The organism is Pseudomonas sp. H1_D05, from assembly GCF_054682705.1.
This window is the reverse complement of the sequence record NZ_CP162825.1, coordinates 5,621,179-5,678,849: the sequence shown is the minus strand read 5'-3', so window position 1 is coordinate 5,678,849 and position 57,671 is coordinate 5,621,179. Positions and strand designations below refer to the sequence as shown.

At 60.3% G+C, this 57,671-nt stretch carries 46 protein-coding genes and 1 pseudogene (1 of these 47 running past the window's edge); 23 read left to right on the top strand and 24 right to left on the bottom strand.

The annotated features are described in order from the left end of the window. Positions 1 to 101: 101 nt before the first annotated feature. The 3 genes from AB4O11_RS25390 to AB4O11_RS25380 all read right to left on the bottom strand — a co-directional run bounded on the left by AB4O11_RS25390 (position 102) and on the right by AB4O11_RS25380 (position 2,322). Entirely contained in the window at positions 102 to 770 is a 669-nt protein-coding gene (locus AB4O11_RS25390; RefSeq protein ID WP_460129121.1) for a class I SAM-dependent methyltransferase, read from the bottom strand. A 129-nt stretch (positions 771 to 899) separates the two neighbouring features. Continuing rightward, positions 900 to 1,811, bottom strand: coding sequence for a carboxymuconolactone decarboxylase family protein (locus AB4O11_RS25385; protein WP_460091240.1), 912 nt, complete (start codon positions 1,809 to 1,811; stop codon positions 900 to 902). Between the two features lie 145 nt (positions 1,812 to 1,956). Continuing rightward, positions 1,957 to 2,322 (bottom strand): DUF6124 family protein, encoded by a 366-nt coding sequence (locus tag AB4O11_RS25380; protein WP_460091238.1) that lies wholly within the window; start codon positions 2,320 to 2,322, stop codon positions 1,957 to 1,959. Between the two features lie 631 nt (positions 2,323 to 2,953). Here AB4O11_RS25380 and AB4O11_RS25375 point away from each other — a divergent pair. Further along, entirely contained in the window at positions 2,954 to 3,346 is a 393-nt protein-coding gene (locus AB4O11_RS25375) for a GFA family protein (RefSeq protein ID WP_460100364.1), read from the top strand. 170 nt (positions 3,347 to 3,516) lie between these two features. On the opposite strand, the gene AB4O11_RS25370 is transcribed toward AB4O11_RS25375, so the two are convergent. Further along, on the bottom strand, positions 3,517 to 4,356 hold the full coding sequence (locus AB4O11_RS25370) for an alpha/beta fold hydrolase (RefSeq protein ID WP_460129119.1): 840 nt from the start codon (positions 4,354 to 4,356) through the stop codon (positions 3,517 to 3,519). Positions 4,357 to 4,622: 266 nt separating this feature from the next. Here AB4O11_RS25370 and AB4O11_RS25365 point away from each other — a divergent pair, with 266 nt between their 5' ends. Genes AB4O11_RS25365 through AB4O11_RS25350 form a run of 4 tightly spaced genes read left to right on the top strand, consistent with a single transcriptional unit; the run spans position 4,623 to position 8,864 of the window. Next, positions 4,623 to 5,078, top strand: coding sequence for a (2Fe-2S)-binding protein (locus tag AB4O11_RS25365; RefSeq protein ID WP_003224136.1), 456 nt, complete (start codon positions 4,623 to 4,625; stop codon positions 5,076 to 5,078). A gap of 22 nt (positions 5,079 to 5,100) precedes the next feature. Then, positions 5,101 to 7,263 (top strand): xanthine dehydrogenase family protein molybdopterin-binding subunit, encoded by a 2,163-nt coding sequence (locus AB4O11_RS25360; protein ID WP_257355389.1) that lies wholly within the window; start codon positions 5,101 to 5,103, stop codon positions 7,261 to 7,263. Between the two features lies 1 nt (position 7,264). Next, positions 7,265 to 7,843 (top strand): hypothetical protein, encoded by a 579-nt coding sequence (locus AB4O11_RS25355; RefSeq protein WP_093442488.1) that lies wholly within the window; start codon positions 7,265 to 7,267, stop codon positions 7,841 to 7,843. A gap of 55 nt (positions 7,844 to 7,898) precedes the next feature. After that, positions 7,899 to 8,864: a GGDEF domain-containing protein gene (locus AB4O11_RS25350; RefSeq protein WP_460129117.1), complete on the top strand. Its 966-nt coding sequence runs from the start codon at positions 7,899 to 7,901 to the stop codon at positions 8,862 to 8,864. 836 nt (positions 8,865 to 9,700) lie between these two features. Here the strand turns inward: AB4O11_RS25350 and fabI are convergent. From fabI to gloB, 8 genes are all read right to left on the bottom strand, one after another. Next, positions 9,701 to 10,495 (bottom strand): enoyl-ACP reductase FabI, encoded by a 795-nt coding sequence (fabI, locus tag AB4O11_RS25345; RefSeq protein WP_007910591.1) that lies wholly within the window; start codon positions 10,493 to 10,495, stop codon positions 9,701 to 9,703. A gap of 19 nt (positions 10,496 to 10,514) precedes the next feature. Further along, entirely contained in the window at positions 10,515 to 12,125 is a 1,611-nt protein-coding gene (locus AB4O11_RS25340; protein WP_095111844.1) for an ABC transporter ATP-binding protein, read from the bottom strand. Between the two features lies 1 nt (position 12,126). Next, complete coding sequence (locus tag AB4O11_RS25335; RefSeq protein WP_093430714.1) at positions 12,127 to 13,146, bottom strand: ABC transporter permease; 1,020 nt, start codon at positions 13,144 to 13,146, stop codon at positions 12,127 to 12,129. Between the two features lies 1 nt (position 13,147). Beyond that, entirely contained in the window at positions 13,148 to 14,221 is a 1,074-nt protein-coding gene (locus AB4O11_RS25330; RefSeq protein WP_007910584.1) for a microcin C ABC transporter permease YejB, read from the bottom strand. A gap of 4 nt (positions 14,222 to 14,225) precedes the next feature. Further along, entirely contained in the window at positions 14,226 to 16,067 is a 1,842-nt protein-coding gene (locus tag AB4O11_RS25325) for an extracellular solute-binding protein (protein WP_460129116.1), read from the bottom strand. Next, positions 16,064 to 17,896: an extracellular solute-binding protein gene (locus tag AB4O11_RS25320; RefSeq protein ID WP_460129115.1), complete on the bottom strand. Its 1,833-nt coding sequence runs from the start codon at positions 17,894 to 17,896 to the stop codon at positions 16,064 to 16,066. Before AB4O11_RS25320 ends, AB4O11_RS25325 begins: the two co-directional genes overlap by 4 nt. Positions 17,897 to 18,309: 413 nt before the next feature. Further along, on the bottom strand, positions 18,310 to 19,773 hold the full coding sequence (locus tag AB4O11_RS25315; protein WP_093430717.1) for a transglycosylase SLT domain-containing protein: 1,464 nt from the start codon (positions 19,771 to 19,773) through the stop codon (positions 18,310 to 18,312). A 99-nt stretch (positions 19,774 to 19,872) separates the two neighbouring features. Further along, on the bottom strand, positions 19,873 to 20,640 hold the full coding sequence (gene gloB / locus AB4O11_RS25310; protein WP_093431663.1) for a hydroxyacylglutathione hydrolase: 768 nt from the start codon (positions 20,638 to 20,640) through the stop codon (positions 19,873 to 19,875). Between the two features lie 66 nt (positions 20,641 to 20,706). On the opposite strand from gloB, the gene AB4O11_RS25305 reads away from it, so the two are divergent. The 5 genes from AB4O11_RS25305 to AB4O11_RS25285 all read left to right on the top strand — a co-directional run bounded on the left by AB4O11_RS25305 (position 20,707) and on the right by AB4O11_RS25285 (position 26,020). Further along, positions 20,707 to 21,465: a class I SAM-dependent methyltransferase gene (locus AB4O11_RS25305; RefSeq protein ID WP_093430718.1), complete on the top strand. Its 759-nt coding sequence runs from the start codon at positions 20,707 to 20,709 to the stop codon at positions 21,463 to 21,465. Between the two features lie 91 nt (positions 21,466 to 21,556). After that, a complete protein-coding gene (rnhA, locus tag AB4O11_RS25300) occupies positions 21,557 to 22,027 on the top strand; it encodes a ribonuclease HI (protein ID WP_007910572.1) in 471 nt (156 codons plus the stop codon). Positions 22,028 to 22,243: 216 nt separating this feature from the next. Next, the gene (dnaQ, locus tag AB4O11_RS25295) at positions 22,244 to 23,002 is read left to right on the top strand and encodes a DNA polymerase III subunit epsilon (protein ID WP_093430720.1); all 759 of its coding nucleotides are present in this window, start codon (positions 22,244 to 22,246) and stop codon (positions 23,000 to 23,002) included. Positions 23,003 to 23,135: 133 nt separating this feature from the next. Beyond that, a complete protein-coding gene (locus AB4O11_RS25290) occupies positions 23,136 to 25,391 on the top strand; it encodes an Orn/Lys/Arg family decarboxylase (protein WP_460129114.1) in 2,256 nt (751 codons plus the stop codon). A 14-nt stretch (positions 25,392 to 25,405) separates the two neighbouring features. After that, complete coding sequence (locus AB4O11_RS25285) at positions 25,406 to 26,020, top strand: GNAT family N-acetyltransferase (protein WP_320336603.1); 615 nt, start codon at positions 25,406 to 25,408, stop codon at positions 26,018 to 26,020. Here AB4O11_RS25285 and AB4O11_RS25280 read toward each other — a convergent pair. Both AB4O11_RS25280 and AB4O11_RS25275 read right to left on the bottom strand, forming a co-directional pair. Continuing rightward, positions 25,986 to 26,879: a LysR family transcriptional regulator gene (locus AB4O11_RS25280; protein ID WP_427119735.1), complete on the bottom strand. Its 894-nt coding sequence runs from the start codon at positions 26,877 to 26,879 to the stop codon at positions 25,986 to 25,988. The two genes, AB4O11_RS25285 and AB4O11_RS25280, sit on opposite strands and share 35 nt — an antisense overlap. An 85-nt stretch (positions 26,880 to 26,964) precedes the next feature. Then, the gene (locus AB4O11_RS25275; protein WP_093430724.1) at positions 26,965 to 27,195 is read right to left on the bottom strand and encodes a hypothetical protein; all 231 of its coding nucleotides are present in this window, start codon (positions 27,193 to 27,195) and stop codon (positions 26,965 to 26,967) included. A 185-nt stretch (positions 27,196 to 27,380) separates the two neighbouring features. Between AB4O11_RS25275 and AB4O11_RS25270 the strand changes: the two genes are divergently transcribed. After that, a complete protein-coding gene (locus AB4O11_RS25270) occupies positions 27,381 to 27,938 on the top strand; it encodes an NADPH-dependent FMN reductase (RefSeq protein WP_038366013.1) in 558 nt (185 codons plus the stop codon). A gap of 165 nt (positions 27,939 to 28,103) precedes the next feature. After that, on the top strand, positions 28,104 to 29,387 hold the full coding sequence (locus AB4O11_RS25265; RefSeq protein ID WP_099756505.1) for an arsenic transporter: 1,284 nt from the start codon (positions 28,104 to 28,106) through the stop codon (positions 29,385 to 29,387). A 104-nt stretch (positions 29,388 to 29,491) separates the two neighbouring features. On the opposite strand, the gene AB4O11_RS25260 is transcribed toward AB4O11_RS25265, so the two are convergent. Continuing rightward, a complete protein-coding gene (locus AB4O11_RS25260) occupies positions 29,492 to 30,442 on the bottom strand; it encodes a DUF1853 family protein (protein ID WP_460129112.1) in 951 nt (316 codons plus the stop codon). 115 nt (positions 30,443 to 30,557) lie between these two features. Between AB4O11_RS25260 and AB4O11_RS25255 the strand changes: the two genes are divergently transcribed. The 6 genes from AB4O11_RS25255 to pepN are packed head-to-tail and all read left to right on the top strand — an operon-like array spanning position 30,558 to position 37,074. After that, entirely contained in the window at positions 30,558 to 31,448 is an 891-nt protein-coding gene (locus AB4O11_RS25255; protein WP_003224174.1) for an NAD(+) kinase, read from the top strand. Further along, positions 31,448 to 32,419 (top strand): metallophosphoesterase, encoded by a 972-nt coding sequence (locus tag AB4O11_RS25250; protein WP_093430727.1) that lies wholly within the window; start codon positions 31,448 to 31,450, stop codon positions 32,417 to 32,419. The genes AB4O11_RS25255 and AB4O11_RS25250 overlap by 1 nt, the downstream gene beginning before the upstream one ends. Continuing rightward, positions 32,416 to 33,285, top strand: coding sequence for a rhomboid family intramembrane serine protease (locus AB4O11_RS25245; protein ID WP_257355375.1), 870 nt, complete (start codon positions 32,416 to 32,418; stop codon positions 33,283 to 33,285). The genes AB4O11_RS25250 and AB4O11_RS25245 overlap by 4 nt, the downstream gene beginning before the upstream one ends. Positions 33,286 to 33,318: 33 nt before the next feature. Then, positions 33,319 to 33,579: a YeaC family protein gene (locus AB4O11_RS25240; RefSeq protein WP_007919229.1), complete on the top strand. Its 261-nt coding sequence runs from the start codon at positions 33,319 to 33,321 to the stop codon at positions 33,577 to 33,579. Beyond that, positions 33,576 to 34,406 (top strand): DUF2797 domain-containing protein, encoded by an 831-nt coding sequence (locus AB4O11_RS25235; protein ID WP_093430729.1) that lies wholly within the window; start codon positions 33,576 to 33,578, stop codon positions 34,404 to 34,406. The genes AB4O11_RS25240 and AB4O11_RS25235 overlap by 4 nt, the downstream gene beginning before the upstream one ends. A gap of 10 nt (positions 34,407 to 34,416) precedes the next feature. Continuing rightward, positions 34,417 to 37,074, top strand: coding sequence for an aminopeptidase N (pepN, locus tag AB4O11_RS25230; RefSeq protein WP_460129111.1), 2,658 nt, complete (start codon positions 34,417 to 34,419; stop codon positions 37,072 to 37,074). Positions 37,075 to 37,469: 395 nt separating this feature from the next. Here the strand turns inward: pepN and katG are convergent, their stop codons facing one another. Further along, positions 37,470 to 39,740: a catalase/peroxidase HPI gene (katG, locus tag AB4O11_RS25225; protein WP_460129109.1), complete on the bottom strand. Its 2,271-nt coding sequence runs from the start codon at positions 39,738 to 39,740 to the stop codon at positions 37,470 to 37,472. A gap of 151 nt (positions 39,741 to 39,891) precedes the next feature. Then, positions 39,892 to 41,887, bottom strand: a pseudogene (locus AB4O11_RS25220) (LTA synthase family protein). Between AB4O11_RS25220 and AB4O11_RS25215 the strand changes: the two are divergent. After that, complete coding sequence (locus AB4O11_RS25215) at positions 41,826 to 41,984, top strand: hypothetical protein (RefSeq protein WP_460131180.1); 159 nt, start codon at positions 41,826 to 41,828, stop codon at positions 41,982 to 41,984. The pseudogene AB4O11_RS25220 and the gene AB4O11_RS25215 overlap by 62 nt on opposite strands. Positions 41,985 to 42,522: 538 nt before the next feature. Beyond that, complete coding sequence (locus tag AB4O11_RS25210; protein ID WP_460129107.1) at positions 42,523 to 43,539, top strand: ABC transporter substrate-binding protein; 1,017 nt, start codon at positions 42,523 to 42,525, stop codon at positions 43,537 to 43,539. Positions 43,540 to 43,643: 104 nt separating this feature from the next. Here the strand turns inward: AB4O11_RS25210 and AB4O11_RS25205 are convergent, their stop codons facing one another. From AB4O11_RS25205 to AB4O11_RS25195, 3 genes are all read right to left on the bottom strand, one after another. Next, positions 43,644 to 43,964 carry a hypothetical protein gene (locus AB4O11_RS25205; protein WP_460129105.1) on the bottom strand — a complete coding sequence of 107 codons (321 nt, stop codon included), beginning with the start codon at positions 43,962 to 43,964 and terminating at the stop codon, positions 43,644 to 43,646. Between the two features lie 181 nt (positions 43,965 to 44,145). After that, positions 44,146 to 44,343 (bottom strand): helix-turn-helix transcriptional regulator, encoded by a 198-nt coding sequence (locus AB4O11_RS25200; RefSeq protein ID WP_460129103.1) that lies wholly within the window; start codon positions 44,341 to 44,343, stop codon positions 44,146 to 44,148. Then, on the bottom strand, positions 44,340 to 44,714 hold the full coding sequence (locus tag AB4O11_RS25195) for a hypothetical protein (protein WP_093430735.1): 375 nt from the start codon (positions 44,712 to 44,714) through the stop codon (positions 44,340 to 44,342). Before AB4O11_RS25195 ends, AB4O11_RS25200 begins: the two co-directional genes overlap by 4 nt. Before the next feature lie 221 nt (positions 44,715 to 44,935). Here AB4O11_RS25195 and AB4O11_RS25190 point away from each other — a divergent pair, with 221 nt between their 5' ends. Further along, positions 44,936 to 45,433 carry a cupredoxin domain-containing protein gene (locus AB4O11_RS25190; RefSeq protein WP_093430736.1) on the top strand — a complete coding sequence of 166 codons (498 nt, stop codon included), beginning with the start codon at positions 44,936 to 44,938 and terminating at the stop codon, positions 45,431 to 45,433. A gap of 80 nt (positions 45,434 to 45,513) precedes the next feature. Here AB4O11_RS25190 and AB4O11_RS25185 read toward each other — a convergent pair whose 3' ends face one another. The 4 genes from AB4O11_RS25185 to AB4O11_RS25170 form a co-directional block, all read right to left on the bottom strand. Beyond that, on the bottom strand, positions 45,514 to 45,993 hold the full coding sequence (locus tag AB4O11_RS25185; protein ID WP_093430737.1) for a copper chaperone PCu(A)C: 480 nt from the start codon (positions 45,991 to 45,993) through the stop codon (positions 45,514 to 45,516). Further along, positions 45,993 to 46,598, bottom strand: a complete 606-nt coding sequence (locus AB4O11_RS25180) for an SCO family protein (protein ID WP_007915980.1) — start codon at positions 46,596 to 46,598, stop codon at positions 45,993 to 45,995. The genes AB4O11_RS25185 and AB4O11_RS25180 overlap by 1 nt, the downstream gene beginning before the upstream one ends. Positions 46,599 to 46,754: 156 nt before the next feature. Next, positions 46,755 to 48,149: an efflux transporter outer membrane subunit gene (locus AB4O11_RS25175; RefSeq protein WP_460129100.1), complete on the bottom strand. Its 1,395-nt coding sequence runs from the start codon at positions 48,147 to 48,149 to the stop codon at positions 46,755 to 46,757. A 33-nt stretch (positions 48,150 to 48,182) separates the two neighbouring features. Then, positions 48,183 to 48,977: a helix-turn-helix transcriptional regulator gene (locus tag AB4O11_RS25170; RefSeq protein ID WP_095047888.1), complete on the bottom strand. Its 795-nt coding sequence runs from the start codon at positions 48,975 to 48,977 to the stop codon at positions 48,183 to 48,185. A 486-nt stretch (positions 48,978 to 49,463) separates the two neighbouring features. Here AB4O11_RS25170 and AB4O11_RS25165 point away from each other — a divergent pair, with 486 nt between their 5' ends. Beyond that, on the top strand, positions 49,464 to 55,874 hold the full coding sequence (locus AB4O11_RS25165; protein ID WP_460129095.1) for an amino acid adenylation domain-containing protein: 6,411 nt from the start codon (positions 49,464 to 49,466) through the stop codon (positions 55,872 to 55,874). Between the two features lie 258 nt (positions 55,875 to 56,132). After that, positions 56,133 to 57,671, top strand: the 5' portion of a protein-coding gene (locus tag AB4O11_RS25160) for an amino acid adenylation domain-containing protein (RefSeq protein WP_460129093.1). The gene runs 11,478 nt beyond the window's last position; only the first 1,539 of its 13,017 coding nucleotides appear in the window; the start codon lies at positions 56,133 to 56,135; its stop codon lies beyond the right edge, outside the window.

The following is a 57,671-nucleotide window of genomic DNA, read 5'->3' as shown; positions in this document are numbered from 1 at the left end:
GCTTGCTCGCGAAGGCGTCGGCAAAGTCGGAATCTGCGTTGCCTGACACACCGCTTTCGCGAGCAAGCTCGCTCCCACAGTGAGGGCGGTGTTTTCAAAATTTAGCGGCGCTCGGCAACCATCAGCAATGACTGCGGCAGCGGACTTTGCGGGTGTTGTGGCTCTTGCAGGCTGGCCAGTTGGAACCCGGCCATATCCAGCGCATTCAACCAGCTCGACAACGTGCGGAAATACCACGGCATCGGCTGCCACTGGCCCTTGAACCCGGCGAAGGATTCTTCGCGCCAGCCATCCTGATAATCCCCAGCCGCCACAGCCCACGGATGCAGTGTCTGAATGACTAAAACCCCGCCGGGAACAAGCAGCGTATTCATCGCCGCAAGCAACGGAATGATGTCCTGATGCAGCAATGAAAAATTGGCGCAGATCAGGTCATAGTCGCGACCGATGTCGATCTTGCCATCGACCAGGATTTCATAAGAGGCGACATGCACCCGCGCCGCCCCCGCCAAACGCGCCGCTTCAATAAGCCGCGCATCGCCATCCACCCCGACGGCATCAATCCCGCGATCCGCCAGCGCCCGCAACAGCCAGCCTTCACCGCAGCCGAGGTCGAGCACACGCTGCGGCTGCCGGCCCATGATCGCCAGCAGAATCGCTTGATCGGTCACCTGCTGACGGCTTTCGATGGCGCCGCTGCGGATCACTTCGATCCAGGCATCAGCGTTGTCGTGCCAGCTCTGCAAAAGGCTGGACTCGGGGGAAGGCATGGCGGTGTCCCGACTTCTGAAAAACCACAGTATGGACGCTGATCGCAAGCCAGGGTTTGTAGATCAGCGCACCCACACAACTCCGAACGCCGATTTCTTTGAGAAATCGATATCAGGTCCATTTTCCGGTCATTTTTTCGAAGCCGCCAAAGCCTCTTTCAGCGCTGCATTTGCACGTTCGGCGGTTTGCGCATCACCGTGCTTTTTCAGCAGTTCAGTGACCTCGGCCAACTGTGCCGCGCTGAGCCCGACGCGCAGGCTCGCCGCCATATGTGCGCGCAGTTGCGATTCCACGCCCGGCGTCGCTGCCAGGGCCCCGACAGTCGCCAGTTCACGGCTTTGCCAGTCAAGGTTGTCGCGCTCGAAGATGTCGCCGAACAGGTGGGTTTGCAGGAACCGGTTGATAACCGGGGCGAACTCGAACACCGGGCCTTTGACCGGGGCGCCCGAAATTTTCGTTTGATTCGCGGTGCCGCTGGCCAGCAGTTCATCCCCAACTGGAATCGCCCGGCCCGGCTCACGCCCCGGCGCATCTTCGATGCCGCGTTGTTTGCGTGCCTGCACCACGGTCATCAGCTCGTTCAAGGCATTGAGGCTGCGCGGGAACCCGACGTAAGCGTAGAGCTGCACGAGAATTTCCCGAGTTTCGCTGATGGTCAGGCCGGCGTCGAGTGCCTGGTTGAGCGCCGAGTTGAGGTTGGGCATGTCGCTGGTCGCCATGAACGCGGCCATCAGTGGAATCGTCTGTTGTTTACTCGACAGGGCTTGTGCGGTGGTTTGCGGAGTAGTCATGGATTGCGGTGTCTCGGCTGCTTGAGTGGTAGCGCTGAACATCGACCCAACGCTCAGGCAGAACGCCATGAGTGCGGGGAGGGCAGCGCTGCTGCGTGTGTCAGTGGCCATCGTGAAAGGCTCCATCCTTTGCGGTGCTGCGATGTCCTGAGTATCCGTGGTCGGGCCATAACCATGGTTCAAGCCCATGCAACCAACGCCGAGGGCGGATACTTCGAGTGGACGGTTGCCGCGTGTGCGCTTGTGCATGTCGATCTCCCTTTGGGCGTGGGGAGAACAGTAGGCGAGGTGGCTGGTGAGGACTAGACGGGTAAATCGGGATGGCTTGATGAGTTCTGCTCATCAATCCACGGAATGAGTGAAGGGGTATCCCTGCACTCATTCGTTTGGGTGACTACTTTGGTACGCGCAGCTTGTCCAGCAGGCGATTGACCAGCAGCTCGTTCAGCATGATCACCTGTTGCAGCGCCAGCAGCGGTTTGCGCTCCGGGCCGCCTATCGAGTTGGCGATGTTACCGGCCATGGAGTGGGCGTAGGAAAGCGACTCACAGGCTTCGACCAACAGGGTTTCGTCATCCAGCGTGGGGTCGACGAGGTAGACGGGGCGAAACTTGGGTGAGCTTGGCGGCGCCCCTAGTGCTTCGGGCCGGAGGTAGTAGTCGAGGGCGCGGTCGGTTGCTTCTTTGAGCTTTTGCGGGTTGAGCGCGGGGTCGTGAGGGATTGGATCGGTGGGTGGCGGATTTGGCGTGATTTTGAACATGGATGAAACTCCTATCGCAGTTTAAGGAGCCATCACTCTCGCTACCAAACGAGTGGGTGGTGGCCATACGCGGGTTGGTAGACCGGCTGCAATAGGAACCCGGCGCTCACGAGTGAGCCCCACGCATGACCACCATTGAACTGAGCCTCCACAAAGAGAAAGCACAGGGTGTCGTCACACGGCTATTACAGACGGGCTACCAAACCCGATCACTGTTTTGCAGTGACAGGCCAACGATATAGCCCGGCCCATAGCCGTGTAAGCCGGCGGATTCTGGCGTACGCGTAGGTAACGACGCAAGGTGTTGTAGGGAGGATGGCGTAACGGTTTGTGTGCTTTAAACGTGATCACTGGATGACGTTTACACATGGGCAATGTCGGTTGGTGGCGGCTTTCGGTTTTGCGTGAGTCTGGGAGATTTTTCCCCCTCACCCCAGCCCTCTCCCCCAAGGGGGCGAGGGGGAAAGGGAGCCGATCTTTGTGCTCTTCAAACCTGAGTTCGACTCGGTATTTCAAGTCGGTGCAACTTGCACATTCAGCGCGGTCAGTTCCCTCTACCTCTGGGAGAGGGTTAGGGTGAGGGCTGTCGTCTGGGTTATCGGTAATTTCGGATCTGAAGAGGAGGTGCGACATGGATCGATTGACCGGCGGTTGCCTATGCGGCGATGTCCGTTTCGAAGTGATAGGTCAGCCCTACCGAGTCGGCATCTGCCACTGCCTCGACTGCCGCAAACGCCACGGCGCGCTGTTCGGCACCTCGGCCATATTTCCCGAGGATGCGTTGAAGGTCACCGGCGAAATGCGCGACTACAACGGGCGCTTTTTCTGTCCGCGCTGCGGCTCTCCGGTGTTCGCGCGTTCGGCAGATGAAGTAGAGGTCAGCGTCGGATCGCTGGATGAGCCTAATCAGTTCAAACCCACCTACGAACTCTGGACCATCCGCCGCGAGTCGTGGCTGCCGGCGCTGCCACTGGCTCACCACTACGAGCGTGATCGCGAGAGCACGGAGCGTACAGAGGATTAGAGGGGGCAGAAAACGTGTGGGACTTGGAATGGAGTGAGGATTTTTGGCATGTCACATAGTCCCTGTGGGAGCGAGCTTGCTCGCGAAGGCGTCGTGTCAGTCGACATCAATATTGAAAGTAATGACGCTTTCGCGAGCAAGCTCGCTCCCACAGGGTGCAGTGCATAAACTTACAGATCTTCACCGCGAATAAACGCCAGCAGATCGGCGTTAATCGTCTCGGCCTCCGTCGTCGGCATCCCGTGCGGGAATCCCGGATAAGACTTCAGCGTGCCATTGGGCAGCAACTTGGCGGACAACGGCCCCGAGTCCGCATACGGCACAATCTGATCATCCTCGCCATGCATCACCAGCACCGGCACGGTGACCTTCTTCAAGTCCTCGGTGAAATCCGTCTGTGAAAACGCGACGATCCCGTCGTAATGCGCCTTCGCCCCGCCAATCATCCCTTGACGCCACCAGTTGGCAATAATCCCCTCCGAAGGCTTGACTCCCGGCCGGTTGTAGCCATAAAACGGCCCCGTCGGAATGTCCCGATAGAACTGCGCCCGGTTCGCCGCCAGTTGCGCCTGAAAATCATCGAACACCGATTTCGGCAGCCCACCCGGATTGCTCTCGGTCTGCACCATCAACGGTGGCACCGCACTGATCAACACACCTTTGGCGACGTTGGCCTGACCATGCCGGGCAATGTAATGGATCACCTCACCGCCACCGGTCGAGTGGCCAACGTGGACAACATTCTTCAGACCCAGATGATTGACCACCGCCAGCGTATCGTCGGCGTAATGATCCATATCGTGGCCATCCCAGACCTGACTCGAACGCCCATGCCCACGGCGATCATGGGCAACCACACGGAAGCCTTTGCCCAGGAAGAACAGCATCTGCGCATCCCAATCGTCGGAACTGAGCGGCCAGCCGTGGTGGAAGTGGATCACTGGCGCGTCTTTCGGGCCCCAGTCCTTGTAGAAAATCTCGACGCCGTCTTTGCTGGTGACAAATCCCATGTTCGCAACTCCAGACCAATCTGATGGATAACCCGCGCGGTGATCGCGGACCGGTTTCGCTCATGACGAGTTTTCTACAGTGCAGGCTCAGTGCGAGCCGTTATCAACTGTAGGATTAAAGTCGACATCTGCATGACCGGTGGTCGCAACGTCTGGCTTCGTACGCAAATTAGGCTTTGCTGAAAGGGATAAGCCGAGGCGCGCGTAGGCTTTGCTGGCCACAGCGGCGCCCCTTCAGAACACCGTGAGTCTGAGGAATTTCCCCGATGCTGACCTTGAATATCAATGGCAAGGATCAGGAGCTCGATGTCCCCGCGGACATGCCGTTGCTCTGGGTCCTGCGCGATGTTGCGCACCTGACCGGTACCAAATTCGGCTGTGGCATGGCCCAGTGCGGGGCCTGCACCGTGCACGTTGACGGGGCGCCGTTGCGCGCCTGCATTACGCCCGCGACCGCCGTAGCCCATGGCCAGAAAATCCTTACCATCGAAGGGCTGTCCACCGACGGTTCGCACCCGGTGCAGCAAGCCTGGGCCGAACTCGACGTGGTGCAGTGCGGTTACTGCCAGTCGGGGCAGATCATGTCTGCGGCGGCACTGCTGGCGAAAATCCCCAAACCCACCGACAGCGATATCGATCAGGCGCTCTCCGGCAATATCTGCCGTTGCGGCACCTATCCCCGCATTCGCGCAGCGGTTAAGCGTGCATCGGAAATCGGCTGATTCAATCTGTGGGAGATAGGCGATGAACAGTCCTGTATCGCGTCGGGGTTTTCTCAAGGGCAGCGCCGTGTTGGGCGGCGGTCTGGTGGTGGCGTTTGTCGTCCCTGGCGGCCACAAGTTTGCCTATGCGGCCGAGAATGAAGGCAAGGTTTTCGCGCCGAATGCGTTTTTGCGCATCGCAGCAGACAACAGCGTCACCGTTTTGCTGGGGCATTCGGAAATGGGCCAAGGCATCTGGACCGGCCTGACCATGTTGATTGCCGAAGAGCTGGACGCCGATTGGTCGAAGATCCGCGTCGAGCACTCGCCCGCGTCGGCGGCGGATTACGGCATGCCCGGTTTTGGCGGCATGCAGATTACCGGCGGCTCGACGTCGACGTGGATGGAGTTTGATCGTTATCGGCTGGCAGGCGCGACCGCGCGGCAGATGCTGGTGGAGGCGGCGGCGAAACGCTTCGAGGTGGCGCCGTCGGCCATTCGCACCGAATCGGGTGTGGTGATTGCCGGTGACAAACGTGCAACTTATGGCGAGCTGGCGGATGCCGCCGGGCAATTGCCGGTGCCGGATCCGAAGTCGATTACCTTCAAGGAAGCCAAGGACTGGAAAGTCATTGGCAAACCGACCAAACGCCTCGACACACCGGAGAAAATCACCGGCCGCGCCAAGTTCGGCATGGACGTGCAGTTTGAAGGCTTGATGACCGCAATGGTCGCGCGCCCACCGGTATTCGGTGCCACTGTTAAATCTTTCGAAGGCGCTGAAGCGCTGGCGGTGCCGGGCGTACACAAAGTGGTGCAGGTACCGACGGGCGTGGCGGTGATTGCCGAGCATTACTGGGCGGCGAAACTGGGGCGTGATGCGCTGAAGGTCGATTGGGATCTGGGTCCGCATGCGGACCTGAGCAGCGAAAAACTGTTGGCGAGTTTCCGCAAACTGGCCGCCACGCAAGGCACGTCAGCCAGTCAGGCCGGTGATGCCAAGGGCAGTTTTGGCAAAGCGGCGAAGAAGATCGATGTCGAATACAGCGTGCCTTATCTGGCTCATGCGCCGATGGAACCGCTCAATTGCACGGTGAAAATCAGCGCCGAGAAATGCGAAATCTGGACCGGCACGCAGTTTCAGACGCTCGATCAAATGGTCGCCGGCAAGATCACCGGGCTGAAACCGGAGCAGGTGGAAATCCACACCGAATTCCTTGGCGGTGGTTTTGGGCGCCGGGCCAACCCGACATCAGACTTTGTCGCCGAGGCGGTGCAAGTGGCGAAAGCCGCCGCGATGCCGGTGAAAACCGTGTGGTCGCGCGAAGACGATATTCGCGGCGGGTACTACCGCTCGATGTTTCTGCATCAGGCGAAGATCGGCCTCGGTGCTGATGGCTTGCCGTCGAGCTGGCAGCACGTACTGGTAGGGCAATCGATCATGACCGGCACGCTGATGGAGGCGACGATGGTCAAAAACGGCATCGACCCGACCTCGGTCGAAGGCGTGGCCGACAGCCCTTACGTCAAAGGCCTGGCCAATCACCAGGTTGATCTGCATTCGCCGCAAACGGGCATCAATGTGTTGTGGCTGCGCTCGGTGGGCCATAGCCATACCGGTTTTGTCATGGAATCGCTGATTGATGAAATGGCCACGGCGGCGGGCAAGGATCCGGTGGAGTACCGACGCACCTTGCTCAAGGATCATCCTCGGCATTTGGGCGTGCTCAATCTGGCGGTGGAAAAGGCTAACTGGAAAGCCCCGCTGCCGGACGGCCATGCGCTGGGCGTGGCGGTGCACGAGTCATTCGGCAGTTACGTGGCGCAGGTCGCGGAGGTGTCGCAGGACAATCTGGCGATTCGCGTGCATCGCGTGGTCTGCGCGGTGGATTGCGGGATCGCGGTGAATCCACAGAGCATCGCCGCGCAGATGGAATCGTGCATCACCTTCGGCCTGGGCATGGCCCTGCACAGCAAACTGACGCTCAAGGATGGCGCGGTGGTGCAGTCCAACTATCACGATTATCAGGTGCTGCGGCTCAACGAGATGCCGGTGGTGGAAGTGCACATCGTGCCCAGCAGCGACAAACCCGGCGGCATCGGCGAGGCCGGTGTGCCGCCGACCGCGCCAGCCGTGGCCAACGCGGTGTTCGCCCTGACCGGGCAACGCCTGCGCGAGTTGCCGCTGCAACTGTCGGGGGTGTGAGATGAAACGACATCTAGTGTTGGGCACGGTGGTTCTACTGGGGCTGGGCGGTTATGCCTCGGACCTGTTTGCCGATGATCAGGAAGCCTTGAAAGCCTTCACCACGGTACAGAAAGTCTTCCAGAGTCCGCGCTGCCAGAACTGCCACATTCCCGGTGATTCGCCGTTGCAGTTCGACGCCGGCATTCCCCATGCGATGAACGTGGTGCGCGGCATGGACGGCAAGGGCGCCGCCGGTCTGCCTTGCGCGACCTGCCACGCGGAAAACAATCCGCCGGCCAGTTACGGCCCGCATGCACCACCGGGTGCGCCGCACTGGAGCCTGCCGCCGGCGGCGCACAAAATGGCCTGGATCGGCCTGCCGCCGGACAAGCTCTGCGCGATGATCAAGGACCGTTCGAGCAATGGTGATCGCGACTTTGCTGCGCTGATCAAGCATGTCAGCGAAGACAAATTGGTGCTGTGGGGCTGGAGTCCCGGGGCAGGGCGCGCGCCGGTGCCAGTACCGCACGATATTTTTGTCACGCAATTCAAGCTCTGGGCCGATGCGGGCGGGCCATGCCCGGTGGCGCAAATGTGAGCCATTGCCAAATTAGCGCTACGCTTGGAAGCATTGTTGCCAATGGAGTGTGCTGATGCTGGTTCCGGGAAAACCTGCGAATGAAACGGCGCGCGTTCAAGCGTTGCACGGTCTTGAGCTGCTCGATTCCGCCCCTGAAGAACGTTTCGACCGACTGACGCGGTTGGCCAAACGCCTGTTCAATGTGCCGATTGCACTGGTGACGCTGGTCGACACCAATCGGCAGTGGTTCAAGTCGTGCGTGGGCCTGGATGTCAGCGAGACACCGAGGGATGTCTCGTTTTGCGGTCATGCGATTCTTAACGACGGCCTGCTGTTGGTGCCGGACGCTCGCGAGGATGTGCGCTTCCATGACAACCCGTTGGTGACGGGCGCGCCGAACATTCGTTTCTACGCCGGTTATCCGCTGACCGTGCCCAATGGCAACAAAATGGGCACGCTGTGCCTGATCGACACCAGGCCCCGCGACCTCGACGAGGAAGAGCGTGCGTTGTTGCGTGATCTGGCGGAAATGGCCGAGCAAGAGTTGGCTGCTGTGCAGATCGCGAGCATGGATGAGTTGACGTTGCTGTCCAATCGCCGTGGTTTCAAGCAACTGGCGCAGCATGCACTGGACGCCTGCGCACGGCTGGAACGGCCGGCGACCTTGCTGTTTTTCGACCTCAATGACTTCAAGCAGATCAACGATCTGTATGGGCATGCCGAGGGTGACAGTGCGCTGAAGACTTTTGCCGACGTGCTGCGCATCGCCTTCCGCGAGAGTGATGTGGTCGGGCGGCTCGGTGGCGATGAGTTCGTTGCGCTGCTGACCGGCTCCAGCCATGTCGAAACCACAGCGATCATGGCGCGGCTCAAGGATATTCTCGAAGAGCGCAATGCCACGTTGCACCGGGGCTATGCGATTCGCTTTAGCGTGGGTCAGATCGAATATGACGCCAAGCGCCATGAGACCGTGGATCGGCTGCTGGCGGATGCCGATAGCGCGATGTATGTGCACAAGCAGGCCTTGAAGCGTTGTTAGCGAATGCACCGTAGATCGCTTGTAGGCGTGAGCCTGCTCGCGATAGCGTCCGGCCATCAACCTCTTCATTGCCTGACCCAGCGCTATCGCGAGCAGGCTCACTCCTACAGGGGGGGCGGGTGTTCTCAAATCCCGGTTCACCACAAATCCATGTGGGAGCGAGCTTGCTCGCGAAGGCGTCCGGTCAGGCAACATCTCCGTTGAACGTGCTGGCCTCTTCGTGAGCAAGCTCACTCCCACGGGTCCTTCGGTGTTCAAAACATCCCGGTTCACCACAAATCCATGTGGGAGCGAGCCTGCTCGCGAAGGCGTCCGGTCAGGCAACATCTCCGTTGAACGTGCTGGCCTCTTCGTGAGCAAGCTCACTCCCACAGGTCCTTCGGTGTTCAAAACATCCCGGTTCACCACAAATCCATGTGGGAGCGAGCTTGCTCGCGAAGGCGGAGTGTCAGGCAACATCTCCGTTGAACGTGCTGGCCTCTTCGTGAGCAAGCTCACTCCCACGGGTCCTTCGGTGTTCAAAACATCCCGGTTCACCACAAATCCATGTGGGAGCGAGCTTGCTCGCGAAGGCGTCCGGTCAGGCAACATCTCCGTTGAACGTGCTGGCCTCTTCGTGAGCAAGCTCACTCCCACGGGTCCTTCGGTGTTCAAAACATCCCGGTTCACCACAAATCCATGTGGGGAGCGAGCCTGCTCGCGAAGGCGCTGGATCAGGCCATGATCAGTTGACTGAATGGACGCCTTCGTGAGCAAGCTCACTCCCACAGGGGGCAGTGTTGCAGGCATAAAAAAACCCGCCAGATCGGCGGGTTTTTTTATTGGCTAGGCGAAGATCACTCTTCGATGTTGCCCATGGCGGTGGTGTTGAAGCCGCCGTCGACGTACATGATTTCGCCGCTGATGCCCGACGCCAGGTCGGAGCACAGGAAGGCGCCGGCGTTGCCGACTTCGTCGATGGTGACGTTGCGACGCAGTGGGGTTTGCGCTTCGTTGGCGGCCAGCATCTTGCGGAAGTTCTTGATGCCCGAGGCTGCCAGGGTACGGATCGGGCCAGCCGATACGCAGTTGACGCGGGTGCCGTCCGGGCCCAGGGAGCCGGCCAGGTAACGTACGCCAGCTTCCAGCGAAGCCTTGGCCATGCCCATTACGTTGTAGTTCGGCATGGTGCGCTCGGCGCCCAGGTACGACAGGGTCAGCAGGCTGCCGTTGCGGCCTTTCATCATTTCGCGGCCGGCTTTGGCCAGGGCCACGAAGCTGTAGGCGCTGATGTCGTGCGCGATGCGGAAACCGTCACGGGTGGTGGCTTCGGTGAAGTCGCCGTCCAGTTGGTCGCCCGGAGCGAAACCAACGGAGTGAACGATGCAGTCCAGGCCGTCCCACTTCTTGCTCAGTGCTTCGAAGACCTTGGCGATTTCTTCATCGCTGGCCACGTCGCACGGGAAGCACAGCTCAGGGCTCGAACCCCAGCCTTGGGCGAATTCTTCAACACGACCTTTCAGTTTGTCGTTCTGATAAGTGAAGGCAAGCTCAGCGCCCTCGCGATGCATGGCGGCAGCGATGCCGGATGCGATGGACAGCTTGCTGGCGACACCGACGATCAGTACGCGCTTACCGGCGAGAAAACCCATGTGTTGCTCCTCTTTCAGGTTATTGCGCAGTGGCTGGTGCCAAAAAAGCGGCTTCCAGCAACTGCTGTGTATACGGATGTTGGGGGGCGGCAAAAATACTTTGCGCGTCTCCCTGTTCGACCACTTGGCCATGCTTGACCACCATCAGCTGGTGGCTCAGCGCTTTGACGACAGCCAAATCATGGCTGATAAACAAATACGTCAGGTTGTACTTGGCTTGCAGTGAACGCAACAGCTCCACCACTTGCCGCTGCACCGTGCGGTCGAGTGCCGACGTCGGCTCGTCCAGCAGGATCAGCGCCGGTTTCAGCACCAAAGCCCGGGCAATGGCGATTCGCTGCCGTTGCCCACCGGAAAATTCGTGGGGGTAGCGGTGCCGGGTTTCCGGATCCAGACCTACCTCCTTCAATGCCGCAATAATCGCCGCCTCTTGTTCCTCAGCGGTGCCCATCTTGTGAATCCGCAGGCCTTCGCCAACGATGTCGCTGACACACATGCGCGGGCTCAGGCTGCCAAACGGGTCCTGAAACACCACCTGCATCTCCCGCCGCAACGGGCGAACCTCGTTCTGCGTCAGGCAGTCTAGCTGCTTGCCTTCAAAGCGGATCGCGCCTTTGCTGCCAATCAGCCGCAAAATCGCCAGACCCAGTGTGGATTTGCCGGAACCGCTTTCGCCGACAATCCCCAGGGTCTGACCCTGGGGCAGGCTGAAATTGATGCCATCCACTGCCTTGACGTGATCCACCGTGCGCTTGAGCAGGCCTTTCTTGATCGGGAACCAGACTTTCAGGTCCTCGACCTCAAGCAGCGGCGCGCCGATTTTATTGCTCGCCGGGCCTCCGCTGGGTTCCGCACCGAGCAATTCCCGAGTGTACGGATGCTGCGGCGAACGGAACAGCTCTGCGCACGATGCCTGTTCGACGATGCAACCGCGCTGCATGACACATACACGATGCGCAATTCTTCGCACCAGGTTCAAATCGTGACTGATCAGTAACAGCGACATGCCCAATCTGGCCTGTAATTCCTTGAGTAAATCGAGGATTTTCAGCTGAACGGTCACATCCAGCGCCGTGGTCGGTTCGTCGGCAATCAACAATTCCGGCTCGTTGGCCAGGGCCATGGCGATCATCACACGCTGGCGCTGGCCACCGGACAGCTCGTGGGGCAGAGCCTTGAGGCGCTTGTGCGGCTCGGGGATGCCGACCATCTCCAGCAGCTCCAGCGTGCGCTTGGTCGCGACTTTGCCGGTCAGGCCCTTGTGGATGCCGAGCACTTCGTTGATCTGCTTCTCGATCGAATGCAGCGGATTCAGCGAGGTCATCGGCTCCTGAAAGATCATCGCGATGCGATTACCACGAATGTGGCGAATCGTCTTCTCGCTCAGGCCCAGCAGGTTTTGCCCGGCATAGTTGATGCTGCCGGCCGGATGGCGGGCCATCGGGTAGGGCAGCAGGCGCAGGATTGAGTGCGCGGTCACCGATTTGCCCGAGCCGGATTCGCCGACCAGCGCGAGGGTTTCGCCACGCTTGATGTCGAAACTCACGCCTTCGACGACCCGGTGCACGCGCTCGCCGAAACCGAATTCGACGGCGAGGTCACGCACTTCGATCAGATTGTCCTGATTCATTTCACTTCCTCGGGTCGAAGGCATCGCGAGCGGACTCGCCGATAAACACCAGCAAACTCAACATCAACGCCAGCACGGCAAAGGCACTCATGCCCAGCCACGGCGCTTGCAGGTTGGATTTGCCCTGGGCGACCAGTTCACCCAGCGACGGACTGCCGGCCGGCAAGCCGAAACCGAGGAAGTCCAAAGCGGTGAGGGTGCCGATGGCGCCGGTGAGGATGAACGGCATGAAGGTCATGGTCGAGACCATCGCGTTGGGCAGGATGTGGCGGAACATGATCGCGCCGTTCTGCATGCCCAGCGCCCGTGCGGCGCGCACGTATTCGAGGTTACGGCCACGGAGGAACTCGGCGCGCACCACGTCGACCAGGCTCATCCACGAGAACAGCAGCATGATCCCCAGCAGCCACCAGAAATTTGGCTGGACAAAACTGGCGAGGATGATCAGCAGATACAGCACCGGCAGCCCCGACCAGATCTCCAGAAATCGCTGCCCGGCCAGATCGACCCAGCCGCCATAGAAACCCTGCAAAGCACCGGCAATCACGCCGATGATCGAACTCAGCACGGTCAACGTCAGCGCGAACAGCACCGAGATGCGGAAACCGTAGATCACCCGCGCCAGCACATCGCGACCCTGATCGTCAGTACCCAGCAGGTTGTCCGCCGACGGCGGCGCCGGGGCCGGGACTTTCAGGTCGTAATTGATGCTCTGGTAGCTGTAGGGAATTGGCGCCCACAACACCCACGCATCCTTGGCCTTGAGCAGTTCGCGGATGTACGGGCTCTTGTAGTTGGCTTCCAGCGGAAATTCGCCGCCGAAGGTGGTTTCCGGGTAACGCTTGATCGCCGGGAAGTACCAGTTGTTGTCGTAATGCACCACCAGCGGCTTGTCGTTGGCGATCAGCTCGGCGCCCAGGCTCAGGCCGAACAGCACCAGAAACAGCCACAGCGACCACCAGCCACGCTTGTTGGCCTTGAACAGTTCGAAGCGGCGGCGGTTGAGAGGGGACAGGTTCATCTCAATGCTCCCGGCTTTCGAAGTCGATGCGCGGATCGACCAGAGTGTAGGTGAGGTCGCCGATCAGTTTCACCACCAGCCCCAGCAGGGTGAAGATAAACAGGGTGCCGAACACCACCGGGTAATCGCGGTTGATCGCCGCTTCGAAACTCATCAGGCCGAGGCCGTCGAGGGAGAAGATCACTTCCACCAGCAAGGATCCTGTGAAGAAGATGCCGATGAACGCCGACGGGAAACCGGCAATCACCAGCAGCATGGCGTTGCGGAACACATGGCCGTACAACACGCGATGACGCGTCAGGCCTTTGGCCTTGGCGGTGACCACGTATTGCTTGTTGATCTCGTCGAGGAAGCTGTTTTTGGTCAGCAGGGTCATGGTCGCGAAGTTGCCGATCACCAGTGCGGTCACCGGCAGCGCCAGGTGCCAGAAGTAATCGAGGATCTTGCCGCCGAAGCTCAGTTCATCGAAGTTGTTTGAGGTCAGACCCCTTAGCGGGAACCAGTCGAGATAACTGCCGCCGGCAAACACCACGATCAGCAGGATCGCGAAGAGAAACGCCGGGATCGCATAGCCGACGATGATCGCCGAACTGGTCCACACGTCGAAATGGCTGCCGTGCCGGGTTGCTTTGGCGATCCCCAACGGGATCGACACCAGGTACATGATCAGCGTGCTCCACAGCCCCAGCGAGATCGACACCGGCATCTTTTCCTTGATCAGGTCGATGACCTTGGCGTCGCGGAAGAAACTGTCGCCGAAATCCAGCTGCGCGTAGTTCTTGACCATGATCCACAGACGTTCCGGGGCCGATTTGTCGAACCCGTACATGTGTTCGATTTCCTTGATCAGCGCTGGGTCCAGACCCTGCGCGCCGCGATAGGACGAGCCGGCCACCGACACCTCGGCACCGCCGCCGGCAATCCGGCTGGTGGCGCCTTCGAAGCCTTCGAGCTTGGCGATCATCTGTTCCACCGGGCCACCGGGCGCGGCCTGGATGATCACGAAGTTGATCAGCAGAATGCCGAACAGGGTCGGGATGATCAGCAGCAGTCGCCGAAAAATATACGCCAGCATCTGATTACTCCGTGCCCACAGGGTCGGCTTGCAGTTTGGTTTCGACTTCTATTGCCGGTTTGGCGTCGGGCTTGACCCACCAGGTATTAATCCCGATGTCGTATTTGGGCGAGACTTTCGGGTGACCGATGTGGTTCCAGTACGCCACGCGCCAGGTCTTGATGTGCCAGTTCGGCACCACGTAGTAACCCCATTGCAGCACGCGATCCAGTGCGCGGGCGTGGGCCACCAGGCTTTTGCGTGAGTCGGCGTTGATCAGGTTTTCGACCAGTTGATCGACAATCGGATCCTTCAGGCCGATAGTGTTGCGGCTGCTCGGTTTGTCGGCAGCGGCGCTCATCCAGAATTCGCGCTGTTCGTTACCCGGTGAGTTGGACTGCGGGAAGCTGCCGACCATCATGTCGAAGTCCCGCGAACGCACGCGGTTGATGTACTGCGAAACGTCGACGCGGCGGATTACCAGATCGATGCCAAGGTCGCTGAGGTTGCGCTTGAATGGCAGCAGTACGCGTTCGAATTCGGTCTGCGCGAGCAGGAACTCGATCACCACCGGTTTGCCCGTGGAGTCGACCATTTTGTCGTCGACGATCTTCCAGCCGGCCTCTTGCAGCAGTTGATAGGCCTCGCGCTGCTGCGCGCGGATCATGCCGCTGGCATCGGTCTTCGGATTCTCGAACGCTTCGCTGAACACCTGCGCCGGCAGTTTGCTGCGGAACGGTTCGAGGATCGCCACTTGATCGGCATCGGGCAGGCCGGTGGCGGCCATTTCCGAGTTCTCGAAATAGCTGCGGGTGCGGAAGTAGGCGCTGTTGAACAGTTGTTTGTTGGTCCACTCGAAATCGAACAGCAGACCGAGTGCCTGACGCACCCGCACATCCTGAAACACCGGGCGACGCAGGTTGAAGACGAAGCCCTGCATGCCGGTCGGGTTGCTGTTGGCGATCTGTTCCTTGATTAAACGGCCTTCGGTAACCGCTGGGATGTTGTAGGCGTTGGCCCAGTTCTTTGCGGTCATTTCCAGCCAGTAATCGAATTGTCCGGCCTTCAGCGCTTCGAGGGCGACGGTGTTGTCGCGGTAGTAATCGGTGGTCATCGTGTCGAAGTTGTAGAAACCACGGTTGACCGGCAGGTCCTTACCCCAGTAATCCTTGACCCGCTCGTAACGCACTGAACGTCCGGCCTTCACTTCGGCGACCTTGTAAGGGCCGCTGCCCAGCGGAATTTCCAGGTTGCCCTTGGTGAAATCGCGATCGGCCCACCAGTGTTTGGGCAGCACCGGTAACTGGCCGAGGATCAGCGGCAGTTCGCGGTTATTGGTGTGCTTGAACTTGAAGAGCACTTTCAGCGGATCTTCGGCGATTACCTCGGAAACGTCGCTGTAATAGCCGCGAAACAGTGGAGAGCCTTCTTTTGTGAGCGTGTTGAAGCTGAACACCACGTCCTCGGCGCGTACCGGGTGGCCGTCGTGGAAGCGCGCTTCCGGGCGCAGGTAGAAACGCACCCAGCTGTTGTCCGGGGCTCTTTCGATCTGCCGGGCGATCAGGCCGTATTCGGTGAAGGGTTCGTCGAGGCTGTGTTTGGTCAGAGTGTCGTAGATCTGCCCGACGTCATCGGCCGGTACGCCTTTGCTGATAAACGGGTTGAGGCTGTCGAAGCCGCCGAAACCGGCCTGACGGAAGATGCCGCCCTTGGGCGCATCGGGGTTCACATAATCGAAATGCTTGAAATCGGCCGGGTATTTAGGCGGCTCGTTGTACAGGGTCACGGCGTGTTGCGGAGCGGCAAAAGCCAGCCCGGCGAACAGCAAACCGCTGGCCTGGACGAGCAGGGCGCGGATCGGTTTCATTGATCTTTCTCCGAAGACTTCAGCCACCACGCGCTCAGGCCCAGGGTGTAGGGCGGCGTGGTGACGAAGGCCAACCGGTTGCGGTAGGCCAGACGGTGATAATTGAGGTACCAATTGGGAATGCTGTAGTGCTGCCAGAGCAGCACGCGGTCGAGCGCCTTGCCGGCGGCGACCTGCTCGTCGCGGGTGCGCGCGGCGAGCAATTGTTCGAGCAGGTGATCCACTACCGGGTTGGCAATGCCTGCGTAATTCTTGCTGCCCTTGACCCCGACCTGACTGGAGTGGAAGTACTGCCACTGCTCCAGGCCCGGACTGAGGGTCTGGTTGAGCGTCATCGAGATCATGTCGAAATCAAATTGATCGAGGCGCTGTTTGTACTGCGCCCGATCCACGGTGCGCAGGCGCGCGTCGATGCCGATGCTGTTGAGGTTCTCGATATAGGGCTGGTAGAGGCGCTCCAGGTTCGGATTGACCAGCAGCAGCTCGAACCGCAGCGGTTGGCCGTCAGCGTTTTGCAGGCGCTGACCGTTGAGCTTCCAGCCGGCTTCGGCGAGCAATGCCAATGCCTTGCGCATGGTTTCCCGGGGAATGCCGCGTCCATCGGTTTTTGGCAGGGTGAACGGCTCGGTGAACAGCTTGGCCGGCAGTTGTTCCTTGTACGGCTTGAGCATCAGCCATTCATGCCCGACCGGCAGGCCGGAGGTGGTGAACTCGCTGTTGGGGTAATAACTGGTGGTGCGTTTGTAGGCATCGCTGAACAGTGCGCGGTTGGTCCACTCGAAGTCGAACATCAGGCCCAGCGCTTCACGGGTCTTAACGTCCGAGAACGTCGCACGGCGGGTGTTCATGAACAGGCCCTGACTCTGGGTCGGGATCTGATGCGGGATCTGTGCCTTGATCACGTCGCCACGGCGTATGGCGGGGAAGTTGTAGCCGTTGGCCCAGTTCTTCGCCTGATGCTCGATGTAAATGTCGAACTCGCCAGCCTTGAACGCTTCGAAGGCCACGTCGCTGTCGCGGTAAAACTCGACTTCCATGCGATCGAAGTTGTACTTGCCGCGATTGACCGCCAAGTCCTTGCCCCAGTAATCCTTGACCCGCTCGAAGATCAACTGCCGGCCCGGCGTCACCGAAGTAATGCGATACGGGCCGCTGCCCAACGGTGGTTCGAAGGTGGTGGCCTTGAAGTCGCGGTCTTTCCAGTAATGCTGCGGCAGCACCGGCAACTCGCCGAGGCGCAGGATCAGCAGCGGATTGCCCGAGCGCTTGAGCACGAAGCGAATGCGCTGCTTGTTGAGAATGTCGACCCGCAGTACTTCCTGCAACGCGGTACGGTACAGCGGATGGCCGTCCTTGAGCAGCGTTCGATAGGAGAAAGCCACGTCATAAGCGGTGATCGGCGTGCCGTCGTGGAAACGCGCTTCCGGGCGCAAATTGAATACCACCCAGCTGCGATCTTCGCTGTACTCCACCGATTGCGCGATCAAACCATAGCTCGACGCCGGCTCGTCACCGGACGGCGAATATTGACCGGTACCGACCATCAACGGCTCGTTCAGCTCATTGATGCCGTACTGGAGGAAATTCGCCGTGGTGACCGGGCTGGTGCCTTTGAACGTGTACGGATTGACCGTATCGAAGGTGCCGAACGCCATCACCCGCAACGTACCGCCCTTGGGCGCTTGCGGGTTGACCCAGTCGAAGTGGGTAAATCTTGCCGGGTACTTGAGCGTGCCGAACTGCGCATAACCGTGACTTTCGGTAATCGTCGCGCTTGCGGTTGAGCTCAAGGCCAGGCTGATCAGGAACAGGAGGAGGGGACGCTTCAAGTCAGATCCGATCCAGGCGGCTTGGGCTTAGTGGGCCGTACAGTAACAGCTTGTCTGGACAGGAAAAAGATGCGGGTTAAAGAGCCCCTCACCCTAACCCTCTCCCGGGGGAGAGGGGACTGACCGAGTTGTTTCTTCGAGCTGCGCCGACCTGAACTGTCGAGCCGAACTTACGTTTTGAAAAGCCCCTCACCCTAACCCTCTCCCGGAGGGAGAGGGGACTGACTGTGGTGTCTGGGCGAATTGCATCGACGTGCGATACCGAGTCGAACTCGGATTTTGAACAGCACGGAGATCGGCTCCCTTTCCCCCTCGCCCCCGTGGGGGAGAGGGCTGGGGTGAGGGGGATCGATCTAAAGCACACCACAAAATCCGGACCAAAAAAAGCCCCTGAAATCTCAGGGGCTCTTCTGTCAGTGCGGCTGATAAACCGTGAGCATCTGCCCCGGCTTCAGTGCTTTGCCCGCACCCGGATTCCAGCGCTTGAGATGCTGCATCTCAACGTTGAAGCGCTTGGCCACGACGTACAGCGTGTCGCCGCGTTTGACCTTGTACTGGGTTTGCTGCGCGCTGTCGTCCTTGCCTTTGCTCTTGCTGTTGGCCGCAATCACCGTGTTGACCCGGCCGGATTTGCGCGCCGGCGCGCGCTTGGTGGTGTCTTGCATCACCAGGGTCTGACCAACCTTGAGGTTCTTGCCGGTCAGCTTGTTCCAGCGCTGCAGATCCTTGACTTCGACCTTGTTGGCCTTGGCGATGGAACCGAGGTTGTCGCCACGCTTCACCCGATAGGCACGCTTGAGCTGCGCCACTTCCGACGGATCGGCGCCTTCGAAGACTGGTTTCAGCGAACGCGGGCTGATCAGCTCTTCCGGACGCATGGTCTGCAAACTGGCCGTCAGCAATTGCGCCTTCGACGTCGGCACCAGCAAATGCTGAGGGCCGTCGATGGTGGTGCGTTGCTTGAAGGCCGGGTTGAGCTGGAACAGTTCGTCTTCGTCGATGTTGGCCACCGCAGCGACCTTGGACAGGTCCATGCGCTGGTTGATTTCGACGACCTGGAAGTACGGTTCGTTGGCGATCGGGTTGAGGTTCACGCCGTAGGCTTCCGGCGCCAGCACCACTTGCGAAAGCGCCAACAGCTTCGGCACGTAGGCCTGGGTTTCCGCCGGCAACGGCAGGTTCCAGTAGTCGGTGGGCAGGCCGAGCTTTTCGTTACGTTCGATGGCGCGGCTGACCGTGCCTTCACCGGCGTTGTACGCCGCCAGCGCCAGCAACCAGTCGCCGTTGAACATGTCGTGCAGGCGGGTCAGGTAATCCATCGCTGCCGTGGTCGAGGCGGTGATGTCGCGACGGCCATCATAGAAGCGCGTCTGACGCAGGTTGAAGTAACGCCCGGTGGACGGAATGAATTGCCACAGACCCACCGCATCGGCCCGGGAATAGGCCATCGGGTTGTAGGCGCTTTCAATCACTGGCAGCAGGGCCAGTTCCAGCGGCATATTGCGTTCTTCGAGGCGTTCGACGATGTAGTGAATATAGAGACTGCCGCGTTCACCGGCGTTCTCGAGGAAAGAGGGATTGCTGGCGAACCACAGGCGCTGTTGCTCGATGCGCGGGTTGACGCCGAGACCTTCCTGCAGCTGAAAGCCCTGGCGCATGCGCTCCCAGATGTCCTGGGGAACCTGTGGGCTGGGCTTTTCGGACAGCCAGATCGGCTTCTGCTTGGCTCGCGCAGCAATGTTCGGCGTATGGGTCGCTTCAGTCTGCGGAGCATGGCTGGAACAGCCCGCCAGCGTGGCGGACACAGCCACCGCGATGGCCTGCGCCAGGCGGGTCAATGCGTCTGAATTGACGGACTTACGTATGGATGACGACATTGGCTGGAAGTAAGTTCCGGGCAAAAATGTCGGGCGATTCTAGAAAGCGCACCCCCTGCGGTCAACCATTCAGAATTTTTGTACCAAGTAGTGGGGGGCTTAGAACTTATCTTTCCAAGCCCGCAGAGCCGCAAATACCTCACTCGGCGCCCGGTTTTGAGCGCCTGCCCGTTCGTCCACTTTTTGTGTAACTAATGTTTCAGAGGTACGCAAGAACGGGTTTGTGAGCTTTTCCAGTGCCAGGGTCGAAGGCAGGGTCATGACGCCGTTTTGCCGCTGCTGAGTGACTTTTTCCAGACGGGCGGCGATGTCCGGATTGCCCGGCTCGACGGCAGCGGCAAACTTCAGATTGCTCAGGGTGTATTCATGGGTGCAGTAGACCAGGGTATCTTCCGGTAGAGCAGCGAGGCGGCTGAGCGAGTGGTGCATTTGCTCCGGCGTGCCCTCGAACAGGCGACCGCAACCGGCGGCGAACAGGGTGTCGCCGCAAAACAGCAGGCCGTGGTGGTAATAGGCAATGTGTCCCAAGGTGTGACCGGGCACCGCATAGACGTCGAAGTCCCAGCCGAGCACGCTGACCGTGTCGTTGTCCTCGAGCGCCACGTCGCGCCCCGGGATGCTTTCGCTGGCCGGGCCGTAGACTTTTGCGCCGCTCAGCGCTTTCAGGCGTTCGACGCCGCCGACATGATCATGATGGTGGTGGGTGATCAGGATGTCGCTCAACACCCAGCCCGGATGCGCTGCAAGCCACGCCTGCACCGGCGCGGCATCGCCCGGGTCGACCACGGCGCAGCGCTGGGTGCGGTGATCCTGTAACAACCAGATGTAGTTGTCGGTGAACGCGGGCAGGGCACTGATCTGTATCATCGTCGGAATTCGCCAAGCGGAAAACATTGGCGCATCTTAGTAGTTCCTGGCGCTTTGGAGAATGCGATGAGTGATAAAGCGTTCGCACAGGCTGATCCTGACTGGCTGGCCCTGATCGGTGCAGCCCGTGAATGGCTGTCCGGCCCGCTCGGGCAATTTCTGCTCGATGAAGAGCGGCGCATGCTCGAAGACGAGTTGGGCCGTTTCTTTGGCGGTTATCTGGTGCACTACGGGCCATCGGCCGAAACCCCGCCGTCGGCACCGCAAGTGCAGCGCAATGTGCGCCTCGGTGCACCGTTGCCCGGGGTCGAGATTGTCTGCGAGGAGCAGGCCTGGCCGCTGAGCGAGCATGCCGCCGATGTGGTGGTGATGCAGCACGGTCTGGATTTCTGCCTGTCGCCCCACGGTTTGCTGCGTGAAGCAGCGAGCAGCGTGCGTCCCGGTGGGCATTTGCTGATCATCGGCATCAACCCCTGGAGCACCTGGGGCCTGCGCCATGTGTTCGCCCACGACGCCTTGCGCCAGGCGCGCTGCATCTCGCCGTCGCGGGTCGCCGACTGGCTCAATCTGCTGGGCTTCGCGCTGGAGAAACGCCGCTTCGGGTGCTATCGTCCGCCGCTCGCGTCACCCAAGTGGCAGGCCCGTCTGGCCGGCTGGGAACGCAAGGCCGGTGACTGGCAACTGTCGGGTGGCGGCTTCTATTTACTGGTCGCACGCAAGATTGTGGTCGGACTGCGACCGTTGCGTCAGGAACGGCGCGAGCCGATGGGCAAGCTGATTCCGCTGCCGATGGCCAAGGTCAACCGCCGCCGCATCGAACCGTAAAACTTTCTTTTATTTGTGGCCGGGTGTGTCCCGGCCTCGGTCATTGTCGATCCGTGATCGGCAGGACAGGCATTTTTCTGGATAGATTGGCATGAGCGAAAGCGTTGAAAGCGTCGACACCGTAGAGCTGTTCACTGACGGCGCCTGCAAAGGCAACCCCGGCCCCGGCGGCTGGGGCGCCTTGCTGGTGTGCAAGGGCGTCGAAAAGGAACTGTGGGGCGGCGAAGCCAACACCACCAATAACCGCATGGAACTGCTCGGCGCGATCCGTGGCCTCGAAGCCTTGAAGCGCCCCTGTGAAGTGCTGCTGGTGACCGACTCGCAGTACGTGATGAAGGGCATCAACGAGTGGATGGCCAACTGGAAGAAGCGCGGCTGGAAAACCGCCGCGAAGGAGCCGGTGAAAAACGCTGATCTTTGGAAGGAGCTGGATGAGCAGGTCAACCGCCACAAGGTCACCTGGAAGTGGGTGCGTGGGCATATTGGCCATCACGGTAACGAGCGGGCGGACCAGTTGGCTAACCGTGGCGTTGACGAAGTGCGCGGCTACAAGCAAAGCTGATTTCGCTTCTGAACCGTGGTGCGGCCATTTACGAGCAAGCTCGCTCCCACAGGGAAATGCATTCCAGATCTGATGCCCTTCCCTGAATTGGAATGCATTCCAATGTGGGAGCGAGCTTGCTCGCGAAGGGCGCGCCACGGTCTGACTGAAACACCCCGCCGAGCGTGTTAACATCCGCGTTTTTTGCAAGATCGACCCGTTGAGAGCTGAACACTGATGGCCACCAGATCCGTTGTACTCGATACCGAAACCACCGGCATGCCGGTGACCGATGGTCACCGGATCATTGAAATCGGTTGTGTCGAACTGATCGGTCGGCGCCTGACGGGCCGGCATTTTCACGTTTACCTGCAGCCGGATCGCGAGAGTGATGAAGGCGCTATCGGCGTCCACGGCATCACCAACGAGTTCCTGGTTGGCAAGCCGCGCTTTGCCGAAGTGGCCGATGAGTTCTTCGAGTTCATCAAGGGCGCGCAGCTGATCATCCACAACGCGGCGTTCGACGTTGGCTTCATCAACAACGAATTCGCCCTGATGGGTCAGCACGATCGTGCTGACATCACCCAGCACTGCTCAATCCTCGACACCCTGATGATGGCTCGGGAACGTCACCCGGGGCAGCGCAACAGCCTCGATGCGTTGTGCAAGCGCTATGGCGTCGACAACTCCGGCCGTGAACTGCACGGCGCCTTGCTCGACTCGGAGATTCTCGCCGACGTCTACCTGACCATGACCGGTGGCCAGACCAGCCTGTCGCTGGCCGGCAACGCTTCCGACGGCAATGGCACGGGCGAGGGCGCGGACAACTCGGCGACCGAGATTCGCCGCTTGCCGGCTGATCGTCAGCCAGCGCGGATCATTCGTGCAACCGAAGAGGAACTGGCGGCGCATCTGGTGCGGCTGGAAATTATTGCCAAGTCCGCCGGTGGCCCGGCGATGTGGACGCAGATCGCGGAAGCTGACGCCCAGGCTTGAAGATCAACGGATCGGACGATCTTTGCTTTTGGCGGCATGAAGCCAACTGGCCACCCTCGCCACATTCGCTGCAACCCTCTACCCTTGAGTGCATTGGCCGATTCAATTCGGCCGCCTCAGGACACTGAGCCTCATGTACAAAGATTTGAAGTTTCCGGTGTTGATCGTTCATCGCGACATCAAGGCCGACACGGTCGCCGGTGACCGTATCCGTGGCATTGCCCAAGAGTTGGAGCAGGAAGGTTTCAGTATCGTGTCGGCCACCGACTACGCCGAAGGGCGGTTGGTCGCGTCGACCCATCATGGTCTGGCGTGCATGCTGATTGCCGCCGAGGACGCCAGCACCCACTCACATTTGTTGCAGAACATGGCCGAGCTGATCGGTCTGGCGCGGGTGCGTGCACCGGATCTGCCGATCTTTGCCCTGGGCGAGCAAGTCACCCTGGAAAATGCGCCGGCCGATGCCATGGCCGAGCTCAATCAACTGCGCGGCATTCTCTATCTGTTCGAAGACACCGTACCGTTCCTCGCCCGGCAAGTGGCCCGCGCGGCGCGCAAGTACCTCGATGGCTTGTTGCCGCCGTTTTTCAAGGCGCTGGTGCAGCACACCGCCGACTCCAATTATTCCTGGCACACCCCCGGCCATGGCGGCGGTGTGGCGTATCACAAGAGTCCGGTCGGGCAGGCGTTTCACCAGTTCTTCGGTGAAAATACCCTGCGTTCGGATTTGTCGGTGTCGGTGCCGGAGCTCGGTTCGCTGCTCGATCACACCGGGCCGCTCGCCGAAGCCGAAGCGCGCGCCGCGCGCAATTTCGGCGCCGATCACACCTTTTTCGTGATCAATGGCACCTCGACCGCCAACAAGATTGTCTGGCATTCGATGGTCGCGCGCGACGATCTGGTGCTGGTTGACCGCAATTGCCACAAGTCGGTGTTGCACGCGATCATCATGACCGGGGCGATCCCGCTGTATCTGTGCCCTGAGCGTAATGAGCTGGGGATCATCGGCCCGATCCCGCTGAGCGAATTCAGCCGCGAGTCGATTCAGGCCAAGATCGACGCCAGCCCGCTGACCAAGGGCCGCGCGCCGAAAGTCAAACTCGCCGTGGTCACCAATTCGACTTACGACGGTCTCTGTTACAACGCCGAGCTGATCAAGCAAAGTCTCGGCAACAGCGTCGAGGTGCTGCATTTCGACGAGGCCTGGTACGCCTATGCGGCGTTTCACGAATTCTTCGCCGGGCGCTACGGCATGGCCACCTCGCGCAGCGAAGACAGCCCGCTGGTATTCACCACGCATTCCACGCACAAACTGCTCGCCGCCTTCAGTCAGGCCTCGATGATTCATGTGCAGGACGGCGGTGCGCGGCAACTGGACCGTGACCGTTTCAATGAAGCGTTCATGATGCACATCTCGACTTCACCGCAGTACAGCATCATCGCCTCGCTCGACGTTGCCTCGGCAATGATGGAAGGCCCGGCCGGGCATTCGCTGTTGCAGGAAACCTTTGACGAAGCGCTGAGCTTCCGTCGCGCGCTGGCCAATCTGCGGCAGCACATCGCCGCTGATGACTGGTGGTTTTCGATCTGGCAGCCGCCGGGTGTCGAGGGCATCGACCGCGTGCAGACCGAAGACTGGTTATTGCAACCGGATGCCGAGTGGCATGGTTTTGGGGAGGTCAGCGACGATTACGTGTTGCTCGATCCGATCAAAGTCACGCTGGTCATGCCGGGGTTGAACGCCGGCGGCGCGCTGAGCGAGAAGGGCATCCCGGCGGCGGTAGTCAGTAAATTCCTCTGGGAGCGGGGGCTGGTGGTGGAGAAGACGGGTCTGTATTCATTTCTGGTGCTGTTCTCCATGGGCATTACCAAAGGCAAATGGAGCACGCTGCTCACCGAGTTGCTGGAATTCAAACGCAGCTACGACGCCAATGTGCGCCTCGACACCTGCCTGCCGTGTGTTGCTCAGCAAGACATCGTGCGTTATCGCGGCATGGGCCTGCGGGATTTGTGTGATCAACTGCACGCCTGTTACCGCAGCAATGCCACGGCCAAACACCTCAAGCGCATGTACACCGTGCTCCCGGAAATTGCCATGAAACCGGCGCACGCCTACGATCATCTGGTGCGTGGCGAAGTCGAGGCGGTGCCGATCGATGATCTGGAAGGACGCATCGCCGCGGTGATGCTGGTGCCGTATCCGCCGGGGATTCCGCTGATCATGCCCGGCGAACGCTTTACCGAGTCGACACGCTCGATCATCGATTACTTGAAATTTGCTCGCACGTTCGATAGCAGCTTCCCCGGTTTTGTCGCGGATGTGCATGGATTGCAGCACGAAGATGAAGGCAATGGGCGGCAATACACCGTCGATTGCGTCAAGGAATGAGGACTTTTCCCAGTATGCAACCGGTCATGAATCCGAAATACCCAGGGCTGTCGGTGCGTGTCGCCGATGAAGGCTTTGCGCCGTATATCTGGGGCAGCGACTTCAGTTTCGAGGTCGCCGCCTATGGCGCTGCCGTGATCGGCCAGCCTGTCGAGCAATGGCGGGTGACGCCGATCGTGCCGTACCGCAAGTGCTACGGCATCGATCCGGAAGAGTTCAGCGCCTTTCATAACGCGCCGGACAGCGCGATTTTCATGGCGTATCTGGATGATCAGCCGGTCGGCCATCTGGTGATCAGTACCAACTGGAACGGCTTCGCCCATATCGATGAGCTGGCGGTGCATGCGCCGGCGCGGCGCCATGGCGTGGCCAAGGCGTTGCTCGATGTCGCGCAGTTCTGGAGTCGCAAGAAAAAACTGCCGGGGATCATGCTCGAAACCCAGAACAACAACCTCGGCGCTTGCCGGTTGTATGAGCGTTGCGGCTACGTGATTGGCGGCGTGGACCAGTTGCGCTATCGCGGCATTGATCCGAACACCGCCGAAGTGGCGCTGTTCTGGTATCGATTGTTCGATAACCCGCTGGAAAACCCGCTCAGCTCGCCAGCATCGCCTCGGCTTGTTCCGTGATGATCGCCAGTAGCGTCTGAATCGCCGATGCCGGCGCGGTGTGCTTGAACGTCAGGGCATAGAGGCTGATCGGCACGGCCGGCGACAGCGGGCAGACATCCAGCCCTGCCGGACGCGCGCCCAGTGCGGTGAACGGATCGACGATGGCCAGGCCTTCGCCGGCCTCGACCATGCTGCGCATCATCTGATGGGTTTGTACGCGGGTCTGGATGCTCGGTGCCGGGCGCAACGCCTGGAGTTTGTTTTCCAGCGCCGGGCTCAGCGGGTCCTGGCCTTCGAGGCCGACCATGGCCTGGCCAGCGAGATCCTGCAGGGAAATGTATTTCTGTTTCGGTTGCAGCCAGCCATGGGGGGCGAGCAGTTGCAGCTTGCCCTGGGCCAATGGCCGGCAATCAATGTCGGGGTGTTCGGGATCGTGCAGGCTCAAGCCGAGATCGCTTTCACGTAACAACAGGCTGCGGACGATATCGCGGGTTGGCGCGCTGAGCAGGCTGCACGGTGCATCGGGCAGGCGTCGGCGCAGGGCGGCAAGGCTTTGTGGCAGTAATTGTTGCGCCAGCGGCGGGGTGCCGATGATGCGCAAGGGTGGGGCGAGGTATTGCTTGAGGCTGCTGGCCAGACGCTGCACCGGCTCCAGCGCTTCATAAACGTGGGCGATTTCGACCTGCAATGCCCGCGCCTCGGGCGTCGATTGCAGGCGCCCGCGCACGCTGGCAAACAGCATGAACCCCAACTGACTCTCGGCTTCGCGCAAACGCTCTTCGACCTCGGCCACCGGCAACTGCAACCATTCGGCGGCGGTGCCCAGGTGACCGGTCTGCAAGAGCGCCTGAATCACTTCGATATGACGTAAACGCATGCGTGAAGTCCATGTTCAGCAGGTGGGGTCAGTGGCTGAATCCTACCCCAACTCTGCGCATATGACTTCTGCTCATAACGGCCAGTTATGAAGCGACGGTGGTCTCAGGCTCTCGGGTCAGGGTGATGCCTGACTGAACCAGGAGAAACTCATTGTCGTTGACCTTGTTGACGCGATCGCCAATGGCCAGTTTGTAAATCGGCTCCGAGCCAGTGGAACCGTCTGCCGACGGGTTGGATTCCTGGAACTCATGCACGGAATAAACGCGGCCTTCCGCATCTCTTGCATGGAACTGACCGACCAGTACTGCTGCCATCTGCTTAGAACCTCTGGAGATAAAACGCTTGATTTGCGGCTTGGTAGACCGCCATCAAGGCCTGTAAGTTTTCCTACAGGAAAAAAATAATCAGCGCGCGGGAATTTCCCATTGTGTGCTGGTGGAATCGTCACCGGATCATCTATAACTAGTGGCTCCTCCCACGGACCATCGAGAGTTCTTCCATGAGCAATGTCTACAACGTCGCTGTAGTGGTCGGTAGCCTGCGCAAAGCTTCGATCAATCGCAAAGTCGCCCTGGCACTGGCGGAGCTGGCCCCGGCGAACCTCAAGCTTGAGATTGTCGAAATTGGCGATCTGCCACTGTATAACGAAGACATCGACGGCGATTCTCCGCCGGCAGCCTACAGCACTTTCAGGCAAAAAGTGGGTTCTTCCGACGCGGTGCTGTTTGTCACGCCCGAGTACAACCGTTCGGTGCCGGCGCCACTGAAGAATGCCATCGATGTTGGCTCGCGGCCTTATGGCAAGGCTGTCTGGAGTGGCAAACCGGGGGCGGTGATCAGTGTATCGCCGGGTGCGATCGGTGGTTTCGGGGCGAATCAGCATCTACGCCAGTCGTTCGTATTCCTCAATGTGCCGTGCATGCAGCAACCGGAAGCGTATCTGGGCGGCGCGGGTTCGGCGTTTGACGAGGCGGGCAAGTTGAGCGAGTCGGTGAAACCTTTTCTGCAAAGCTTTATCAATGCCTACGGACAATTCGTAGAGCAACACAAAAAATAAGTTCACCGAAATCCCTGGCACAACAGACATCCTGTGGGAGCGAGCTTGCTCGCGAAGAGGCCATCAGCCACACATCATGGGTGACTGACAGTCCGTCTTCGCGAGCAAGCTCGCTCCCACAGGTTTTAGTGTTTAGCTCTTCTACTTAATTTAAGGCTGTTGCGGATGCTCGCTGCGTCACTGATTTTCCTGCTGACCATTACCCTTGTCATCTGGCAACCCAAAGGCCTTGGCGTCGGCTGGAGTGCGACGCTTGGCGCGGTGTTGGCGCTGATCTTCGGCGTCGTTCACCTCAGCGACATTCCGCTGGTGTGGCAGATCATCTGGAACGCCACCGGCACCTTTGTCGCGCTGATAATCATCAGCCTGTTGCTCGACGAAGCCGGGTTCTTCAACTGGGCCGCGTTGCACGTGGCGCGTTGGGGGCGAGGCAGTGGGCGCAAGCTGTTTGCCTTTATGGTGCTGCTTGGCGCATTGGTGTCGGCGTTGTTTGCCAATGACGGTGCAGCGCTGATCCTCACGCCGATCGTGATTTCGATGTTGCTGGCGCTACGGTTTTCCCCGGCGGCGACGTTGGCGTTCGTCATGGGCGCGGGTTTTATTGCCGACACGGCGAGCCTGCCGCTGGTGGTATCGAACCTGGTCAACATTGTTTCGGCAGACTTCTTCCACATCGGCTTCAACCGCTACGCAGCGGTGATGGTGCCGGTCAACTTCGTCAGCGTGGCGGCGACGCTGGGCATGCTGCTGTGGTTTTTCCGCCGCGATATTCCCTCGGCGTACGACCCTGAGCAACTCGAACATCCTGAAACCGCGATCCACGATAAAGCCACGTTCTACGCCGGTTGGGCGGTGTTGGTGATTCTGCTGATCGGCTGCTTTGCGCTGGAGCCGCTGGGCATTCCGATCAGTGCGATATCTGCCGTGTGCGCCGCGCTGTTGCTGGGCATCGCCGCCCGCGGCCACAAGATTTCCACGCGCAAGGTGATGAAAGAGGCACCGTGGCAGATCGTGATTTTCTCGTTGGGCATGTATCTGGTCGTGTATGGCCTGCGCAATGCCGGGCTGACCGGGTATCTGGCCGGTTGGCTGGATGTCTTTGCCGGTCATGGCGTTTGGGGCGCGGCAATGGGCACGGGTGTGCTGACCGCGTTGCTGTCATCGATCATGAACAATTTGCCGACGGTGTTGATTGGTTTGTTGTCGATTGATGCCAGTCAGGCCAGCGGAGTGGTCAAGGAAGCGATGATCTATGCCAACGTGATTGGCAGTGACCTGGGGCCGAAGATCACGCCGATTGGCAGCCTGGCCACGTTGTTGTGGCTGCATGTGCTGGAGCGCAAGGGGATTCATATTGGCTGGGGCTATTACTTCCGGGTCGGGATTGTGTTGACGGTGCCGGTGTTGTTGGTGACGTTGGCGGCTTTGGCTTTGCGGCTTTCACTTTAGACCGAGGTGACCCCATCGCGAGCAGGCTCACTCCTACAGGGGAATGCATTCCAAATGTGGGAGCGAGCTTGCTCGCGAAGGCGTCATATCAAACACCAACAAACTCAGGCCTGGCCCGGGACATTCGGCCAAAGATCCGACACCAGAAACAACCGCTCAGCCTCTTCCCATTCCCCCTGCGCGTTCTCGGTCAGGCGCACCATCAGCTGTGCCGGGGCCAGCGGCTCAAGATCCTCCAGCCACATGCGTAAATGCTCCATGGTCCATGTCTGGTCCGCCGGATAATGCGCCGGTGCCAGCCAGGCGTGGCGGGGCAGGGGTTGCCAGCGTCCTGCCGGACGTTGAGCGACGAATGCTGGCCAATCCTTCTGATGCAACCAACTGCCGCGCAAATGCTGCGGGTGCGCACCGCTCGGTGATTCAGCCGGCCCGGGCCACGGATACAACAGATAACCACCGAGCCACAGCTGCGCGCTGAACACCTCGATATCCAGCGCCGCCAGCACTTCGCGACTTTCCGGGCGCGCCGAGATCGGCAATTGATGCTCGGCCAGATGCGCCAGTTTGCGATCCAGCCGATCATGACAACCCGGGCCTAGCCACTGCGCGGGATCACGACCGTCGCCATTTTGCGGGCCGAGATAAAGCTTGATCGCCAGTTCCGGGTGATGCACGCCGTCGCGGTCACGCAACAGCATGTCCAGCTCGCCGAGGGTGTGGCCCTCGCGGCGGATCGGCAGGTTGGCGGCGATCAGCTCAATGCCCGGCGCATGCTCCACGGCAAACTGCCACAGCCGTTCGTAATACAGGCCCAGACGCCGCGTGCGCGCCTGCGACAGCCAATGCAACAAGCCATAACTGTCGCGGTCGAGCTGGCGCAACCAGTGCTCCAGCCGCTGCGGGTCATGCACCCAATCGCTACCCGCCAGCGGATGACGCTGCGGCCATGGCGTGGTGGCGAGCATCGGCGGGGCGAGGATCACCCACGCCAGATCCCGCACTTCCGGGTGGCGTAATTGGTGGGGCAACTGAAGCAAATCGGGAAACAGGATCATCTTGCGAGCATAGCCTGAAACATGAGCGCACCCTTGAGGCTGAAAGGATTTTGTCTAACCGGCGCTTTCGCCCATAATCGTGCTTTTCGCGTTTTCGATTGTCCGCAGAGGTCCCATGGAGCAATTTCGTAATATCGGCATCATCGGTCGCCTGGGCAGTTCCCAGGTGCTGGATACCGTCCGCCGACTGAAACGGTTTCTGCTCGATCGTCACCTGCATGTGATCCTCGAAGACACCATCGCCGAAGTCCTGCCGGGCCACGGTTTGCAAACCTCGTCGCGCAAAATGCTCGGCGAAGTCTGCGACATGGTCATCGTCGTCGGCGGTGACGGCAGCCTGCTCGGTGCCGCGCGGGCGCTGGCCAAACACAATATTCCGGTGCTGGGGATCAACCGTGGCAGCCTCGGCTTCCTCACCGACATTCGTCCGGACGAGCTGGAAGTCGAAGTCGCCAAGGTGCTCGACGGCCACTATCTGGTGGAAAACCGCTTCCTGCTGCAAGCCGAAGTGCGCCGCCACGCCGAGGCCATTGGTCAGGGCGACGCGCTCAACGATGTGGTGCTGCACCCCGGCAAATCAACGCGGATGATCGAGTTCGAGCTGTACATCGACGGTCAGTTCGTCTGCAGCCAGAAGGCCGACGGCCTGATCGTCGCGACGCCGACCGGTTCCACCGCGTATGCGCTGTCTGCCGGCGGGCCGATCATGCATCCCAAGCTCGATGCCATTGTGATTGTGCCGATGTACCCCCATATGTTGTCGAGCAGGCCAATTGTGGTCGATGGCAACAGTGAGCTGAAAATCGTCGTGTCGAAAAACATGCAGATTTACCCGCAAGTCTCCTGCGATGGGCAGAACCACTTCACCTGCGCGCCGGGCGACACCATCACCGTCAGCAAGAAAGCACAGAAGCTGCGGCTGATTCATCCGCTCGACCACAACTACTACGAAGTCTGCCGCACCAAGCTCGGCTGGGGCAGCAAGTTGGGTGGTGGAGGCGACTGATGCTCGATCCCGCGCGCAGTTATGACCTGATTGGTGACGTGCACGGATGCGCCCTGACCCTTGAACACTTGCTGGACCGTCTCGGTTATCACAAGCAGGGCGGGGTCTGGCGGCATCCATCGCGCATGGCCGTGTTCGTCGGCGACATCATCGACCGTGGCCCGCGCATCCGCGAGGCGCTGCACATCGTCCACGACATGGTCGAGGCCGGTCAGGCCTTGTGCATCATGGGCAACCACGAATTCAACGCATTGGGCTGGAGCACGCCGGCGCCGCCGGGCAGTGGCAAGCAGTTCGTTCGCGAACACACGCCGCGCCACGCGCGTCTGCTGCACGAAACCCTGACCCAGTTCGAAGACCATCCCGGTGACTGGCACGATTTCCAGCGCTGGTTCTATGAGTTGCCGCTGTTTGTCGACGCCGGCCGCTTCCGCGTCGTGCATGCCTGTTGGGATGCCGGCCTGATCGAGCCGTTGCGCGCGCTGTTCCCCAATGGCTGTATCGACGAACACTTCCTCCAGGCTTCGGCGGTGCCGGACAGCTTTGCCTGCACCGTGTTCGACCGTCTGTTGCGCGGCACCGACATGCGCCTGCCGGATGGTCTGACCATGACCAGCGGCGATGGTCTGGTGCGGTCGTTCTTCCGCACCAAGTTCTGGGAAGACGATCCGAAGACTTACGGCGATATCGTTTTCCAGCCTGATGCACTGCCAGATCCGGTGGCGCAGAAGCCGCTGACGTCCAGCGAAAAAAACAACCTGCTGCGCTACGGCGTCGACGAGCCACTGCTGTTCGTCGGCCATTACTGGCGCAGCGGCAAACCAGCGCCGATCCGCCCGAACCTCGCGTGCCTGGATTACAGCGCGGTGCTTTACGGCAAACTGGTCGCCTATCGTCTGGATCAGGAAACACGTCTGGATCCGCATAAATTTGTCTGGGTCGATGTCGAGCGGCCGGAGGTGCTGCAATGAGTGCGGTAGCGGTATTGCGTCTGCCGTTGGCGGTGGATTTGAGTGGTTTCGTCAAGCTGCTGCAACGCATGCAGGTCCCGCATCGGGTCAGCGAAGAGGCGGGCGAGCAGGTGTTGTGGGCGCCGGCGGAAATCAGCGAAGACGTGCGCTCCTTGTACGAACGCTTCCCGGCGGGTGATCCCGATCAGCAAATGGACATCCCCGTTACGCAGACCTTCAAGCGGCCGAGCTTCGCCGAGCAACTGAAATACGCCAAGGCCACCGGGTTCATCCTGTTGTTGTGCCTGATCGTTGGCGGATTGACGTACCTCGGCGAGAACCTGCAAACGCTGCGCTGGCTGACCTTCCTCGACTTTCAGGTGGTCGGCGAGTACATCCATTTCACGCCATTGGCCGACAGCCTGGCGGCAGGGCAGTGGTGGCGTCTGGTCACGCCGATGCTGATCCACTTCGGCATCCTCCACTTGGCCATGAACGGCATGTGGTACTGGGAGCTGGGCCGGCGTATCGAGTCGCGCCAGGGCAGCATCAATCTGATCGGCCTGACGCTGCTGTTCAGCCTGGTGTCCAACTACGCGCAATTTGCCTGGAGCGGCGCGACCTTGTTCGGCGGCCTGTCCGGCGTGCTGTACGGTTTGCTTGGACATTGCTGGATCTTCCAACTGCTGGCGCCGAACCCGGCCTATCGCCTGCCGCGTGGCGTGCTGGTGATGATGCTGGTGTGGTTGCTGGTGTGCATGTCCGGGCTGATCTCGATGATCGGTTTCGGCGAAATCGCCAACGCCGCCCACGTCGGCGGGTTACTCATCGGATGCTTCACCGGTTTGTTGGGCGGTTTGTATAACCGCCGTAAACTGGCCGCCTGAAATTTTCAGTAGATAAAGAGCACGGAGACCCTGATGTCCTCTTTTAACGACATGATCAACAACATCACCCCGGACATCTACGAGAGCCTGAAACTGGCCGTGGAAATCGGCAAGTGGTCCGACGGTGGCAAACTCACCGCCGAACAGCGCGAACTGTCGTTGCAGGCGATGATCGCCTGGGAAATCCAGAACCTGCCTGAAGACCAGCGCACCGGTTACATGGGCCCGCAGGAATGTGCATCGAAGTCGATCGAAGTGCCGAACATTCTGTTCAAATCGGATGCCATCCATTGATCGAGATTGGCCGCGGTGCAATCAGCAAAATGTCGGCGCGCCTGGACGGGCCGAACGTGCAATACGCGTTTCGTCTGGATGACGTCGAGGTGCCGGTCAACCCGTTGATCGGCAGCACGGTGCGTCTGGAATACCTGGGGGCGATTCACTGCACCCATTGCGGGCGCAAGACCAAAACCAGTTTCAGTCAGGGTTACTGCTACCCGTGCATGACCAAACTGGCGCAGTGCGACCTGTGCATCATGAGCCCGGAGCGCTGCCACTATGACGCCGGCACCTGCCGCGAGCCGGAGTGGGGCGAAAAATTCTGCATGACCGACCATGTGGTTTACCTGTCCAATTCGTCGGGGATCAAGGTTGGCATCACTCGTGCTACGCAACTGCCGACTCGCTGGATCGATCAGGGCGCATGTCAGGCATTGCCGATCATGCGCGTCTCGACACGGCAGCAATCGGGCTTCGTTGAAGACCTGTTCCGCAGTCAGGTCGCGGATAAAACCAACTGGCGCGCGCTGCTCAAGGGCGATGCGGCGGCGGTCGATCTGGCGCAGGTACGTGACCAGTTATTCGAAAGCTGCGCCGAAGGCCTGCAAGGTTTGCAGGAGCGATTCGGCCTACAGGCTATTCAGACGATTGCCGATGTCGAACCTCTCGAAATCCGCTATCCCGTCGAGCAATACCCGGCCAAAATCGTCAGCTTCAACCTGGACAAGAACCCGATTGCCGAAGGCACGCTGCTGGGGATCAAGGGTCAGTACCTGATCTTCGACACCGGCGTGATCAATATTCGCAAGTACACGGCTTATCAGCTCGCCGTGCATCAATAAGGACGCCAGCATGCGCACCGAACAACCGAAGATGATTTACCTGAAGGACTATCAGGCGCCCGAGTACCTGATCGACGAAACACACCTGACCTTCGAGTTGTTCGAGGATCACAGCCTGGTCCACGCGCAGTTGGTCATGCGCCGCAATCCGGCACGTGGCCCGGGCCTGCCGCCGCTGGTGCTCGATGGCCAGCAGCTGGAGTTGCTCTCGGTAACGCTGGCGGATCAGGAACTGTCTGACGGCGACTACCAGCTCACCGAAAACCACCTGACCCTGCAGCCGACCAGCGAAAGCTTCACGGTCGACACCAGCGTGAAGATCCATCCGGAAACCAACACCGCGCTGGAAGGCCTGTACAAGTCCGGCACGATGTTCTGCACTCAGTGCGAGGCCGAAGGTTTCCGCAAGATCACCTATTACCTCGACCGCCCGGACGTGATGAGCAAGTTCACCACCACCGTGGTCGCCGAACAGCACAGCTATCCGGTGCTGCTCTCCAACGGCAACCCGATTGCCTCGGGCCCGGGCGAAGACGGCCGGCACTGGGCAACCTGGGAAGACCCGTTCATGAAACCGGCGTACCTGTTTGCGCTGGTGGCCGGTGATTTGTGGTGCGTTGAAGACAGCTTCACCACCATGACCAACCGCGATGTTGCACTGCGCATTTACGTCGAGCCGGAAAACATCGACAAGTGCCAGCACGCGATGAACAGCCTGAAGAAGTCGATGCGCTGGGACGAAGAGGTTTACGGTCGCGAGTACGATCTGGACATCTTCATGATCGTCGCCGTCAACGACTTCAACATGGGCGCGATGGAGAACAAAGGCCTCAACATCTTCAACTCCAGCGCCGTACTGGCCCGCGCCGAAACCGCGACCGACGCCGCACACCAGCGCGTTGAAGCAATCGTCGCCCACGAGTATTTCCACAACTGGTCGGGCAACCGCGTGACTTGCCGCGACTGGTTCCAGCTGTCGCTGAAAGAAGGTTTCACCGTATTCCGTGATTCCGGCTTCTCTGCTGACATGAACTCGGCCACGGTCAAGCGCATTCAGGACGTGGCTTATCTGCGCACCCACCAGTTCGCCGAAGATGCCGGCCCGATGGCCCACGCTGTGCGCCCGGACAGCTTTATCGAAATCTCCAACTTCTACACCCTGACCGTGTACGAGAAGGGTTCGGAAGTGGTTGGCATGATCCACACCTTGCTCGGTGCCGAAGGCTTCCGTAAGGGCAGCGATCTGTACTTCGATCGCCATGACGGCCAAGCGGTGACCTGCGACGACTTCATCAAAGCGATGGAAGACGCCAACAGTGTCGACCTGAGCCAGTTCAAGCGCTGGTACAGCCAGGCCGGCACGCCGCGTCTGGCGGTGAGCGAGTCTTACGACGCTGCCGCAAAAACCTACAGCCTGACCTTCCGCCAGAGCTGCCCGGAAACCCCGGATAAAGTTGAAAAACTGCCGTTCGTGATTCCGGTCGAACTCGGCCTGCTCGACAGCCAAGGTAACGAAATTGCCTTGCGTCTGAGCGGCGAAGCATCGGCGCAAGGCACCACCCGCGTGATCTCGGTCACCGAAGCCGAGCAGACTTTCACCTTCGTTGATATCGCTGAACAGCCGCTGCCCTCGCTGCTGCGCGGCTTCTCCGCGCCGGTGAAACTGAGCTTCCCGTACAACCGCGATCAGCTGATGTTCCTGATGCAGCACGACAGCGACGGCTTCAACCGCTGGGATGCCGGTCAGCAACTGTCGGTGCAAGTGCTGCAAGAACTGATTGGCCAGCAGCAGAAGGGCGAGAGCCTGAAGCTTGATCCGCGCCTGGTCTCGGCGCTGCGTACGGTGCTGTCGGATGAGTCGCTGGATCAGGCCATGGTCGCCGAAATGCTTTCATTGCCGGGTGAGGCGTACCTCACTGAAATCAGCGAAGTGGCGGATGTCGATGCGATTCATATCGCCCGTGAGTTCGCTCGTCAGCAACTGGCGGAAGGTCTGTTCGAAGCGCTGTGGCTGCGGTATCAGGCCAACCGTGATCTGTCGAAGCAAACCCCGTATGTGGCCGAAGCCGAGCATTTCGCCCGTCGCGCGCTGCAGAACATTGCGCTGTCGTACCTGATGCTCAGCGGCAAGCCGGAAGTACTCGCGGCGGCGCTGGAACAGTTCGAAACAGCCGACAATATGACCGAGCGCCTGACCGCGCTGGCGGTGTTGGTCAATTCGCCGTTCGAAGAGCAGAAAGCCTTGGCGCTGGCCAGTTTCGCCGAGCACTTCAAGGACAACCCGCTGGTGATGGATCAGTGGTTCAGCGTGCAGGCCGGCAGCACCTTGCCGGGCGGTCTGGAACGGGTGAAAGCGTTGATGCAGCACCCGGCGTTCAACATCAAGAACCCGAACAAGGTGCGTGCACTGGTCGGTGCGTTTGCCGGGCAGAACCTGATTAACTTCCACGCGGCGGACGGCTCGGGTTATCGCTTCCTCGCGGATCTGGTGATTGAGTTGAACGGCTTCAACCCGCAGATCGCTTCGCGCCAACTGGCGCCGCTGACGCGCTGGCGTAAATATGACGATGCGCGGCAGGCGCTGATGAAGGCTGAGCTGGAGCGGATTCGGGCGTCTGGGCAGTTGTCGAGTGATGTGTATGAGGTGGTGAGCAAGAGCCTGGCTTGATGGTGTGTTGGTGTCGGTGTTCCAGCGATGGACCGGCCCTCACCCTAGCCCCCTCCCAGTGGGAGAGGGGACTGACTGAGGTGGATGGTTGAGCACACCGACCTGAAAGTCCGAAGTCGAACTCAGATTCTGAAACAGATCAAAAGCCCCTCACCCCTAGCCCTCTCCCAGTGGGAGAGGGGACTGACTGAGGTGGATGGTTGAGTTACACCGACCTGAAAGTCCGAGCCGAACTCAGGACTTGAAAAGCACGAAGATCGGCTCCCTTTCCCCCTCGCCCCCCTGGGGGAGAGGGCTGGGGTGAGGGGGTAGGATTTATGCATCACCATAAAACCCAAGCCGTACACATAAAAAAACGCCGCATTAACCAATGCGGCGTTTTTATTGACTAAAAGTTACTTCAGGTCGAAACGATCCAGGTTGGTGACCTTCGTCCACGCCGCAACAAAGTCCTTAACAAACTGCTCCTTCGCATCCGAACTGGCATACACCTCAGCCAAAGCCCGCAGTTGCGCATTCGAGCCGAATACCAGATCAACCCGCGTCGCCGTCCACTTCACGCTGCCGGTTTTACGGTCACGCCCCTCGAACTCATCCGCATCCCGTGACGTTGGCTTCCACTCCACCCCCATGTCCAGCAGGTTGGTGAAGAAGTCGTTGGTCAGCGCCTCGGTCTGCGAAGTGAACACACCATGCCGGGTTTGCCCGACATTGGTGTTCAACACCCGCAAACCGCCCAGCAGCACAGTCATCTCCGGTGCGGTAAGGGTCAGCAGTTGCGCCTTGTCAATCAGCAACGCCTCGGCCGAGACGGTGTATTTGCCTTTGCTGTAGTTGCGGAAGCCATCGGCAATCGGTTCAAGGAAACCGAAGGAGTCAACATCGGTTTGCTCTTGGGTTGCATCCGTACGCCCCGGGGTGAACGGCACCGTGACCGAATGGCCGGCGTTTTTCGCTGCTTGTTCGACTCCGGCATTCCCGGCCAACACGATCAGGTCCGCCAGCGAGACTTTCTTGCCAGTGGCTGCGCCGTTGAATTCATTTTGAATGTCCTCAAGGGTTTGCAGCACTTTGGCCAGTTGCTCAGGCTGGTTGGCCTGCCAGAACTTTTGCGGTGCCAGACGCAGACGGCCACCATTGGCGCCGCCGCGCTTGTCGGAGCCACGGAAGGTCGAGGCAGCGGCCCATGCGGTCGAGACCAGTTGCGACACCGAAAGGCCTGACGCGAGGATTTTGCCTTTCAGCGCAGCCGCGTCGCTGTCGTCGATCAGCGGATGAGTGACATCCGGAATCGGATCCTGCCACAGCAATTCTTCGCTCGGCAGTTCCGGGCCGAGATAGCGCGACAGCGGGCCCATGTCGCGGTGGATCAGTTTGTACCAGGCACGGGCGAAGGCGTCGGCCAGTTGATCCGGGTTGGCGAGGAAGCGCCGCGAGATCTGCTCGTAAGCCGGGTCGAAACGCAGCGCCAGGTCGGAGGTGAGCATGGTCGGCGAAAGCTTTTTGCTCGGATCATGGGCATGCGGAACGGTGCCGGCACCGGCGCCGTTTTTCGGAATCCACTGATGCGCGCCAGCCGGGCTTTTGGTCAGTTCCCACTCGAAACCGAACAGGTTTTCCAGGTAGTTATTGCTCCACTTCGTCGGTGTGGTGGTCCAGGTCACTTCCAGACCGCTGGTAATGGTGTCGCCACCCTTGCCGGTACCGAACGCGTTGCGCCAACCGAGGCCTTGTTCTTCGAGGCCGGCCGCTTCCGGCTCAGGCCCGACGTTATCGGCTGGGCCGGCGCCGTGGGTTTTACCGAAGGCGTGACCGCCAGCGATCAACGCGACGGTTTCTTCATCGTTCATGGCCATGCGGCCGAAGGTTTCGCGGATGTCGTGGGCTGAAGCGACGGGGTCTGGATTGCCTTCCGGACCTTCGGGGTTCACGTAGATCAGGCCCATTTGCACGGCGGCGAGCGGGTTTTCCAGATTGCGTTCGCCCTGATCGGTGCGGCTCTCTTCTTTGCCATGCAAATCCGGCTCGGCGACCAACGTACCGTCACCGGGTTCCTGCATGGCGGACTTGTCCTTGCCGTAACGGCTGTCGCCGCCCAGCCATTCGTGCTCCGAACCCCAGTAAACGTCTTCGTCCGGCTCCCACACATCTGGACGGCCACCAGAGAACCCGAAGGTTTTGAAACCCATGGATTCCAGCGCGACGTTCCCAGTGAGAACGATCAGGTCGGCCCAGGAAATATTGCGGCCATATTTCTGCTTGATCGGCCACAGCAGGCGCCGGGCCTTGTCGAGGCTGACGTTGTCCGGCCAGCTGTTCAGTGGTGCAAAGCGTTGTTGCCCGGAGCCGGCGCCACCACGGCCATCGGCGGTGCGATAGGTGCCGGCGCTATGCCAGGCCATGCGGATGAAGAGGGGGCCGTAGTGGCCAAAGTCGGCTGGCCACCAGTCCTGAGAGTCGGTCATCAGCGCATTGAGATCTTGTTTCAGCGCCTGGAAGTCCAGGCTTTTGAAGGCTTTGGCGTAGTCGAAATCCTTGCCCAACGGATCGGACTTTGGCGAATGCTGACTGAGGATTTTCAGGTTGAGTTGATTCGGCCACCAGTCACGGTTCGTCGTGCCACCACCGGCGGCGTGGTTGAACGGGCATTTCGATTCGTTTGCCATGTTCGGGTCCTTATCAGGTCTGCTACGGCCGGCTCGTGCCGACTTCGGACTAGTAAGGCTAGACCCGACTGGGGAAGTCAGCTAATAGGCCGACTATTGGACGTTGATAGTCAGAACCTTTTACTGCGCGCTCGCCCCTATATGACCTTGATCAGGTGGATTGGGCCGTGTCGTCCTCCGGCACGTCGTCAAGGATGTCCTCTTGCCCTGGCAACTCGGTAATCACACTGAAATCCGTCACCTCAACCGCGCCCAATCCATACCCCAGCAAATGGAAAGAAAACGCTTTGCGCTCTTGCGGGTTGTCGAAGCTGAAGTTCATTTCCAGTGGCTGCTCGGCGGTTGCCACCATCTCCTGCGGCAGGCCAATCTGCACGTCCTGTTCAAACTCTTTGGCCTTGAGCTGAATGTACGCCGCTTGTTGCGGATCGACCGAGCGCACGGTCAGGCGCACGCGGGTGTGCGAGCCTTTGGGCATTTCCAGGTACTGCGCGCCGATCAGGTTGTCGGCCCAGTCATCCTTGATTTGCGCTTGCAGCGGGATGACGTTGGTGCTGCCGAACTGATAGCGATGATTGAGCGGCGTGCGCAGCAGCGACAGGTCGAGAGCGTTGGCGCGGGCGGCGATCTGCCGGGCCGGGTGACCGCTGTAGTTGCCTTTGTACGTGGCGCTTTCAGCGATGAACCCGGCGCTTTCGTAATAGCGGCAGCGGCGCGGCATGTCGCACTCGGAAAAAATCCCCTGACCGTTGTGATAGCGCAGCTTGCCGTTGGTGAACGACATGATTTCGCGGCCGCTGTCGTAGTCGCGAAACAGCGAGCGGCCGCTCAGCGCGGAAGGCACCGGCAGGTCGAAGTAGTCGAGGATGGAAGTGCTCAGATCGACGTGGCCATACACGCCTTTGTTGAGCCGTGGCAGTTGTTCATGCTCCGGCGCCAGGGTCAGGTTGAAGCCCCATGAAGAGGCCAGGCGCACGCCGTCGATGCCGTGGGATTCGTCCGAGGTGATCACCACCAGCGTATTTTTCAGGACGCCCTGGCGCTCGAGGCCGCTGAGGAATTGCTCCAGCGCATCGTCGAGATAACCGACGGCGGCCTGTTTCGGCGTTTCGTAGCGCTCCAGGTATTCCTCGGGCGCGGAGTAGGGCTGATGGGTGCCGACGGTCAGCAATGTCAGCATCCACGGCTTCTTCTGCTTTTTCAGTTGGCCGACATAATCCAGCGCACCTTCGAAAAACGCCTTGTCATCCTTGCCCCACGGGAACTCCAGATAATTGCTGTTGCTGAACCATTCCAGACCGTGCGTCGCATCGAAACCAATGTGCGGCATGATCTTGTCTTTGGCCATGAAGCGCAGCCCGGCACCTTGCAGATAGTGCGTGCTGAAGCCGTGTTCACGCAGTTGCGCCGGCAGGCAGGCCTGATTGCGCTCGTTGAGGGTGAGCATTTCCACGCCTTTGGGCGTGCCGTTGTTGAGTTTGTCGTAATCGCCGCAGAGCATCGCGTACAGACCGCGAATGGTCTGGTGCGTATGCAGCACGTAGTCCGGGGTGTTCATGCCGCGCTCGGCCCAGCGGCTGAGGTTGGGCATCAGGTCTTCCTGATAATGGCTGCCGATCGCCTCGCGGTTGGCGCGGATGTAAGCCCCGGGAATGCCTTCCAGCGCGATGATCAGCACGTTGCGTGCTTGTCCCGGCGCGGCCAGCAGTTTCTGCCCGTTGAGGTCGACGTCGGTGAGCCCGGCCATGGCCGGCGCGGGTTCTTCGACATCGCCGTCCAGCCATTCCTCGGCCTGGATCTGCAGATCGGCGACCTCGCTGGCCAGCAATTGGTGCGGCAGGTTGTACTGACGCCACGGATCCGCTTCGTTTGGCCACAGGTTCTGCGCGCCCCAGTGGGCGGCGAACAACACCAACGGTGCGCTCCAGTGCAGCGCGTGGCAGGGGCGGACGTGGCAGGTCGCGGTTGGCAAACCGGGTCAGCAGCCAGAACAGCAGGGCCAATAGCAAAGTGATGCCCAGTGCAGGATGGGCCAGGCCGCCACCCGTGGAGTTTTCCACGAACTGCGGATCGATCAGGTAATGAATGTCCGAAGGCGTCGGCAGCCGACCGACCGCGCTGACCAGTTCAGCGGTCGCCACCGCCAGCAATCCCCAGAACAGCAACACCGGCAAGGCCAGCCACCACGCCCGGCGATGCAGCAATACCACCAACAGGCTGCCGATGCCCAGATCCGACAAATAGCCCAGCGGTGCCGACCAACCCAGCGCCGCACGCAGGCACACCGGCACCACCAGCACCAGAACAATCAGGGAAAAGAGGCGGGCATGCGGCTGCCGCAACCGGTTAAAAAGAGCGCTCACAAAAAAGACCTTCCAGCCATTAAATCGTCATAAAAGTGTGCGCGATGATACCAAGGGTGAGCTGTCTGATCGCCCTTTTAAACCCTCATCTGATGTGCTGGTGCGGTGGCCCCTGAAGGTGATGGAGTGTCTGCAGGCCTGACCGGCCTTCGCGTGGCTCGGCAATCGACGAAATTGAGGCTGGTGGATTTATTGTTTCAGGCTGTTTAACCCGTCGAGCCGCCACCGGATTCCAATGTAGGCGCTGCGGCACGCTGCGATCTTTTGATCTTGTTATCGAAACCCGGCATCACAAGATTGCAGCCTCCTTTCGCTCGACAACCCGTGCTATCGATATGCGATAAAGATATTTAATTTCTATTTTTTATAGCGATAAAGTCAGGCCTTTCAGCACACCACCCCCATGCTGCGAGGTTGTCATGGCCACACCGTTCAAACGTTCTGCACTGACTCTGTTGGCCGCCTCCCTGGCCGCGAGTGCGTTGTTCAGCACCGGCGCCCAGGCCGAAGGCAAGATCAGCATCGCCCAGCAATTCGGCATCGGTTACCTGATTCTCGATGTAGTGCGCGACCAGAATCTCATCGAAAAACACGGCAAGGAGCAGGGCCTCGACATCAAGGTCGACTGGAACAGCATCTCCGGGGCCACCGCGATGAACGAAGCATTACTAACCGGATCCCTCGACGTGGTGTCCGCCGGTGTGCCGCCGATGCTCACCGTGTGGGATCGCACTAAAGGCAAACAGAACGTCAAAGCCATCGCCGCGCTGGGTTCGATGCCCAACTATTTGCTGACCAACAACCCGAACATCAAGACGCTCAAGGACTTCACCGACAAGGACCGGATTGCCGTACCGGCCGCCGGTGTCGGTTTCCAGTCACGCACCTTGCAGATCGAAACCGCTAAGGAGTTCGGTGACGCGCAGTACAAGAAATTCGATGACATCTCAGTCAGCCTGCCGCACCCCGATGCAACGGCCGCGCTGATCGCCGGCGGCTCGGAAATCAACTCGCACTTCTCCAGCCCGCCGTTCCAGTACCAAGCCTTGCAGAATCCCAACGTGCACAAAGTGTTGAGTTCCTACGACGTGCTCGGCGGCCAGGCTACGTTCAACGTGCTCTACACCACGGAAAAATTCCACGACGAAAACCCGAAAACCTATAAGGCGTTCTACGACGCTTTGGCTGAGGCTGAGAAAATCATCAAGGCCGACAAACCGGCGGCGGCTCAGGCTTATATCCGTGTCGAGCAGTCGAAGTTGCCGCTGGCCCTGGTCGAGCAAATCGTCAAAGACCCGGAAATCGACTTCACCGTGGTGCCACAGCGCACCTTTATTTATGCCGAGAAATTGCAGGAACTGGGCGTGCTGAAGAACAAGGCCGACAGCTGGAAGGATTACTTCTTTGAAGAGGCGCATGGTGCTGCGGGGAGTTGAAAGTCAGTAGCGTGCGCGAGCTTTATTCACGATCGCGTTTGCTTCGCGCCTCTTACTGCTGAACCAGAGTGGCCTGGTCATCACAGGCCACTCCGGTTCAGCGGTCAATCAACTACATTGAAATTTTCACTGAACTGGTTATCGCCTGGCCACCAGCGGAAAAGACAGTTAACTGTTTTGCCTTTGCTGAGTTCCAGTCCCCAACGGGGGGCGATTGCATACGATTTGCCAGTTTCCAGGCTTGAGATATTGGTATCCAGCGAACTGCCATTCGCAAATGAGAGGGCCAGATTAAAGCGCGTCATGTCTTGCTCCGGCGTGACTTTGGCGCCTATATCTCCGATTTTCGACAATGAGATCGTGTTGCTTTGAAGATCCAGTCCCTGGAATTCAAAAGGAAAATTTTCGTTTCTGTTTGCATTCATCGTTCATTGCTCCAGTTCGTTGCGATAGGCTGCAGTCATTGCAGGCAAGGCATAGCGTAAAGAGCAAAGAAAATTGGAGTAACTGTAAAAAATGACAGTTTTTTATAGCTAAAGGAAATTGACCTGCGCGTTTGAAGTAATATAGGTAATCGTGGCAAAGCAACGCTTCCGTCGGTTCAAATCAACGCTCGCCATCATCAAAAATTCTTTCAATCGGCATCTCGAACGCCCGAGCAATCTGAAAGGCCAGTGGCAGACTCGGGTCGTAGCGTTCGTTTTCAATCGCGTTAATCGTCTGACGCGACACGCTCAGGCGTTCAGCCAGATCGACCTGCGACCATTTGCGCTCGGCGCGCAATTCCTTGAGGCGGTTTTTCATTGGTAGCGGCGTCGCGCAATGTGCAGGCCGACAATCCACATCAGCCCCATCACCGGCCATACACACGTCCACGGAATATGCGGGGCGCCGACGTTTTCCAGAAAACCGTAGCTGAAGGTCAGCAGTGCCGAGGCGGCGAAGGCAAAACCCAACGCCTCAAACTGGATGCGCAAATGCATTTCGTCCATGCGCCGCATATTGCGCACGATGGCCCAGCACATCAGTCCCGCCGGAATGACCGGCGTCACTGCGACGGCCGAGCGCAGCACGATGGGGGCGTCCATCAGATATTGCGAGGCAACCAATGAGGCTGTCAGCACCAGCATGTAGATGATTAATGCTGCGCCCAATTCGAGGTAGTACCGGTTCATTCTTCACTTCCTATGTAAAAGACCCTTTACATGGTCGCCGAAGATTTATCCGATGTAAAGCACGCTTTCCATCACGCTGGTCGCCTCGAACATGCTGGTGTCGGAGCAGTTGCAGCGTAGGGGCACGCGTTCTGGACAGCGTAATAACCACTCAGTAGCATTCGAACTCAACGGATTATCCCTTCGCACGTCGTCCGACGTGCAACGCTCAAGGAATCGACATGCGCGAGACCCCCAATGACCCACAACGAACCGTCGTGACCTTGGTCAACGGCGAGATTCACCATGAAACCCATATCAGTTTCAGCTCCATGTCGCTCGTCGATGGCGAAATTCGGGTGCATCGTGCTGAAGGCAATCAGCTAGACATTCCGGTGGCCGGGGCGGACTTCGCTTGGCGCATTGATCTGGATGGGGTGCACAGAGTACCGGTGACGCAGGCAGCGGTTGAACCGGTTGAACCGGTGCGTGCCGATGACAGCTTGAAGTTGTTCACCTCGAAAAACGTGTGGATCACCCTCGGGCTGTGGTTCTTCGTCAGTTCGGTTTTCGGTTGGCTGGGGATTGTGGCGGCAGGCGGATATCTCGGTTACCAGTGGCGTGAGGTGGAAAAGCGCAAGGGACAGTTGGCCAAGGCACCCGTAGATAAGGCCGTGCCCCGTTCCGGCTCGGGAATGTCACGGGAAAGTGTGCGCAAGGCATTGGCCCGCAGGCGTTAATGCGGCGCCCATCAAAGACAAAAAAAGGGGCGGCCTGATTATCGATCAGGCCGCCCCTTTTTTATTGCCGCTCAGTCAGATCAGTGCATTTTGCTGTGATCGTGACCTTCCATGTTGGTCAGCGCACGAACCGGTGCCTTCACTTCGATGGTTTCTTTTTCGCCCTTGGCGTTTTCCACGGTCAGGGTCAGCGGTACGCTTTCGCCTTCTTTGAGCTGACCGTTCAGGCCCATCAGCATCACGTGATAGCCGTTCGGATCAAGCTTGACGGCTTTGCCGGCCGGCAGCTCGACGAACTTCACCGGGCCCATGCTCATGACGTCATTCTTCATGGTCATTTCATGGATCTGCACGTCCTTGGCCGCTGGCGTCGCGACGCTGAGCAACTTGCTGTCACTGTCGGCGGTGAGGGTCATGAACGCGCCGCTGGCGGACTGGGTCGGCACGGTGGCACGGACCCAGGCGTCGTCGACTTTGGTCTGCGCGGACACCTGGAACGCCAGGCCCAGCAGAGACAGACCGATGACAGCGCGTTTGATGTGGTTCAGAACAGGTTGCATCAGCAAACCTCCATAACAGTAAGCAAATCTTCCGTGCATTGTTCTGCCGAAAGCGAGGTGGACAGACCCAGGCGCAAGCCGCCGTTGGAGTCGTAAACGTAACTGGTGGCAGTGTGCGAGATGGTATAGGTGTCGCCGGCCGGGACTTTCTCGTAGAACACGTCGAATTCCTTGGCGGTGGCCGCGGTTTCCTCGAGTGTGCCGTACAGCGCAACGAACGTCGGGTCGAAGGCTTTCATGTAGGCGTCGAGGATTTCCGGGGTATCGCGCTCGGGATCGAGGGTGATGAAGATCACCTGCAAACGATCGCCATCGGCGCCCATCAGTTTCTTGATTTTCGCCGCGCGGGCGAGGGTGGTCGGGCAGACTGCCGGGCACTGGGTGAAGCCGAAGAAGACCATCGGCATCATGCCGCGAAAGCTCGACAGCGTCATGGTTTCGCCATCGGTGTTCTTCAGTTTGAAGGTGCGCCCCATGATCTTGTTACTCAGATCCTTGCCGTACTTGTACGACAGTTGGCCGCGGGTGTCGCAGCCGGCGAGCAGGCCGAGCCCGAGTACGCCCATTCCCGCAAGCACCTTGCGGCGAGTCAACAAAGCCGTCATCTAATACCGCCTTTTGCAGCCCGTCAGTCAGCAGGACTGGCGGGGGGTTAACCGTAAAAGCGGCGCATGATACCAAACTGCAGGCAGACGCCGGCCACGGATCGCCGCACGGCAGAGGATCGCGCGACAAAAGGTGTAAGAAAAAGTGACTACAGCTTACTGGACGCTTGATTCAGCGGCGCTCCAGCCCCCGCCCAGCGCGGTGTAAAGGTTGACCTCGGCGACCAGTTGCGCGAGGCGATCGGTGATCAGGCCTTGCTGCGAACTGAACAGCGAACGCTGCGCATCGAGGAACGTCAGGCTGCTGTCGACGCCATTCTGATAACGGTTTTGCGCCAGGTTGTAGTAAGTCTGTGTGGCCGCGACCAGATCGCGCTGCGCCTGCAATTGCTGCTGATAAGTGCTGCGCGCAGCGAGGCCGTCGGCGACTTCCTGAAATGCGGTTTGAATCGATTTTTCGTATTCGGCCACCGCCACATCTTTCTGCAATTTCGAATAATCCAGGCTGGCGCGCAGGCTGCCGGCATTGAAAATCGGCAGGCTGATCTGCGGCTGAAAGGTCCAGGCGCCAGAGCCACCGCCGAACAGCCCGGACAGATCGCGGCTCGACGTCCCGGCATTCGCCGTCAGGCTGACACTGGGAAAAAACGCCGCCCGTGCCGCACCGATATTGGCGTTGGCTGCTTTCAGTTTGTACTCCGCCTGAAGGATGTCCGGACGCCGTTGCAGCAGATCCGAGGGCAGGCCGGCGGGCAGTTGCCGCACCAGCTCGCTGGCCAGTGGACGGGCGGGCAGCGACTCGGGCACCGGCGCGCCGACCAGCAAGGTCAGGCTGTTCAAGTCCTGGGCGACCTGACGCTGATAGCGCGCCAGATTGGCCCGGGAACTGTCGACGCTGGTTCTGGCCTGCGCCTGCTCCAGCGCTGACGATTTGCCGGCCTCACGGTTGCGGGTGGTCAGGTGCAGGCTCTGTTCATCGGCAGCAAGGGTGTCGCGGGTCAGCTCCAGCAGCTCCTGATCGGCGCGCCAGGTCAGGTAGGCGTTGGCGACGTTGGCCACCAGACTCAGCTCGGCACTGCGCCGCGCTTCTTCAGTCGCAAGCCAGGTTTGCAAGGCCTCCTCGCTGAGGCTGCGCACGCGACCGAAGAAGTCCAGCTCATAAGCGCTGATGCCGAGGTTGACCGAGTACGTCGAATTGATCAGCGCTTTGCCTTGGGTCACGCTCGGCGGCATGCGCTGGCGCAATTCATTGGCATTGGCCGACACCGCCGGCAGCAGGTCGGCGCGCTGAATGCGGTATTGCGCCTGAAAGGCTTCGACGTTGAGTGCCGCCACGCGCAGGTCGCGGTTGTTGACCAGCGCGCTTTCGATCAGTTGTTGCAGCACCGGATCGGTGAACAGCGTGCGCCAGTCCTCAGCGCTCGTGGCGGGCTGCGTTGCTGTCGGATACTGCGCGGCGGTGGGGGACGCGGGGCGCTGATACTCGGGAATCAATGAACAACCGGCCATCAGCACCGCGATGGACAGCAGGGAAAGTCGCAACGTCAACATCGAACTGCCTCATGCATTTAGAGAGCTTTGTGCTCAGGCGCCGGCCATCCATTTCGCCAGGCCATGGCGGCCACTGACGCCGAGTTTGGCCGTGGCGCGTTTCAGGTACGTCTCGATCGAGCTGTTTTTGACCCGCAGCTTTTCCGCCATTTGCGGCACGGTGCCGCCGGTCAACAGGCCGAGGCAGACTTCTTTCTCGCGCACCGACAGGGCGATGTCGCTTAATGCCAGGCGCTCATCGAACACCTGCGCCAGCGGCGCCTGATCCAGTTCGGCCAATGGTTGGCGCGGTTGCCGGGCGAGGATTTGCCGACTGATCTGCGCGTGACGTTCGATCAGTGGCAGCAGGGTGTCGGACAGGCTCTTGAGAAACGACAGCTCCGGCAGGGAAAACACCCGTTGGGTATGTGGTCGGTAAAACGAAATCACGCAACGGCGGTTGGACGTACGCGAAACCAGATTGCATTGATGCGCACTGTGTTGCGGATGGCGAGGCTGGAGCGAGGCTTTCAGTTGAATCAGCAGCGAGTCGTTCATCTCGATCATCTTCTGCAGCAGCGGATGATCGTCGGGGCTTTCCAGCGGATCGGGCGCTGCACAGGTCTGCGTCAAACCGGCGCTGCCCAACGGTTTGATGTCGACCACACTGGCCTGACGTTCATCCAGCGTCCACTCACTGAGATCCACGCGGTTGACCGGCACCAAGGTGTCGACCAACTGGAACATGTTCGTGGCGAAGTGATCATCGCCGGTGCTGGCAATCAACTCACCCAGTTGCCAGTAGAAGTGTGGGTTTTCCATATTACGAATGCTGCCGGTCAGATTCATATCCTTCATCCTTGGTTCAGAGCCATCACTGAATCGTCTGCCGTCTCTGTAAAAGCCGCCCACGCAGTCATTTCTCCTTGAACATGATCTGGAGCGGGATTTAAGCCTATGGATTTGTCCTACGTCTGTAGGGGAAAACAGGGACACAAAGTGCCACTATTTCTGAATATTGGCGCCGGGGTTCTGACGCTGTTAAACGCCGGCGTAACGGCGAGAGTGACTGTTCAGTCACGCTCAAGCCCCGGAAAACCTGGCGAAGGGGAATTCTGATCGGCAGCGCTCGGGTAAATGGCGGCGCTGCTATGTGGTTTTTTTCCTACAAGCTTTTCAGTATTTCCTCTCCGAACTTTTCGACAGTGCCTACGGTAAACACGCCCACAAGGTCAGACAGGGGTGTACGAGCCTGGTGGTTGTCCGGGTTTCAGGTGTCATGTCGGCGCCGGGGCCGATGCTTGAATACCGGCAAAATTTCATGAGATGGATCTTATGCAGCCTACTTCTGCCAACGTGGCGGACGATGTGTCCGTGCCTGTCGAGACATTTGCGCTGACTGCCGCCCAACGGGATATCTGGCTGGACCAACTGAGCCGCGGCGATTCGCCGCTGTACAACATTGGCGGTTACGTGGAGCTGAGCGGGCCGCTGGATCCGGCATTGCTGCAATCGGCGCTTGAGTCTCTGGTGGCAGCGAATGATGCCTTGCGCATTGTTCTGCGATCGGACGTTGGTCACGACGGGCTGCCGTTGCAAGGGTTTGCGCAGGCGCTGCCGGTGGCCATGCCGCTGTTTGATCTCAGCGGGCAAGCCGATCCACAGTCGGCGGCCCGGGCGCTGGTTGAAGCACAGATGGCGCAGGCCTTTGTGTTGAGCGGGCAGGCGTTGTTCCGCTTCAGTCTGATTCGCCTCGATCGCCATCTTCACTGGCTGGCAGCCCAGGCCCATCACTTGATCATTGATGGCTGGGCGTTCGCGCTGCTGTTCAAGTCGGTGGGCGAGATCTACAGCACGTTGTGCCGTGGCGAGCATCCGCGCAGGGCGGCACCGTCCTATGTCGGCTTTATCGAAGAAGACGCGCGCTACCATCAGTCACCTCGCTATGAGCGCGATCAACGTTACTGGCTGGACAAGTACCGTAGCTTGCCCGAGCCCTTGTTGACGCCCCGTCATCGCGAATTCCTTGATGTTGAAGCAGCGCCAAGTCGCATCCACGTCGAGTCTTTTCCAGCCGTGCTGCACGAGCGCATGAAAGACACTGCGCGGCACCTCGGCGGTTCGGCCTTTCATGTATTGCTGGCGGCGCTGCACGTGTATTTCAGTCGTACCGCGCAACGTGACGAGTGGGTGGTCGGTTTGCCGATTCTCAATCGCTCCGGTGCCCGCTTCAAAAGCACCTTGGGCTTGTTCACCCAGGTCAGTGCAATGCGCATGGGCTTCGGTCGAACGTTGTCATTCGCTGGATTGATCAAGGCGATCGGCGCTGACCTGAAGCAGGATTTCCGCCATCAACGCTACCCGCTGAGCGAGATGAACCGCGCGCTGGGGCTGTTGCGTGAAGATCGTGCGCAACTGTTCGAGCTGTCGCTGTCCTACGAGCAGGACGACCATGACTATCGTTACGGTGAGGCGTCGGGGCACTCGGTAAAGGTCTCCAACCAGCACGAGGCGACTCCGCTGGCCATTCACCTGCGCAGCAACCGTTACACCGACAAAGCCTGGCTGCATCTGGTGTACTCGCCAGCCTATTTCACGGCTGACGAGATCGCGGCGTTGACCGAGCGCTTGCTGCTGATTCTGCAGCAAGGTCTGGAATGCCCGGCGCTGGCGATCGCCGATTTCAACCTCAATAGCCCGGCAGAACTGGCCCTGTTCAATGAGTGGAACGACACCCGGGTCAGTTATCCGCAAGGCCGACTGATTCATCAGCGCTTCGAATCGCGAGTGGCCGAAGAGCCGGACGCTGTGGTTGCGACCTATCAGGGACGAACCCTGAGTTATGCCGAGCTGAATCGGCAAGCCAATGCGTTGGCCCACCATCTGATCGGCCTCGGCGTGCTTCCTGACGATCGTGTGGCAATCGTTGCCCGCCGTGGCCTGGACACGCTGGTCGGGCTGCTGGCAATTCTCAAGGCTGGCGCTGCTTATGTGCCGATTGATCCGGCGCATCCGCCCGAGCGCCTGAGTTATCTGCTCAGCGACAGTGCGCCGGTGGCGCTGCTGACGCAAAGCGATCTGCGTGATCGTCTGCCCGCCACAACGCTGCCGGTGATCGAGCTGGATCGGCGCGAGTGGCCGCTCGACAACTTGACCGATCCCGACGTGGCGGGGTTGAACACTCGCCACCTCGCCTATGTGATTTACACCTCCGGCTCCACCGGTTTGCCCAAAGGCGTGATGGTCGAGCACCGCACGCTGGGCAATCTGGTCGACTGGCACTGTTCGGCGTTTGGACTTGGCCCCGGGCAGCACACCTCAAGCCTCGCCGGCTTCGGGTTTGACGCGATGGCCTGGGAGGTGTGGCCGGCGCTGTGTGCCGGGGCGACGGTGCATCTTGCGCCCGCGAGCGAAGGTAGCGAAGACATCGATGCGCTGCTCGCCTGGTGGCGGGCGCAGCCGCTGGACGTCAGCTTTCTGCCGACGCCGATTGCCGAATACACCTTCAGCCAACAGGCCGATCATCCGACCTTGCGCACCTTGCTGATCGGCGGCGATCGTCTGCGCCAGTTCAACCGCGCGCAGTCGTTCGCGGTGGTCAACAACTACGGCCCGACCGAGGCCACGGTGGTCGCCACGTCGGGGTTGATCACACCGGGGCAGGCGTTGCACATCGGCAAACCCGTCAGCAATGCCACGACTTATCTGCTCGATGATCAGCAGCGTCCGGTGCCGATCGGCATCATTGGCGAACTGTATGTCGGCGGCGCCGGGGTGGCCCGGGGTTTTCTGAATCGTCCGGACCTGACCGCCGAACGCTTTCTCGACGACCCGTTCAGTGCGCAGACTGATGCGCGCATGTACCGCACCGGCGACCTCGCGCGGTGGCGCGCCGACGGCAATATTGAGTACATCGGTCGCAACGATGACCAGGTGAAAGTTCGTGGGGTGCGTGTCGAGCTGGGCGAAATCGAAGCCGCACTCGCCAGCCATGACGCGGTGCAGGAAGCCGTGGTGCTGGTGCGCGACGGTCAATTGTTGGCATGGTTCACCGAGCGCGCAGCACTGGACATACAGCAACTGCATGCGCACCTGACATCGCGTTTGCCAGCCGCCATGCTGCCGGCCGCCTACATTCAATTGGCGAGTTTGCCGCTGACCGCCAACGGCAAGCTCGATCGCCAGGCGTTGCCGGCGCCGGGGCCGGAAGCGTTGATCCGCCGTCAATACGAGGCGCCACAAGGTGACGTCGAAATCGCTCTCGCCCAGATCTGGGCCGAGGTCTTGCAGGTCGAACGGGTAGGGCGTCACGACCATTTCTTTGAGCTGGGCGGCCACTCTTTGCTCGCCGTAGGCCTGATCGAACGCATGCGCCAGATTGGCATGAGCAGCGATGTTCGCGTGCTGTTCAATCAACCGACACTGGCGGCGTTAGCGGCGGCAGAGGGCAGCGGCCGCGAAGTCGAGGTGCCGGCTAACCGCATTGCGCCCGATTGCACGTACATCACGCCGGACCTGTTGCCATTGGTGCAACTGGATCAGGCGATGATCGAACGCATCGTCGCGACCGTGCCGGGTGGTGCCGCCAATGTGCAGGACATCTACCCGTTGGCCCCGTTGCAGGAAGGCATTCTCTATCACCACATCACCGCTGCGCAGGGCGATCCGTATTTGCTGCAATCGCTGCTGGCGTTCGACAGCCTCGAGCGGGTCGAGGCCTTTGCCGCTGCGCTGCGTCAGGTCATGGCGCGGCACGACATCCTGCGTACGGCGGTGGTTTGGGAAGGGCTGACGTCACCGGTTCAGGTCGTTTGGCGCGAGGCGATTTTGCCGGTGCAGGAGGTTGAATTTGATCCTGCCCGTGGCGCGATCATCGATCAATTGCACGAGCGTTTCGACGCGCGGCGTTATCGCCTCGATGTCAGTCAGGCGCCGCTGCTGCGCCTGATGTATGCCCGTGATCCCGCGCACAATCGGGTGGTCGGCATCTTGTTGTTCCATCACCTGGCGATGGATCACATTGCGCTGGAGGCGATGCGCGAAGAAATCCACGCCAGCCTGTCCGGGCACTCGGAGACGCTGGCGCCGCCAGTACCGTATCGCAACTACGTGGCGCAGACGCGCCTGGGTGTCAGCGAGCAGGAGCATGAAGCGTTCTTCCGGCAGATGCTCGGCGACATCGATGAGCCGACGTTGCCGTTCGCTTTGCAGAACGTGCAGGGCGACGGCAGCAACATCGAAGAAGCCGAGCAGGCGCTGGCCAGCGATCTGTATCAGCGCCTGCAGCAGCAGGCACGCCTGGCGGGCGTGAGCATCGCCAGCCTGATCCACCTCGCCTGGGCGCAAGTATTGGCGGCGACCTCCGCGCAGCAAAGTGTCGTATTTGGCACGGTGTTGATGGGCCGCATGCAGGGTGGCGCGGGTGCCGACCGGGCGCTCGGGGTGTTCATCAACACCTTGCCGCTGCGGGTCGATGTCGGCGAGGGTGCGCGCGCAGCGCTGAAGTCCACCCATGCGCGCCTGAGCGCGTTGCTTGCCCATGAACACGCTTCGTTGGCGCTGGCCCAGCGTTGCAGCGGCGTTGCTGCGCCGGCGCCGCTGTTCAGCGCCTTGCTCAACTATCGGCACAGCGATGATGTCGGGCAAAAAACCTCCCGGCAAACCTGGCAGGGCATCGAGACCCTGGCCAACGAGGAGCGGACCAATTATCCGTTTACCCTGAGTGTCGATGACCTCGGCACAGGCTTGCGCTTGACCAGCCGAACCCTGTCGAGCATCGGTGCGCAGCGGATTTGCAGTTATGTGCAGTCAGCGCTGAGCGTGTTGGTCGAAGCGCTGGAGAACACGCCGCAGCGGCCGCTGAATAGCCTGCCGTTGTTACCGCAGGAAGAACTGCAACGGCTGCTGATCGAGTTCAACGATACGGCAGTCGACTGTCCGCTGGATCAGCCACTTCAGGCGCTGTTCGAACAACAGGTGCAGCGCAAGCCGGATGCCATCGCCGTGCAGTTCGCCGAGCAACGCCTGAGCTATCGCGAGTTGAACGAGCAGGCCAACCGCCTGGCCCATCATCTGCGCGGGCTCGGCGTGCAACCGGATTCGCGGGTCGCGATCTGCGTCGAGCGCGGGCCGGAACTGGTGATCGGTCTGTTGGGCATTCTCAAGGCCGGCGGTGCTTATGTGCCGCTCGATCCCGATTATCCGCAGCAACGGCTCAACTACATGTTGCAGGACAGCGCGCCGGTTGCGCTGCTGGTGCATGCGGCGACACGCGACCTGCTCAGCGAATCCGGCGTGCCGCTGATCGATCTCGATCTCGGTGTATGGCGGGACCAACCGCACGAGAATCTGCAGGTGCCCGGTCTCGGCGCGACGAATCTGGCTTACATGATCTACACCTCCGGCTCCACCGGCACGCCGAAAGGCGTGATGATCGAGCACCGCAGCGCCTGCAACATGGTGCATTGGGGTTCGCAGTTGTCGCCGCCGACTGAACACGGTGCGTTGCTGCAAAAGGCGCCGTACAGTTTCGACAGTTCGGTGTGGGAGATCTTCTGGCCACTGTGCTCGGGCATGCGCCTGGTCCTGGCGCGAGCCGATGGCAATCGCGATTCGGCGTATGTCACGCAAGTGATCCGTGAGCAGAACATCACCGTGGTCAAGTTTGTGCCGGCCTTGTTGCAGCAGTTCATTGAACAGGACGATGTCAGCCAGTGCACCAGCCTGACCGACGTGCTCAACGGTGGCGGCGAGTTGACCGTTGCGCTGGCCCGGCAAGTGCGCGAGCGCCTGCCGTGGGTGCGCCTGCACAACGTCTACGGGCCGACCGAAACCACGGTCGACAGCAGTGGCTGGACGCTGCAACCCGGCGAACCGGTGCCGCAGACACTGGTGCCGATCGGCAAGGCCCTGAGCAACACGCGGCTGTACGTCCTCGATGCCTTTGATCAGCCTGTGCCGTTTGGCGTCAGTGGGCATTTGCACATTGGCGGAGTGGGCGTGGCGCGGGGCTATCTGGGACTGCCGCAATTGCAGGCCGAACGTTTTATCGATAGTCCGTTTGTGGCTGGTGATCGCTTGTATCGCACCGGTGATCTGGTGCGTTATGGCGCCGATGGCAACCTCGAATTCCTCGGTCGTAACGACTTTCAGGTCAAGCTGCGCGGGGTGCGTCTTGAGCTGGGCGAGATTGAAGCGCGCCTGCTGGAACACCCGGCCATCCGCGAGGCGGTGGTGCTGGTACGCGATGAGCGACTGGTGGCTTATTACACCCTGCGCGCCGAACTGGCTGCACCGACGCTGGAAGCATTGCGAGCGCATGTGTTGGCGCAGGTGCCGGAGTTCATGGTGCCTGGCGCCTACGTGAGGCTGGCGGCGTTGCCGTTGACGCCAAACGACAAAATCGACCGCAAGGCGTTGCCGGAACCGGGGGCGGAGGCGCTGCTAAGCCGTCCTTACGAGGCCCCCGCAGGCGATGTGGAAACCGCGTTGGCGCAGATCTGGGCGCAGGTGCTCAAGGTCGAGCGGGTGGGCCGGCACGACAACTTCTTCGAGCTGGGCGGGCATTCGTTGCTGGCGGTCAGTCTGGTCGCGCGCATGCGTCTGGCCGGTCTGCATGTCGACGCGCGCACGCTGTTCAGCCGGCCGACACTGGCGGCGCTGGCGGCTCAGACCTCGCGGCAGGCCGGGCAGGTCGAGATCGCCCAGACCACCATCCCGAGCCTCAACCGCAAACGCCGGCTCTGATCGTCGGACACGAAACCTGTGGGAGCGAGCTTGCTCGCGAAAGCGCTGGCTCAGTCAATGTTGCTGGTGACTGATATACCGCCTTCGCGAGCAAGCTCGCTCCCACAGGGGACTTGCGGTGCTCGCGCCGGCGGCTTGTCCCCGCTTCCCATGTCAGACACCCACGCCCCGATGTTTTAGTTTTTCCAGGCTGCGCGCCGCCTGCATGGACTCGCTGCTGCGCGCTCATTTTTTTTCGTATTTACAGCAGGTTACCTCATGCATTTCAGCGAACTGATGGCTGCCATTTCCACCCGTGCGATCCGCCTTCAACAGGAAGATGAAGACCTGGTCATTCTGGGCAGCGACGACGCGCTGGATGACGCGTTGTGGGACAGCCTCGCGGCGCACAAGGCGCAACTGCTGGAGCTGGTCGCCGAACACGGCGGTGACTGGCTGAGCCCGGCCTTTCGCATCACCCCGGACATGCTGCCGCTGGTGGATCTGCAGCAGGATGCCCTCAACGGCATCGTCGCCACGGTGCCGGGTGGCGCCGCCAACGTGCAGGACATCTATCCGTTGTCCGCGTTGCAGGAAGGCATGCTCTATCACCACCTCTCGGCCGCTGCCGGTGACCCTTACATCTCGCAGGCGCGCTTCGTATTCGACAGTCAGGAACGGCTGGACGCTTTCGCCGACGCGCTGCGCTGGGTGGTAAACCGTCACGACATCCTGCGCACCTCGTTCGTCTGGGAATACCTCGACGAAGCGCTGCAAGTGGTCTGGCGCGAGGCGCCGCTGGTGTGTGAGGAAGTCCCCGTCGACAGTGGCGCCGACGTGCTCACGCAACTGCTCGCACGCCACGACCCGCAGCACTTCCGTCTCGATATGCAGCAAGCGCCTTTGCTGCGTCTGGTGTATGCGCAGGATCCCGCGCAGGGCCGCGTGGTGGCGTTGTTGCTGTTTCATCACATGATCATGGATCACGTGGCGCTGGATGTGCTGCGCCGGGAAATTCAGGCCTGTCTGCTCGGGCAGACCGCGCAAGTGCCTGCTGCTGTGCCGTATCGCGATCACTTGGCCAGGGCACGCAATGCCGGCAATGAGCAGGCACAGGAAGCGTTTTTCCGCGACATGCTCGCGGATATCGACGAGCCGACACTGCCCTGTGGTTTGCAGGATGTGCAGGGCGATGGCCACGCCATTGAGGAAGCCTCGCTGATGCTCGACAGCCGCTTGAGCCGGCAGTTGCGCGAGCAGGCGCGGCAGCTCGGCGTCAGCGTCGCGAGCCTGACGCATCTGGCGCTGGCGCGGGTGCTCGGGCAATTGTCCGGGCGCACAGCGGTGGTGTTCGGCACCGTGCTGCTGGGGCGGATGGACGCGGGCGAGGGCGGTGAGCAGGCGTTGGGCATGTTCATCAACACCTTGCCGCTGCGCGTTGATGTTGGCGAGCAAAGCGTGCGCGCCGGCGTGCTGGCGACCCATCGGCGCCTGACCGCGCTGCTGGCGCACGAGCAGGCTTCGCTAGCCCTGGCGCAACGCTGCAGCGCCGTTGCGGTGCCGACGCCGCTGTTCAGCGCGATTCTCAACTACCGACACAGCAGCGTTGAGGAAGTGGCGGAGGTGATCGACATCGCCCCCGGTGTGCAGGTGTTGGGTGCCCGCGAGCGCACCAACTATCCGCTGACCATCAACATCGATGACCTCGGCGCCGACTTGCGCATCACCGCGCTGGCGGATGCAGCGTTGGGGGCCGAGCGCATGGCCGCTTACCTGAACACGGCGCTGGAGAGTCTGCTCGCAGCCTTGCAAACCAGC

Bases quoted from the DNA above. Each gene is read 5' to 3' on its own strand.
- AB4O11_RS25165 (WP_460129095.1), top strand. From the start codon at position 49,464: ATGCAGCCTACTTCTGCCAACGTGGCGGACGATGTGTCCGTGCCTGTC.
- AB4O11_RS25250 (WP_093430727.1), top strand. From the start codon at position 31,448: ATGCTCGATCCCGCGCGCAGTTATGACCTGATTGGTGACGTGCACGGA.
- AB4O11_RS25270 (WP_038366013.1), top strand. From the start codon at position 27,381: ATGAGCAATGTCTACAACGTCGCTGTAGTGGTCGGTAGCCTGCGCAAA.
- AB4O11_RS25370 (WP_460129119.1), bottom strand. From the start codon at position 4,356: ATGGGATTTGTCACCAGCAAAGACGGCGTCGAGATTTTCTACAAGGAC.
- AB4O11_RS25215 (WP_460131180.1), top strand. From the start codon at position 41,826: ATGTCCGAAGGCGTCGGCAGCCGACCGACCGCGCTGACCAGTTCAGCG.
- AB4O11_RS25205 (WP_460129105.1), bottom strand. From the start codon at position 43,964: ATGAATGCAAACAGAAACGAAAATTTTCCTTTTGAATTCCAGGGACTG.
- AB4O11_RS25185 (WP_093430737.1), bottom strand. From the start codon at position 45,993: ATGCAACCTGTTCTGAACCACATCAAACGCGCTGTCATCGGTCTGTCT.
- AB4O11_RS25280 (WP_427119735.1), bottom strand. From the start codon at position 26,879: ATGCGTTTACGTCATATCGAAGTGATTCAGGCGCTCTTGCAGACCGGT.
- fabI (WP_007910591.1), bottom strand. From the start codon at position 10,495: ATGGGTTTTCTCGCCGGTAAGCGCGTACTGATCGTCGGTGTCGCCAGC.
- AB4O11_RS25380 (WP_460091238.1), bottom strand. From the start codon at position 2,322: ATGTTCAAAATCACGCCAAATCCGCCACCCACCGATCCAATCCCTCAC.
- AB4O11_RS25180 (WP_007915980.1), bottom strand. From the start codon at position 46,598: ATGACGGCTTTGTTGACTCGCCGCAAGGTGCTTGCGGGAATGGGCGTA.
- rnhA (WP_007910572.1), top strand. From the start codon at position 21,557: ATGAGCGAAAGCGTTGAAAGCGTCGACACCGTAGAGCTGTTCACTGAC.
- AB4O11_RS25285 (WP_320336603.1), top strand. From the start codon at position 25,406: ATGCAACCGGTCATGAATCCGAAATACCCAGGGCTGTCGGTGCGTGTC.
- AB4O11_RS25330 (WP_007910584.1), bottom strand. From the start codon at position 14,221: ATGCTGGCGTATATTTTTCGGCGACTGCTGCTGATCATCCCGACCCTG.
- AB4O11_RS25210 (WP_460129107.1), top strand. From the start codon at position 42,523: ATGGCCACACCGTTCAAACGTTCTGCACTGACTCTGTTGGCCGCCTCC.
- AB4O11_RS25305 (WP_093430718.1), top strand. From the start codon at position 20,707: ATGAGTGATAAAGCGTTCGCACAGGCTGATCCTGACTGGCTGGCCCTG.
- AB4O11_RS25360 (WP_257355389.1), top strand. From the start codon at position 5,101: ATGAACAGTCCTGTATCGCGTCGGGGTTTTCTCAAGGGCAGCGCCGTG.
- AB4O11_RS25365 (WP_003224136.1), top strand. From the start codon at position 4,623: ATGCTGACCTTGAATATCAATGGCAAGGATCAGGAGCTCGATGTCCCC.
- AB4O11_RS25255 (WP_003224174.1), top strand. From the start codon at position 30,558: ATGGAGCAATTTCGTAATATCGGCATCATCGGTCGCCTGGGCAGTTCC.
- AB4O11_RS25200 (WP_460129103.1), bottom strand. From the start codon at position 44,343: ATGAAAAACCGCCTCAAGGAATTGCGCGCCGAGCGCAAATGGTCGCAG.
- AB4O11_RS25350 (WP_460129117.1), top strand. From the start codon at position 7,899: ATGCTGGTTCCGGGAAAACCTGCGAATGAAACGGCGCGCGTTCAAGCG.
- AB4O11_RS25260 (WP_460129112.1), bottom strand. From the start codon at position 30,442: ATGATCCTGTTTCCCGATTTGCTTCAGTTGCCCCACCAATTACGCCAC.
- AB4O11_RS25390 (WP_460129121.1), bottom strand. From the start codon at position 770: ATGCCTTCCCCCGAGTCCAGCCTTTTGCAGAGCTGGCACGACAACGCT.
- AB4O11_RS25175 (WP_460129100.1), bottom strand. From the start codon at position 48,149: ATGTTGACGTTGCGACTTTCCCTGCTGTCCATCGCGGTGCTGATGGCC.
- AB4O11_RS25290 (WP_460129114.1), top strand. From the start codon at position 23,136: ATGTACAAAGATTTGAAGTTTCCGGTGTTGATCGTTCATCGCGACATC.
- AB4O11_RS25355 (WP_093442488.1), top strand. From the start codon at position 7,265: ATGAAACGACATCTAGTGTTGGGCACGGTGGTTCTACTGGGGCTGGGC.
- AB4O11_RS25340 (WP_095111844.1), bottom strand. From the start codon at position 12,125: ATGAATCAGGACAATCTGATCGAAGTGCGTGACCTCGCCGTCGAATTC.
- AB4O11_RS25240 (WP_007919229.1), top strand. From the start codon at position 33,319: ATGTCCTCTTTTAACGACATGATCAACAACATCACCCCGGACATCTAC.
- katG (WP_460129109.1), bottom strand. From the start codon at position 39,740: ATGGCAAACGAATCGAAATGCCCGTTCAACCACGCCGCCGGTGGTGGC.
- AB4O11_RS25275 (WP_093430724.1), bottom strand. From the start codon at position 27,195: ATGGCAGCAGTACTGGTCGGTCAGTTCCATGCAAGAGATGCGGAAGGC.
- pepN (WP_460129111.1), top strand. From the start codon at position 34,417: ATGCGCACCGAACAACCGAAGATGATTTACCTGAAGGACTATCAGGCG.
- AB4O11_RS25315 (WP_093430717.1), bottom strand. From the start codon at position 19,773: ATGTCGTCATCCATACGTAAGTCCGTCAATTCAGACGCATTGACCCGC.
- gloB (WP_093431663.1), bottom strand. From the start codon at position 20,640: ATGATACAGATCAGTGCCCTGCCCGCGTTCACCGACAACTACATCTGG.
- AB4O11_RS25385 (WP_460091240.1), bottom strand. From the start codon at position 1,811: ATGCACAAGCGCACACGCGGCAACCGTCCACTCGAAGTATCCGCCCTC.
- AB4O11_RS25335 (WP_093430714.1), bottom strand. From the start codon at position 13,146: ATGAACCTGTCCCCTCTCAACCGCCGCCGCTTCGAACTGTTCAAGGCC.
- AB4O11_RS25375 (WP_460100364.1), top strand. From the start codon at position 2,954: ATGGATCGATTGACCGGCGGTTGCCTATGCGGCGATGTCCGTTTCGAA.
- dnaQ (WP_093430720.1), top strand. From the start codon at position 22,244: ATGGCCACCAGATCCGTTGTACTCGATACCGAAACCACCGGCATGCCG.
- AB4O11_RS25195 (WP_093430735.1), bottom strand. From the start codon at position 44,714: ATGAACCGGTACTACCTCGAATTGGGCGCAGCATTAATCATCTACATG.
- AB4O11_RS25325 (WP_460129116.1), bottom strand. From the start codon at position 16,067: ATGAAACCGATCCGCGCCCTGCTCGTCCAGGCCAGCGGTTTGCTGTTC.
- AB4O11_RS25245 (WP_257355375.1), top strand. From the start codon at position 32,416: ATGAGTGCGGTAGCGGTATTGCGTCTGCCGTTGGCGGTGGATTTGAGT.
- AB4O11_RS25265 (WP_099756505.1), top strand. From the start codon at position 28,104: ATGCTCGCTGCGTCACTGATTTTCCTGCTGACCATTACCCTTGTCATC.
- AB4O11_RS25170 (WP_095047888.1), bottom strand. From the start codon at position 48,977: ATGAATCTGACCGGCAGCATTCGTAATATGGAAAACCCACACTTCTAC.
- AB4O11_RS25190 (WP_093430736.1), top strand. From the start codon at position 44,936: ATGCGCGAGACCCCCAATGACCCACAACGAACCGTCGTGACCTTGGTC.